65 protein-coding genes, 2 tRNA genes and 1 pseudogene (1 of these 68 cut by a window edge) are annotated in these 52,072 nt (G+C 65.7%); 38 read left to right on the plus strand and 30 right to left on the minus strand.

Going from position 1 to position 52,072, the window contains the following annotated elements:
• Together LPA44_RS07575 and LPA44_RS07580 are read right to left on the minus strand one after the other, a co-directional pair.
• A pseudogene (locus LPA44_RS07575) lies at positions 1-129 on the minus strand (IS5/IS1182 family transposase); the annotation flags it as partial.
• 85 nt (positions 130-214) lie between these two features.
• Entirely contained in the window at positions 215-1,204 is a 990-nt protein-coding gene (locus LPA44_RS07580) for a hypothetical protein (protein WP_230888985.1), read from the minus strand.
• Between the two features lie 770 nt (positions 1,205-1,974).
• On the opposite strand from LPA44_RS07580, the gene LPA44_RS07585 reads away from it, so the two are divergent.
• The 5 genes from LPA44_RS07585 (at position 1,975) to LPA44_RS07605 (ending at position 7,180) form a co-directional block, all read left to right on the plus strand.
• The gene (locus LPA44_RS07585) at positions 1,975-2,202 is read left to right on the plus strand and encodes a hypothetical protein (protein ID WP_230888986.1); all 228 of its coding nucleotides are present in this window, start codon (positions 1,975-1,977) and stop codon (positions 2,200-2,202) included.
• Positions 2,199-2,525, plus strand: a complete 327-nt coding sequence (locus LPA44_RS07590) for a hypothetical protein (RefSeq protein WP_230888987.1) — start codon at positions 2,199-2,201, stop codon at positions 2,523-2,525. Before LPA44_RS07585 ends, LPA44_RS07590 begins: the two co-directional genes overlap by 4 nt.
• Before the next feature lie 268 nt (positions 2,526-2,793).
• Positions 2,794-3,783, plus strand: coding sequence for a hypothetical protein (locus LPA44_RS07595; protein ID WP_230888988.1), 990 nt, complete (start codon positions 2,794-2,796; stop codon positions 3,781-3,783).
• Positions 3,783-5,462 carry a 3'-5' exonuclease gene (locus tag LPA44_RS07600; protein ID WP_230888989.1) on the plus strand — a complete coding sequence of 560 codons (1,680 nt, stop codon included), beginning with the start codon at positions 3,783-3,785 and terminating at the stop codon, positions 5,460-5,462. The genes LPA44_RS07595 and LPA44_RS07600 overlap by 1 nt, the downstream gene beginning before the upstream one ends.
• A 2-nt stretch (positions 5,463-5,464) precedes the next feature.
• On the plus strand, positions 5,465-7,180 hold the full coding sequence (locus tag LPA44_RS07605) for a hypothetical protein (RefSeq protein ID WP_230888990.1): 1,716 nt from the start codon (positions 5,465-5,467) through the stop codon (positions 7,178-7,180).
• Positions 7,181-7,209: 29 nt separating this feature from the next.
• On the opposite strand, the gene LPA44_RS07610 is transcribed toward LPA44_RS07605, so the two are convergent.
• Both LPA44_RS07610 and LPA44_RS07615 read right to left on the minus strand, forming a co-directional pair.
• Positions 7,210-7,704, minus strand: coding sequence for a DUF309 domain-containing protein (locus LPA44_RS07610; RefSeq protein WP_230888991.1), 495 nt, complete (start codon positions 7,702-7,704; stop codon positions 7,210-7,212).
• Entirely contained in the window at positions 7,701-7,940 is a 240-nt protein-coding gene (locus tag LPA44_RS07615) for a DUF309 domain-containing protein (protein WP_442903372.1), read from the minus strand. Before LPA44_RS07615 ends, LPA44_RS07610 begins: the two co-directional genes overlap by 4 nt.
• A gap of 101 nt (positions 7,941-8,041) precedes the next feature.
• Between LPA44_RS07615 and LPA44_RS07620 the strand changes: the two genes are divergently transcribed.
• The gene (locus LPA44_RS07620) at positions 8,042-8,878 is read left to right on the plus strand and encodes a succinylglutamate desuccinylase/aspartoacylase domain-containing protein (RefSeq protein WP_230888992.1); all 837 of its coding nucleotides are present in this window, start codon (positions 8,042-8,044) and stop codon (positions 8,876-8,878) included.
• Here LPA44_RS07620 and LPA44_RS07625 read toward each other — a convergent pair.
• The gene (locus tag LPA44_RS07625; protein ID WP_230888993.1) at positions 8,821-9,267 is read right to left on the minus strand and encodes a UPF0179 family protein; all 447 of its coding nucleotides are present in this window, start codon (positions 9,265-9,267) and stop codon (positions 8,821-8,823) included. The two genes, LPA44_RS07620 and LPA44_RS07625, sit on opposite strands and share 58 nt — an antisense overlap.
• Before the next feature lie 455 nt (positions 9,268-9,722).
• Between LPA44_RS07625 and LPA44_RS07630 the strand changes: the two genes are divergently transcribed.
• Positions 9,723-10,205: an AAA family ATPase gene (locus LPA44_RS07630; RefSeq protein ID WP_230888994.1), complete on the plus strand. Its 483-nt coding sequence runs from the start codon at positions 9,723-9,725 to the stop codon at positions 10,203-10,205.
• A 6-nt stretch (positions 10,206-10,211) separates the two neighbouring features.
• Here LPA44_RS07630 and LPA44_RS07635 read toward each other — a convergent pair whose 3' ends face one another.
• Positions 10,212-10,595 (minus strand): DUF5820 family protein, encoded by a 384-nt coding sequence (locus LPA44_RS07635; RefSeq protein ID WP_230888995.1) that lies wholly within the window; start codon positions 10,593-10,595, stop codon positions 10,212-10,214.
• 227 nt (positions 10,596-10,822) lie between these two features.
• Positions 10,823-11,185 carry a winged helix-turn-helix transcriptional regulator gene (locus LPA44_RS07640; RefSeq protein ID WP_230888996.1) on the minus strand — a complete coding sequence of 121 codons (363 nt, stop codon included), beginning with the start codon at positions 11,183-11,185 and terminating at the stop codon, positions 10,823-10,825.
• A gap of 141 nt (positions 11,186-11,326) precedes the next feature.
• Between LPA44_RS07640 and LPA44_RS07645 the strand changes: the two genes are divergently transcribed.
• Positions 11,327-11,962, plus strand: coding sequence for an alpha/beta hydrolase (locus LPA44_RS07645; RefSeq protein WP_230888997.1), 636 nt, complete (start codon positions 11,327-11,329; stop codon positions 11,960-11,962).
• 48 nt (positions 11,963-12,010) lie between these two features.
• Positions 12,011-12,448 (plus strand): peptide-methionine (R)-S-oxide reductase MsrB, encoded by a 438-nt coding sequence (gene msrB / locus LPA44_RS07650; RefSeq protein WP_230888998.1) that lies wholly within the window; start codon positions 12,011-12,013, stop codon positions 12,446-12,448.
• Here msrB and LPA44_RS07655 read toward each other — a convergent pair.
• Positions 12,445-12,855 carry a MoaD/ThiS family protein gene (locus LPA44_RS07655; RefSeq protein ID WP_230888999.1) on the minus strand — a complete coding sequence of 137 codons (411 nt, stop codon included), beginning with the start codon at positions 12,853-12,855 and terminating at the stop codon, positions 12,445-12,447. The genes msrB and LPA44_RS07655 overlap by 4 nt on opposite strands.
• A 99-nt stretch (positions 12,856-12,954) precedes the next feature.
• Between LPA44_RS07655 and LPA44_RS07660 the strand changes: the two genes are divergently transcribed.
• Complete coding sequence (locus LPA44_RS07660; protein ID WP_230889000.1) at positions 12,955-13,305, plus strand: hypothetical protein; 351 nt, start codon at positions 12,955-12,957, stop codon at positions 13,303-13,305.
• Here LPA44_RS07660 and LPA44_RS07665 read toward each other — a convergent pair.
• From LPA44_RS07665 to LPA44_RS07675, 3 genes are read right to left on the minus strand one after another with little or no spacing between them, the layout of a single operon-like run.
• Complete coding sequence (locus LPA44_RS07665) at positions 13,302-13,568, minus strand: hypothetical protein (RefSeq protein ID WP_230889001.1); 267 nt, start codon at positions 13,566-13,568, stop codon at positions 13,302-13,304. The genes LPA44_RS07660 and LPA44_RS07665 overlap by 4 nt on opposite strands.
• Positions 13,565-13,864, minus strand: coding sequence for a ubiquitin-like small modifier protein 1 (locus LPA44_RS07670; RefSeq protein WP_230889002.1), 300 nt, complete (start codon positions 13,862-13,864; stop codon positions 13,565-13,567). Before LPA44_RS07670 ends, LPA44_RS07665 begins: the two co-directional genes overlap by 4 nt.
• Positions 13,861-14,247: a hypothetical protein gene (locus LPA44_RS07675; RefSeq protein WP_230889003.1), complete on the minus strand. Its 387-nt coding sequence runs from the start codon at positions 14,245-14,247 to the stop codon at positions 13,861-13,863. The genes LPA44_RS07670 and LPA44_RS07675 overlap by 4 nt, the downstream gene beginning before the upstream one ends.
• A 192-nt stretch (positions 14,248-14,439) precedes the next feature.
• Here LPA44_RS07675 and LPA44_RS07680 point away from each other — a divergent pair, with 192 nt between their 5' ends.
• From LPA44_RS07680 to LPA44_RS07690, 3 genes are all read left to right on the plus strand, one after another.
• Complete coding sequence (locus tag LPA44_RS07680) at positions 14,440-16,377, plus strand: aldehyde ferredoxin oxidoreductase family protein (protein ID WP_230889004.1); 1,938 nt, start codon at positions 14,440-14,442, stop codon at positions 16,375-16,377.
• 270 nt (positions 16,378-16,647) lie between these two features.
• Positions 16,648-18,447, plus strand: a complete 1,800-nt coding sequence (locus tag LPA44_RS07685; RefSeq protein WP_230889005.1) for a DEAD/DEAH box helicase — start codon at positions 16,648-16,650, stop codon at positions 18,445-18,447.
• Between the two features lie 50 nt (positions 18,448-18,497).
• A complete protein-coding gene (locus tag LPA44_RS07690) occupies positions 18,498-18,890 on the plus strand; it encodes an acyl-CoA thioesterase (protein ID WP_230889006.1) in 393 nt (130 codons plus the stop codon).
• Here LPA44_RS07690 and LPA44_RS07695 read toward each other — a convergent pair whose 3' ends face one another.
• From LPA44_RS07695 to LPA44_RS07735, 9 genes are all read right to left on the minus strand, one after another.
• Positions 18,891-19,634, minus strand: coding sequence for a DICT sensory domain-containing protein (locus LPA44_RS07695; RefSeq protein ID WP_230889007.1), 744 nt, complete (start codon positions 19,632-19,634; stop codon positions 18,891-18,893). It lies immediately after the preceding gene.
• Between the two features lie 84 nt (positions 19,635-19,718).
• Positions 19,719-20,576: a DMT family transporter gene (locus LPA44_RS07700; protein WP_230889175.1), complete on the minus strand. Its 858-nt coding sequence runs from the start codon at positions 20,574-20,576 to the stop codon at positions 19,719-19,721.
• A gap of 140 nt (positions 20,577-20,716) precedes the next feature.
• A complete protein-coding gene (locus LPA44_RS07705) occupies positions 20,717-21,274 on the minus strand; it encodes an NAD(P)/FAD-dependent oxidoreductase (RefSeq protein ID WP_230889008.1) in 558 nt (185 codons plus the stop codon).
• Between the two features lie 31 nt (positions 21,275-21,305).
• Positions 21,306-21,782: an SRPBCC family protein gene (locus LPA44_RS07710; protein WP_230889009.1), complete on the minus strand. Its 477-nt coding sequence runs from the start codon at positions 21,780-21,782 to the stop codon at positions 21,306-21,308.
• A gap of 51 nt (positions 21,783-21,833) precedes the next feature.
• A complete protein-coding gene (lrpA1, locus tag LPA44_RS07715; protein ID WP_230889010.1) occupies positions 21,834-22,262 on the minus strand; it encodes an HTH-type transcriptional regulator LrpA1 in 429 nt (142 codons plus the stop codon).
• A 147-nt stretch (positions 22,263-22,409) separates the two neighbouring features.
• On the minus strand, positions 22,410-23,348 hold the full coding sequence (locus LPA44_RS07720; protein ID WP_230889011.1) for a thiamine pyrophosphate-dependent enzyme: 939 nt from the start codon (positions 23,346-23,348) through the stop codon (positions 22,410-22,412).
• A 3-nt stretch (positions 23,349-23,351) separates the two neighbouring features.
• Positions 23,352-25,238: a 2-oxoacid:acceptor oxidoreductase subunit alpha gene (locus LPA44_RS07725; protein WP_230889012.1), complete on the minus strand. Its 1,887-nt coding sequence runs from the start codon at positions 25,236-25,238 to the stop codon at positions 23,352-23,354.
• Positions 25,239-25,661: 423 nt separating this feature from the next.
• The gene (locus tag LPA44_RS07730; RefSeq protein WP_230889013.1) at positions 25,662-25,877 is read right to left on the minus strand and encodes a hypothetical protein; all 216 of its coding nucleotides are present in this window, start codon (positions 25,875-25,877) and stop codon (positions 25,662-25,664) included.
• Positions 25,878-25,889: 12 nt separating this feature from the next.
• Positions 25,890-26,933 (minus strand): Mrp/NBP35 family ATP-binding protein, encoded by a 1,044-nt coding sequence (locus LPA44_RS07735; RefSeq protein WP_230889014.1) that lies wholly within the window; start codon positions 26,931-26,933, stop codon positions 25,890-25,892.
• Between the two features lie 152 nt (positions 26,934-27,085).
• Here LPA44_RS07735 and moaA point away from each other — a divergent pair, with 152 nt between their 5' ends.
• From moaA to rpsB, 14 genes are all read left to right on the plus strand, one after another.
• Positions 27,086-28,075: a GTP 3',8-cyclase MoaA gene (gene moaA / locus LPA44_RS07740; protein ID WP_230889015.1), complete on the plus strand. Its 990-nt coding sequence runs from the start codon at positions 27,086-27,088 to the stop codon at positions 28,073-28,075.
• A 162-nt stretch (positions 28,076-28,237) separates the two neighbouring features.
• Positions 28,238-28,320, plus strand: a tRNA-Ser gene (locus LPA44_RS07745).
• 22 nt (positions 28,321-28,342) lie between these two features.
• Positions 28,343-28,852 (plus strand): 30S ribosomal protein S13, encoded by a 510-nt coding sequence (locus LPA44_RS07750; protein ID WP_230889016.1) that lies wholly within the window; start codon positions 28,343-28,345, stop codon positions 28,850-28,852.
• A complete protein-coding gene (locus LPA44_RS07755; RefSeq protein ID WP_230889017.1) occupies positions 28,852-29,364 on the plus strand; it encodes a 30S ribosomal protein S4 in 513 nt (170 codons plus the stop codon). The genes LPA44_RS07750 and LPA44_RS07755 overlap by 1 nt, the downstream gene beginning before the upstream one ends.
• Before the next feature lie 6 nt (positions 29,365-29,370).
• Positions 29,371-29,754 (plus strand): 30S ribosomal protein S11, encoded by a 384-nt coding sequence (locus tag LPA44_RS07760; protein ID WP_058983656.1) that lies wholly within the window; start codon positions 29,371-29,373, stop codon positions 29,752-29,754.
• Between the two features lie 3 nt (positions 29,755-29,757).
• On the plus strand, positions 29,758-30,501 hold the full coding sequence (locus tag LPA44_RS07765; RefSeq protein ID WP_230889018.1) for a DNA-directed RNA polymerase subunit D: 744 nt from the start codon (positions 29,758-29,760) through the stop codon (positions 30,499-30,501).
• Positions 30,502-30,626: 125 nt separating this feature from the next.
• Positions 30,627-30,711 (plus strand) — tRNA-Leu (locus tag LPA44_RS07770).
• Positions 30,712-30,744: 33 nt separating this feature from the next.
• Positions 30,745-31,098: a 50S ribosomal protein L18e gene (locus LPA44_RS07775; RefSeq protein ID WP_059057180.1), complete on the plus strand. Its 354-nt coding sequence runs from the start codon at positions 30,745-30,747 to the stop codon at positions 31,096-31,098.
• Positions 31,095-31,532, plus strand: coding sequence for a 50S ribosomal protein L13 (locus LPA44_RS07780; RefSeq protein ID WP_230889019.1), 438 nt, complete (start codon positions 31,095-31,097; stop codon positions 31,530-31,532). Before LPA44_RS07775 ends, LPA44_RS07780 begins: the two co-directional genes overlap by 4 nt.
• Complete coding sequence (locus tag LPA44_RS07785) at positions 31,526-31,924, plus strand: 30S ribosomal protein S9 (protein WP_230889020.1); 399 nt, start codon at positions 31,526-31,528, stop codon at positions 31,922-31,924. The genes LPA44_RS07780 and LPA44_RS07785 overlap by 7 nt, the downstream gene beginning before the upstream one ends.
• Positions 31,925-31,936: 12 nt before the next feature.
• Positions 31,937-32,137 (plus strand): DNA-directed RNA polymerase subunit N, encoded by a 201-nt coding sequence (locus tag LPA44_RS07790; RefSeq protein WP_058983661.1) that lies wholly within the window; start codon positions 31,937-31,939, stop codon positions 32,135-32,137.
• Positions 32,137-32,316 carry a DNA-directed RNA polymerase subunit K gene (locus LPA44_RS07795; RefSeq protein WP_058983662.1) on the plus strand — a complete coding sequence of 60 codons (180 nt, stop codon included), beginning with the start codon at positions 32,137-32,139 and terminating at the stop codon, positions 32,314-32,316. The genes LPA44_RS07790 and LPA44_RS07795 overlap by 1 nt, the downstream gene beginning before the upstream one ends.
• A gap of 1 nt (position 32,317) precedes the next feature.
• Entirely contained in the window at positions 32,318-33,514 is a 1,197-nt protein-coding gene (eno, locus tag LPA44_RS07800; protein ID WP_230889021.1) for a phosphopyruvate hydratase, read from the plus strand.
• On the plus strand, positions 33,511-34,254 hold the full coding sequence (gene rpsB, locus LPA44_RS07805; protein ID WP_230889022.1) for a 30S ribosomal protein S2: 744 nt from the start codon (positions 33,511-33,513) through the stop codon (positions 34,252-34,254). The genes eno and rpsB overlap by 4 nt, the downstream gene beginning before the upstream one ends.
• Positions 34,255-34,303: 49 nt before the next feature.
• Here the strand turns inward: rpsB and LPA44_RS07810 are convergent, their stop codons facing one another.
• Positions 34,304-35,116 carry a VOC family protein gene (locus LPA44_RS07810; protein WP_230889023.1) on the minus strand — a complete coding sequence of 271 codons (813 nt, stop codon included), beginning with the start codon at positions 35,114-35,116 and terminating at the stop codon, positions 34,304-34,306.
• Positions 35,117-35,200: 84 nt separating this feature from the next.
• Here LPA44_RS07810 and mvk point away from each other — a divergent pair, with 84 nt between their 5' ends.
• Both mvk and LPA44_RS07820 read left to right on the plus strand, forming a co-directional pair.
• Complete coding sequence (mvk, locus tag LPA44_RS07815) at positions 35,201-36,187, plus strand: mevalonate kinase (protein ID WP_230889024.1); 987 nt, start codon at positions 35,201-35,203, stop codon at positions 36,185-36,187.
• Positions 36,184-36,921, plus strand: coding sequence for an isopentenyl phosphate kinase (locus LPA44_RS07820; RefSeq protein ID WP_230889025.1), 738 nt, complete (start codon positions 36,184-36,186; stop codon positions 36,919-36,921). The genes mvk and LPA44_RS07820 overlap by 4 nt, the downstream gene beginning before the upstream one ends.
• A 6-nt stretch (positions 36,922-36,927) precedes the next feature.
• On the opposite strand, the gene LPA44_RS07825 is transcribed toward LPA44_RS07820, so the two are convergent.
• On the minus strand, positions 36,928-37,134 hold the full coding sequence (locus tag LPA44_RS07825) for an HVO_2922 family protein (RefSeq protein ID WP_442903373.1): 207 nt from the start codon (positions 37,132-37,134) through the stop codon (positions 36,928-36,930).
• 226 nt (positions 37,135-37,360) lie between these two features.
• On the opposite strand from LPA44_RS07825, the gene LPA44_RS07830 reads away from it, so the two are divergent.
• Together LPA44_RS07830 and idsA3 are read left to right on the plus strand one after the other, a co-directional pair.
• Complete coding sequence (locus LPA44_RS07830) at positions 37,361-38,707, plus strand: ribonuclease J (RefSeq protein ID WP_230889026.1); 1,347 nt, start codon at positions 37,361-37,363, stop codon at positions 38,705-38,707.
• On the plus strand, positions 38,708-39,754 hold the full coding sequence (gene idsA3, locus LPA44_RS07835) for a geranylfarnesyl diphosphate synthase (protein ID WP_230889027.1): 1,047 nt from the start codon (positions 38,708-38,710) through the stop codon (positions 39,752-39,754).
• A gap of 122 nt (positions 39,755-39,876) precedes the next feature.
• On the opposite strand, the gene LPA44_RS07840 is transcribed toward idsA3, so the two are convergent.
• On the minus strand, positions 39,877-40,767 hold the full coding sequence (locus LPA44_RS07840; RefSeq protein WP_230889028.1) for an NAD(P)/FAD-dependent oxidoreductase: 891 nt from the start codon (positions 40,765-40,767) through the stop codon (positions 39,877-39,879).
• A gap of 154 nt (positions 40,768-40,921) precedes the next feature.
• Here LPA44_RS07840 and LPA44_RS07845 point away from each other — a divergent pair, with 154 nt between their 5' ends.
• Positions 40,922-41,359 carry a hypothetical protein gene (locus tag LPA44_RS07845; protein ID WP_230889029.1) on the plus strand — a complete coding sequence of 146 codons (438 nt, stop codon included), beginning with the start codon at positions 40,922-40,924 and terminating at the stop codon, positions 41,357-41,359.
• 49 nt (positions 41,360-41,408) lie between these two features.
• On the plus strand, positions 41,409-43,166 hold the full coding sequence (locus LPA44_RS07850; protein ID WP_230889030.1) for a glutamate--tRNA ligase: 1,758 nt from the start codon (positions 41,409-41,411) through the stop codon (positions 43,164-43,166).
• On the opposite strand, the gene LPA44_RS07855 is transcribed toward LPA44_RS07850, so the two are convergent.
• Together LPA44_RS07855 and tmcA are read right to left on the minus strand one after the other, a co-directional pair.
• Positions 43,163-43,636: a DUF456 domain-containing protein gene (locus LPA44_RS07855; protein WP_230889031.1), complete on the minus strand. Its 474-nt coding sequence runs from the start codon at positions 43,634-43,636 to the stop codon at positions 43,163-43,165. The genes LPA44_RS07850 and LPA44_RS07855 overlap by 4 nt on opposite strands.
• A gap of 23 nt (positions 43,637-43,659) precedes the next feature.
• Entirely contained in the window at positions 43,660-45,894 is a 2,235-nt protein-coding gene (gene tmcA / locus LPA44_RS07860; protein ID WP_230889032.1) for a tRNA(Met) cytidine acetyltransferase TmcA, read from the minus strand.
• A gap of 221 nt (positions 45,895-46,115) precedes the next feature.
• Here tmcA and rpl7ae point away from each other — a divergent pair, with 221 nt between their 5' ends.
• From rpl7ae to ndk, 4 genes are read left to right on the plus strand one after another with little or no spacing between them, the layout of a single operon-like run.
• Complete coding sequence (rpl7ae, locus tag LPA44_RS07865) at positions 46,116-46,478, plus strand: 50S ribosomal protein L7Ae (RefSeq protein ID WP_230889033.1); 363 nt, start codon at positions 46,116-46,118, stop codon at positions 46,476-46,478.
• 6 nt (positions 46,479-46,484) lie between these two features.
• A complete protein-coding gene (locus LPA44_RS07870) occupies positions 46,485-46,712 on the plus strand; it encodes a 30S ribosomal protein S28e (RefSeq protein ID WP_230889034.1) in 228 nt (75 codons plus the stop codon).
• Positions 46,712-46,897 carry a 50S ribosomal protein L24e gene (locus tag LPA44_RS07875; RefSeq protein WP_059057195.1) on the plus strand — a complete coding sequence of 62 codons (186 nt, stop codon included), beginning with the start codon at positions 46,712-46,714 and terminating at the stop codon, positions 46,895-46,897. The genes LPA44_RS07870 and LPA44_RS07875 overlap by 1 nt, the downstream gene beginning before the upstream one ends.
• A complete protein-coding gene (gene ndk / locus LPA44_RS07880; protein ID WP_230889035.1) occupies positions 46,894-47,376 on the plus strand; it encodes a nucleoside-diphosphate kinase in 483 nt (160 codons plus the stop codon). The genes LPA44_RS07875 and ndk overlap by 4 nt, the downstream gene beginning before the upstream one ends.
• A gap of 59 nt (positions 47,377-47,435) precedes the next feature.
• Here ndk and LPA44_RS07885 read toward each other — a convergent pair whose 3' ends face one another.
• Both LPA44_RS07885 and LPA44_RS07890 read right to left on the minus strand, forming a co-directional pair.
• Positions 47,436-48,872 (minus strand): APC family permease, encoded by a 1,437-nt coding sequence (locus LPA44_RS07885; protein WP_230889036.1) that lies wholly within the window; start codon positions 48,870-48,872, stop codon positions 47,436-47,438.
• 60 nt (positions 48,873-48,932) lie between these two features.
• Complete coding sequence (locus LPA44_RS07890; RefSeq protein WP_230889037.1) at positions 48,933-49,586, minus strand: potassium channel family protein; 654 nt, start codon at positions 49,584-49,586, stop codon at positions 48,933-48,935.
• An 84-nt stretch (positions 49,587-49,670) separates the two neighbouring features.
• Between LPA44_RS07890 and LPA44_RS07895 the strand changes: the two genes are divergently transcribed.
• Entirely contained in the window at positions 49,671-49,943 is a 273-nt protein-coding gene (locus LPA44_RS07895; protein WP_230889038.1) for a hypothetical protein, read from the plus strand.
• Positions 49,944-49,955: 12 nt separating this feature from the next.
• Here LPA44_RS07895 and LPA44_RS07900 read toward each other — a convergent pair whose 3' ends face one another.
• The 3 genes in view from LPA44_RS07900 to LPA44_RS07910 are tightly spaced (at most 54 nt apart) and all read right to left on the minus strand, a layout consistent with a single transcriptional unit that may run on beyond the window.
• Positions 49,956-51,017, minus strand: a complete 1,062-nt coding sequence (locus tag LPA44_RS07900; RefSeq protein ID WP_230889039.1) for a methionine synthase — start codon at positions 51,015-51,017, stop codon at positions 49,956-49,958.
• Complete coding sequence (locus LPA44_RS07905; protein ID WP_230889040.1) at positions 51,014-52,003, minus strand: 5-methyltetrahydropteroyltriglutamate--homocysteine methyltransferase; 990 nt, start codon at positions 52,001-52,003, stop codon at positions 51,014-51,016. Before LPA44_RS07905 ends, LPA44_RS07900 begins: the two co-directional genes overlap by 4 nt.
• 54 nt (positions 52,004-52,057) lie before the next feature.
• Positions 52,058-52,072, minus strand: partial view of a HemK2/MTQ2 family protein methyltransferase gene (locus tag LPA44_RS07910; RefSeq protein ID WP_230889041.1) — the end only. Its footprint extends 567 nt past the window's final position; the window shows 15 of its 582 coding nt (coding positions 568-582); its start codon lies off the right edge, out of view; the stop codon is at positions 52,058-52,060.

Below are 52,072 nucleotides of genomic sequence, written 5' to 3' on the forward strand. Positions count from 1 at the left end.
GTGAAGCGAAACGATGGCGTAATCGGCGAAGCCGCCACCCCCTTCGGGGGCGGCGACTTCGCCTCGGCCACCGACAGCATTTTTAGCTAACTGAACCGCTTTCTTCGTGAAGCGGGAAATCTTCGACATAGGCATCGGCGGTTTCCCGCTTCATTCCACTAGTTCTGACGGTCGAAGCCGACGCTGTCCAGCGATTCACCAGAGCCGACATGGGTTAGTCCTCCAACCAGGTACGTTCAAACCGTAGCTCGCCGTCGACCGCCGTTTTCTCCCGAACTTCGCGCCTGAATTGGTCCGTCGGCTCGTAGTTCCCCTCCAATTCGTTACCCTCGAAATCAGCCGGGATAACCCGATAATCTGCCTCTTCCGATTCGTGGGCTTCGAGGTAGGCCCGCTCCGGTTCGCAGTCGTCAGATAGCATGATTATATCTGCCTTAATGTCCGGCTCCGGCGGGAAATTGGGTGAATCCTCTCCCTCTTTCTCTTGGAGTTTATCTAGTGCTTCTTGAACTTCCGGCGGACGCTTCGAGGAATCATCATCAAAATGTTCTGCGACGTCCCCCAAGGAGGTCGTCTCCAACTCCTGGCCTTCTCCAATTGGACAAAGCCATTCCACTTCGACGTTTTCCAAGAATAGGGCGTCGTCACATGGCCGTATAAGGTGGTTTTTCACCCCGGTTGCAATCAGGGCGGACCCCCTTTCTGTTTCCTCAATATGAGGGCCGATATTCAATTCTAGTTTGTATTCAGGGGGATAGTTGATGTGTTCGATTGGAACGGTGGGCCTTTCATACAATTCGCCACTCACTAAGGCTTGTACCTCCTCTTCGTCGGTTTCATTGTAGTGCAATTCCTTCCGTCGGTTTTCGTATAGATGGGTTCCATGTACTGGCGATCGTCGCCACTCGGAGCCGGGGCGGCCCTCGACTACGAATTGAATTTTATCGCCGGCTTCTGCCACGCCGTCGAAGGTTGAAACTTGTGAGGGGGCGGAATTGTCCCCAACAAACTCATCCTCGAATGAACGGCGTATATCCCATTTGATGGGTTCTTCACCGTCGCCAATCGGCTGTGTCTCGATACCGACGAGATAGTAAGCCGTCGTAGCGTTCCCCACCTGAATTGATTCTAGTTTTCCCGCGCTTGCGAGGCTCTTTAGCCGTTTATGCGCGGTCTTTCGAGTTACGCCCGCGTAGTCTGCCATATCACGGGCGGACCAAACGGGGCGCGGGGAATTTTCCATGATCTCAACCACCTGGTTTTCCGTCAATCCCTGATTTCGTCCCATGGTCGTGTTTTCGGAGGCCATTGGTATATTTCTACCGCACCTGTGTATGGTACTGTGTTGGGGTAGTTCCTTATAATTAGCGTCCAAAGTAGTAGGTACGAACGACGCTACGCGAAAATGCCGGGCTATCCGCTCGGCAGAAATGGGGAGCGCCCGGGAGAAACCCCAGGCCCAGGCCGATGACACCTGGTTCTACGGGGTATCACCCCATAAAATGCGCGTCCAAAGCGCGTATGAATGGTTGGGCGGTTCCGGCGTCGTTCAAACGAGGTAGGCCAATACCATGTCGAGCGATACCGGAAACCGCCCACCTACTAGGGGCGGCACGAACGCCGAAAAGACTACCGAAAATAGGGGTGGTGCCACCCGAGGACCGGCTGGCGCTATCCGACAGACCCGAAACACGGCCCCGAACGCGGCTGGTCCCGATCTCATTCAAGCGGTCGCGCTTCGAGCGTACCGCAACGACACCGACCCCGCCGAGATTTGGGCGACCATTCAATCCGTCGTCGAAGGGTTAGCGGTTCAATTCGAGCTGACCCATTCGACCGTATCCGTCCAAGCTAGCCCCGTGGGGCTAATCGCCCGGGTCGAGCATGAGAATGAGCCGGTCGACTACGCCCTACTTGCCGACGACACGGCCCGGGCGCTGGCCCGAGTTGCCGATAACGGGGGTGAAACCTGATATGGCGGGGAGCGCCAGCGAGAAAATCCGTGACAACCGGGACACCCTGGCCGCGCTCGCTACGTCGGACCTAAATAGCGCGAAGTGGGCCAGGGAGCTACTCGAAGCCGTCGACGTGAATTACAAGTGCGGGTGTGGCGGCTACCTCCAACCCACCGACCGCGAGAACGTATATCGGTGTGCGGATTGTGAGCGGGAAACCACCGAAATCGGGGGCGGACGTGAATGAGCCGGAACGCCGACGTGACCGACTACTGTTCGGTCACGCTCGAAACCACCGACCGCGACCCGACCGACAAAACCCCGCTCGAACAGTACCGCCCGCGTGGGTACGTCGCGGGCGTGAACGACGCGCTACGTGCCGAACATGGCGACGACGGCGACCCCCGAGCCGTGGCGTTCGACGCCGCCGTAGCCCTTACCGCTTCGAGCTGGGGACCGCCGTTCGCGACGCCCCACGACAAGGCGACCGGCGAATGGTGGTGGGAAGCCTACGGCTGTGCGTGTCATGTCGTCGAGCGGGCGATCGTCGACGGGGTGGTGAGCGAATGAACCGGTCCCTTTCTATCGCACACACGCGGGGACCGCGAACGGGGCGGAAATCGACCCCTTTCAGTCCAACCCTCAATCTAAGGGTTGGGTTAGAAAACCGCAGGAAGGAACAGGGCGGTTCAACCCATTCAACCCTACCAAGGGGGTTGGCGGAAAGGGGTCGAAAATCGACCCCCCTTTGCTCGCTTCTCGCGCGACGCGCATTATACGCGCGCGACCCTCGAAGGGTTGAACTGGAACGGTTTACCTCTTCGCGGGGGTGGTCGGCGTGAGCGACCCCGCCGAGAACGTGGAAGCATTTACCGAAGAGCTGGCCGACGGCTACGTGACGCTCGAATACGAGCCGATCGGCGGCGGTCAAATGCGAATAGCCGCCTACGCGAACGGGGACGTTCTCGAAAGCGGGGAGTATTCAACGAAAATCTTCGGGAGCGCGACCCTTCGCGGTCAATTTCTGAATAGCGTCGAATCGTCGATAGAGGGACGGAGCGGCGTCGACGCCGGGGAAATTCGGAACGAATTAAAGGAATGGTTCGCGGCCATGAACGAAGTCGACCGCGAAGAACAGGCCGATAAGTTCCTCCCCGGCGAAATACAGCGAATTATTGACGGGACGCAATACCCGGTTGAAATCCACGGCGGGGAAACGACGACCTGGAAGGTCGAACTAACGTATGCTGGCCGGACGGGGGAATTGGAGTTTGAAGCGTCGGAAATGGTCGGAAACGGCGCGGGGACGCTTCAAGAGAAGATCGCGAACCAATTCTTCGAGCTAATCGAAATCGAGAAAGAGGATTGGGAAGCGATAAGGGAACGCTGGCATGAGAATAGCGAAGTCGTGAACGTCGTCGAAGAGACGGCCAGCGACGCGATAGCCGACCGTGTTCTCTCGAAACTCGGTAACACCCTGAAACCCGTCGGGGACCGCGAAGATATGGGGAACGACGTCGCGGCGGCGTGGTACGACCCGGAGAATACGACCGTCTACGACGACGCCCCGGAGGACGCGCCGATCGTGTGGGTTCAAGATGATTTCCTCGTCGACCAGCTCGAAGCCGCCGGGAAGAAACTCGAATACAAGGGCCAACTAATTAAGAACCTGATAGACCGTGGCGACATACACGGGTCCCGGGTCCGGCGAAAGTGGGCGTGGGATAGTTACACGAAGGTCTACCCGTTCGAGCCGGACGCGCTCGGGGTTACGCCCGACGACGTAGGCGGGCGCGACGACCCGAACCATAGCGAGGTGAGCGCCTAATGACCGACGTAATCCAGGTCGACGGCGCGCCGGGGACCGGAAAGACCCACACGCTCAAACAGAAACTACGCGAAGAGAAGCGGGACGGGCTTACGCCGGACGGGTTCTGGTGGCTCACGTTCACCCGCGCGGGACGCGACGACGTGAAACCCGAGCTGGCCGACGTATTCCGCGACGCCGACGCCGACAACGTGGAAGATAAGGCTCGAACCCTGCATAGCCTGGCGCTTTCACTACTCATTCGCGGGGACCTGTTAGACCCGGACCCCGACGAAGAGGGGCCAGGGCCGATAATCGTTCCGGGGAGCTTCGACGACGACGAATTAGACCCCTACGCGGCATTTTGCGACACTCGGGGGGTGCGGTACGACCCGGACGCCGCCGACCCGCGTAAGCTCCTGGCGGGCGAAGAGTCGACCGAATACGTCGGGAACAAACTCTTCGCGATAAACGATTTCCTCCGGCAAACGTGCAAACCCCCGGAGAAGTGGCGAAGCGCGCCGATAGACATAGAGATCGCGGGCGACCGCGTGACCGCGCTACTCGACGAATGGGACGAATACAAGCGCGACGCCTTCGAGTATCGGCTTTTCGAGCATGGGGATTACGTCGACTTCGCGTATCACGCGGGCGTGACGCCCGCCGTCGACGTTCTCCTAATCGACGAATTCCAGGATTTCGCCCCGCTCGAATATCGGCTATTCAAGGCGTGGCGCGACAAAGGAACGATCGAGCGGATATACCTGGCCGGCGACCCGAACCAGTCGATCTATTCGTTCCGTGGCGGGACGCCGCATTACTTCGAGAACACGGACGTCGACGACGTAATAGACCTGAAAGAGTCGTATCGGTGTCCCCGGGAGATCGCGGCGGTCGGGAACGCCGTTCTCTCGGCTCACACGGACACGGACCCGAGGGGGTTCGAGGGACGCGAACCCGGGGGTAACGTCGGCTGGCGGTCGATTACGGACAAATACGACCTTCGCGACGCCGTGATAGCGTCGGCAAAACAGCATACGTCCCACAACACGCCGGTAATGCTTCTCACCCGAACGAACGGCCAGCTCCGGCGGCTTACGAACGACCTTCGGGACGTCGGCGTTCCGTTCGAGGTGTTGGGGACCTACGGCGGCGTGTGGCGCGGGGACCTACGGCAAATGCTGGCGTTCCTGAATAACATGGCGTCGGCCGGGAGCGCCTACGCCTTCCCGAACCTTCGACACGTCTTAGGGGCGCTCCCCGACGGCGAAGAGCGGAAATCCCGGCTTGGGTACGATCTCGGCGGTATCATGGACGCCGACGCCGTGGCCCCAGCGTTCGAGGACTTCGACGGCGCGTTAGACATAGCCGACCACCTACAGATAGCCGCCTGGAAGCGTGACGTTCTCAAGAACGCGATCGACGCCCCGGCGTCGCTCAAGGCGGAAGAGGTGAAAGTCGGAACGGTTCACACGTCGAAGGGACTCGAAGCCCCGAGCGTCTACCTGTTTACTACGTCGTCAAAGCGGACGGTTCGACAGTATTCGCGGGACGCCGACCGCGCCGCCGAAGAGCATAGAGTCTACTACGTCGGGACGACGCGGGCCAGCTCGGAACTACACTTAGTGAGCGAATACTTCGACGGGCCGACCGCGCCGCCGATTCAGAAAATCCGCCGACATGGGAAGGTGGTAGCATGACCGTGAGCGACGAAGAGCGGGCCGACCGCTACCTACGCCGGAACCCGGACGCCAGCGTAGCCGAGTTAGCCGGCGCGCTCGGGATTGCGCCGGACAAAGCCCGGGGTTTCCTCGAAGGCAACCCGACCGCCGACGCCGAAGGGCCGGACGAAGCCCGTGAACCCCGGGGTAAGACCGCCGAAGAACCGGACGAAGCCCCGGACGAAACCCCGGAACCGTCGAATGAGGCGAACGAAGAGCCGCCTACGCCGTCGGACCACTACGACCGGCTCGGGGAGCTGTACGCGACGCTCGGGGAGATCGACGGCTGGCATTGCCCCGGGAACCGGGATTACTTCGGCTGGTATCGGACCCGCCAGGGGCCGGGCGCGTGGGACGGCGAAGGTCGAGCGTGGGCGCTCGGGAAGGAATTCGCGGGTATCCGCCAGGAACTTGAGCGGGTGGCCTACGCGACCGTGAACTACGCCCCCGCGAAGTGGTATATCGACGGCTGGCGGGCGTTTGACTACGGTGAGAACGGAAAAGAATGGGACGGGGACGAAACCCCGCTACCGAACTACGGGGACCTACGCGCTTACGCCCCGTTCGCGGATATAGACCTAACCGACGACGTGAAACAGAAGCGCCCGGAGGGGGACATCCCCCAGGAAACGATAGAGCGGGCGCTATCCCTCTATCTCGAAGCGTTCGGGGAACTGGCCGGCGGCATGGAACACGTCTATGCCCTGGATAGTGTCGGCGGGGCCTACGCCTTCGTCGCGCCGACCGCGACCGCGCCGATCGCGGAAGCGTTCGACCGCCGCGACCGCGCGATTATCTTCGAGGACATGACCGACCGGGTGAACGGTTGGCTCGAAGGCGTGAAAGACGACGTGAACGCCGCCGTCCCCGACGCCGCTGGGACGTTCGAGCCGGACCTACTGAATAACAAAAACCGGCTCTACAAAGCGCCTATGTCGCTTCATAAGTCGCTCGACGGCGTGGTTACGCCGGTCGACCCGGAGAACCCGAGCTACGACTACACGCCGATCGAAGCCGTCGACGCCGACGCGATAGCCGACGCGGAAGCGTGGGCCGACGAGTTCACGTCCGACCACACGGACGCCGTGAGCGCCGTCGTCGCGAACTTGTGGCCCGACTACTACGCCGACGCCGACGGCTGGCGCGACGCCGTGAGCGCCCGCATAGACGACCTGACGGAAGAGCGGGAAGCGAACCGGGAGCGAAACCAGCAAACGCTATCCGTCGACGACCTTCCCGACGACATAGAGGAAACCGACGACATAGAGGTAGTAAACGCCGCGATCGAGGCGATCGACTGCCGGGACGTGGCCCGGGACGTGGCCGACGAATGGGACACGGCCCCAGGCCGTGACCCGCCGCGATTTGACCCGCCGTGGCGAGATAGTAATAGCGGAACGTCGTGCTTTGCCGATTCCGAGAAATACGTCGATCTTAGCGAAGGGCAGAAGGGCGGCGGCCCGCTCACGTTAGTAGCCCGGGCGACGGGAATAATCACAAACTCCTCCGACCGGCTTCGAGGAAACGACTACTGGAAGGCGGTAAACGAACTTCGGAAGCTCGGGTATGAGATACCGTATTTCACGGGTTCGAGCGGGACCCACCCCGACGCGCTCCAACTCTTCGACGACGCCGAAGATACCGACGAAAAACGCCGGAAAGCAGTTCGAGCGCTACGCGCCAGCAAACGCGGGTAGTCTTTAGACGGCTTGTCCGTCTAAGTGATTCATTCTAGACTTTCGGCGTGTTCGTAATCCTCCTGTCGAGCTTCCGGTCGCTTCCCGTCTAGTACGATTTGCCACCCGTCTAATACGGTTGGGTCGTTAAGCGCGTTCGTGAGCGTGGTTCTGACGCCGAGAACGTCGACCCCGTAGTAATCATTCGGAACACCGTTGAGATACTGTAACGACGTCTCGAAGAGGCTACGCATACCGTCGTCATTTTCAAAGTCAAAGTGCTTGTACGCGCCCGCCGCGACTTGCACCATTCCGTGAGCAAATGCGCTTTCGGTGGTCCCGCTCCCGTAGTTATACCACTCTGATTCAAAACAGTCATGTGATTCATGGAACGCGCCGGAGTTGTATAGCCGGACGCCGTGAATCACCGCCCGCCGAAGGGTCCCATGTTCCCACCCATTCGACACGCCCCGATCTTGCCGCCAGCCGGTCGGGTTCCCTGAAATCGGTGGGCCTACGTTTGGGTCTTGCGTGTGGTTGTTCATAGGGTAGTTGCTAGCCGCTCGAACCCGGTTCCCTGACGGTACGATTTGTTTACACTCAGCCAAACATTCTCGAAGCAGTCGTGGGACTCGTGGAACTCCCCGCTGTTGTAGAGGCGGACGCCGTGCTCCGTCGCGCGTCGTAGCGTCGCGTGCTCCCACACCCGGCGGTCGGCGAGCCAGCCGGTCGGGTTCCCCAGCGGCGGCGCGACGCTCGGGTCGCGGGTGTGGTCGTCCATCACGACCGGCTTGGACCTGGCGGGCCGTAATCCCGTCGGTGGGCCCTCCACGATGGCCGCAACGGCAACCCCTATGCGTCCGCGTCCGCTACGACGTGACGATGCGAGTCGAACAGATAGGCGACGGCGAACCCGAAGTGGCGGTCGTCGGGAGCGTCCACGGCGACGAGCCCTGCGGCGCTCACGCAGTCCAGCGACTGCTCGACGCCGACCTCGACGTACTCGAACCCGTGAAACTCGTCGTCGCGAACGAGCGCGCGCTCGAGGAGAACGTCCGCTACCTCGACGCCGACCTCAACCGCTCGTTCGGCGAGGACGTCCCCGACGACGCCCACGAGGTCGAACTCGCCCACCGCCTCGCCGACGAAATCCGGGGCTGTACCGTGCTGTCGCTGCACTCCACGCAGTCCCACGCCGACCCGTTCGCCATCACCGCGGGCTTCGACGGCCAGATTCCGGACGTCGTCCCGCGACTCCCCATAGTCGCGACCGTCGACACCCAGGGCTTCGGCGAAGGCCGACTATTCGCGTCCGACGCGGACATCATCGAGGCCGAGGCCGGCCTCCAGGGCACGGAGACGGCCGCGGAGAACGCGTTCCGCCTCGCACGCGAGTTCCTCACCGCGGTCGGCGCGCTCCCCGGGAGCGCAGTCGAACGCGAGATTCCGGTCTTCGAGATGGGCGAGTCAATTCCCAAACCCCCGGCCGACGAGTACGAGGTGTTCGTCGAGAACTTCGAGCGCGTCGAGCGCGGCGAGACATTCGCCGCCGCGGACGGCCACGAACTCGTCGCCGACGACCCCTTCTATCCGGTGCTGTTGTCGCCGTACGGGTACGCCGGCCAGTTCGGCTACCGCGGCCAACACCGCGGCACCGTCGGTCAGTCCTCAGACGGCGCGAACTCCACGAGCGTCAACTCCCTGTCCAGCGCGCAGTAGTCGTGGGGCGGGTCCCCGAGAATCTCCTGAATCTGATACTCCTCGCCGAACTCCGCGCCCACCGGCTCACAGTACTCGTGGCTCGGACACTCCGTGTGGGGGCACGGCCCCGCTAACTTCCCCTTGCTCCCAGCGTACGCGCCCTTCGACGGCACGTTCGCCTTCACGGACGTCGGCTCCACGTCCACCGCGACCACGCCCTCGTCGTGGACCGCGCAATCCAGCACCTGGCCGCCCTCTCGGACTTCGGTGACCTCGTAGCGCACGCCCTCCTCCAGCGTCAGACACTGCTTGCGGTACGGACACCCCTCGCAGGCTGAGGACTCCCCGCGATAGACGAACTCCGTACCCGGCTCGGCGAGCCGCGACCCGAGCAGCGTGATAGACATACGCGGCGATTCGGCTCGCGCGTGGTTAAGCCTCCCGCCAGCAGGACGGTCTGGAATCGTCTGGGTCGAAGGTGCTCGGAGTGATACGGCAACTCTGGAAGACACCACCTCGAAAGCCCCGAGGCTGTAGACTCGTGCGCCTCGCTGCGCGCCTCGTTCGCTTCGCTCTCTCGGTGCTTACTTCGGCGTACTTCGCCGAGCGACCCGCCCCTTTCAATCCGCCCGTAGCCGGTTGGTCAGCCGGTAACGGGCGGACTGAAAGGGGGGACTGGCTTCGGTCGCGCGGCTCGTTGCGCCCTTCGCTCACTCCGTTCGCTTCAGTGCTTACGTCGCCGTGCTTCCCGAAGCCAGTCGGGGCTTTCGAGGTGGTGTTGTCGACCACTCGTGCGAGAACGCTCGTACGAACACCAGACCTAGCCCGAACATCTACCCGAGCGAGCACCGACAGCATAGGTGTGATACTGGTCGTGTGTGGGCCGCCGGGTGCGGGGAAAACCACGGTCGCGCTGGGCCTGAATCGGCGGCTCGAAGCCGACAGCTACGATTTTCAGGTGGTGCACACGGACGACCTCGCGACGCCGGTGTACGACCACTTGTTCGAGCGCGTCGCCGACGCCCCCGAAGCGAACTGGCTGCTCGACGGGACGTTCTACAAGGCGAAGTGGCAGGCGCGAATCCGGGGGTTCCCGGACGTCTACGTGGTGCTCGTGACCGCGGGCCGAGACACCTGTGTCCGGCGGAACTACGAGCGAGACGGAATCCCGGACCGTGCAGTGAAGACGATTTACGACGAGTTCGACTGGCCCGACGCGGACTTCACGGTCGACACCGACATCCTGCGCGTGGAGACCGCCGTCGACCTCGCGTACGAGCGCGTGCAGGAATGGCTCCGGGAGGCGGAGACAGTCGAGATAGGGGGCGAACGAGATGGGGCATAGCGGCGGTCAGTCCGTGAGTTTGTCGAGTTCGTCGAGATAGTCGTCGCGGGGAAGCTGGTAGGCGTCCCGGTAGTCGACGTCACCCGTGTCGAAGCGGGCGGCGAGATCGACCGCACCAGCGTCGGCGGCGTCGCGAGAGTCGAAGCGCGCGTCGGCGTCCTTGACGCGGACTTCGGGTTCGAGGCGGAGGGAGACGAACCAACTGTCGGGCGCGGAGTGCGAGCGGCGCTTGCGCTCGGTTGGCGGGCGGCGCGCGACGCGAATCGTCGGGAGGCAGGGCGCGGGGAAGCGCTGGGTGTCGAAGACGTCGGGCCGGTAGACGAGAATCGCGCCGTCCTCGTCGTCGTTCCAGACCTGCCAGCCCTCGGAGAGGTCGTCGAACGCGGTCATGGGCGTCCTATCCCGCGAACGCCGTAAGGTCTGCCGGTTCGCGGCGAGCCGGAAGCCGACTATCGGCACGGCGTTCGGTACTGGCTGTCGGTGAAAGTGAAGTCAGTCGTGGCTGTACCGCGATTGCGTGTTCACAGGTGGAATCGGTCCGCAGCTCGATAGTAGCCACACAGAATAGTTCGCTTCACTTTCACTCCGCACCCCGGTTGGGCGTCGCAGTTCCTCGTTCAGGTGTCGGCCAGCGTGGCGGCTGCGTCGACGCTGTCCGCGTCGTCGCCGAGCCACTCCTCGGCCCACTCCTCGATGGCGTCGAACACCGGGAACAGCGACTCACCCTTCGCGGTCAGCGAGTAGTACGTCGCGACGGGCGACTCCTCCTCGAGGCGGCGGTTGACGAACCCCATCTCTTGGAGGTCGTCGAGCACGCGCGAGAGCGTCCGCGAACTGGCGTCCGTCGAGCGTTTGAGCTCGTTGAACCGCTTCTCGCCTTCCTGAAGGTCGTGGAGCACGATGAGCCGCCACTGGGAGCCAATCTGTTCCAGCGAGTCGATGACGCTGCAAGCCTCCTCGCTGTATCGCTCGTCTGCCATGTCCGACCGTACGCAGCGGGCACCCATAGTGGTTCCGACTGGAATCAGGTGTCAGAGTGACACTGCTGGGGTGACGCCGCCGTCACCGGATGGCCCCGAGGTTAGCGGAACGGTTTACGTGTGGGTGGCTTACTGGAAGGCATGACAGACGCCGACCCCCACGCCGGACAGCCGGTTGAGCACCGCGGACCCGCACTCGAAGACGCCGACAGTGCCGTCATTCTGCTGCACGGTCGCGGCGCTCGCGCCAGCGGAATGCTCGGATTCGCCGAGGACCTCCCCAGCGAGGGCGCCGCGTTCGTCGCACCGCAGGCCGCCCGCGCGACGTGGTACCCGAACAGCTTCCTCGAACCCACCGAAGAGAACGAGCCGTGGTTCAGTTCCGCGCTCGGCCTGGTCAACGACGTCTTCGAGGACGTCACCGAGCACGTCCCCGCAGAGAACGTCGCGCTCCTCGGATTCTCGCAGGGTGCGTGTCTCGGCAGCGAGTTCGTCGCTCGGAACCCCCACGAGTACGGCGGATTCGTCGCGTTCTCCGGCGGCCTCCACGGCCCTGAAGGCACCACGCACGAACACGAGGGTGACCTCGAAGGCACGCCAATCTTCCTCGGCTGCAGCGACCGCGACCCCCACATCCCCGAGGAGCGCGTCCACGAGACCCGCGACGTCTTCGAGGCGATGAACGCCGACGTCACCGAGCGCATCTACGAGGGCATGGGTCACACCGTCAACCAAGACGAACTCGAACACGCCGCCGACATCGTCGGCGACCTCTGACCCGCCGCGACCTGTAGGTTTACCCGCGGCCGCTCCCTACCAGTGAGTATGAGTGACGCCAGTGACAGCGCCGACGCCGGCAGCGCGGACGCCAGCGACGTGCCCGAGACCGAGGCGGAGTGGCGCGAGCGTCTCAGCGACGACGAGTACGAGATTCTGCGCGAGGCGGGGACCGAACGCCCGTATTCCGGCGAGCACGTGGACCGCGACGAGGACGGCACGTACCGGTGTGCGGGCTGCGGCGAGGTGCTGTTCCACGCGGACACGAAGTTCGACGCGCACTGCGGGTGGCCGAGCTTCTGGGACGCCGCCGAGAGCGACGCCGTCGAACGCCGCCCCGACCACAGCAACGGCATGGAGCGCACGGAAGTCGTCTGCGCGACCTGCGGCGGCCACCTCGGCCACGTCTTTCAGGACGGGCCGGAACCCACTGGAGAACGCTTCTGCATCAACTCCGCCGCGCTCGACTTCGACGCCCAGAATTAGAAGCAGAACGAAAATGGGTAGGTGAGCGCGACGCGGTCGCCGTCCTCCAATTCGGTGGCGAACCCGTCGAGGAGTTCGTTGAACCGGCCGTTCACGAGCACGCGAGCGTACGCCCGGGTGCGCTCGCCTTCGGGGTTGCGCTCCCAGCGGCCGGGCGGGTCGCCGGGGTAGTTCGCCCACGTCGCAGCAGTCTCCTCTTCCTCGCTTTCCGCGAGCAGCATGTCTTCGAGGCCGTACTCGCCGAAGAACGCGTCGAGGAACTCCCCGAGCGTCGTCCCGTCGAAGGAGAACTCCATGCTGTGCGTGCCGAGCTCGCGGCGAACGTGGCCGGTCGCACGCAGTTCCACGGTGGTCTCACTCCGCTGACCGTCGACCTCACCGCCCTCCTCGCGGTTCTGAACGCTCATACGGGTCGTTCGCGCTTCGCCCGCCTAAACACAACCCCGAACGTATTCGGTTCGGGCGACGGGAAACGCCTATCCCGTTCGCTGTCGAGGTTGCCAGTGATGGATGAGGACCGCGAGTTCGCGCTCGAATCCCGGCTCACGAACCATGGCTGCTACCTCCGCGAAGTTGCCGAATCCGGGGACACCTGCCACCTCACCTACCAGTCCGCGGCGGCCGACCAGCACGGCGAAATCCCCCAACAGCAGGTCGGGGACATAGTCAACGTCTTCCGGAAGCTGTTCGCCGACGCCGGCTGGTCGGTTCGTAGCGTGGAAGCGACCGTAACCGACCTCGACGACGAGCCACTGGGGTCGTGGCGCGCGGAGCAGGAGTGGTTCGACGCACTCGCGGACGGCACCATGACCGAGGTCGAGTTCTCGCGTCGCGTCGTCGACAGCCTCGAACCTTAGCCGCCCGCGCGCATCGCCTTCCGCGAGAAGTCCTCGACGAGTTCCTCGAGTGTTTCCTCGCCGAACGCCTCGTCGGCCGCGAATTCGACGGTAACTTCGGTGAGTTCCAGCGACGGCCCGATGGCGACTTTCTCCGCGGACAACTCGGCGCGCCAGCCGTCGCCCTCGACCGTGTCGTCGTCAACGATGGTGCCGCCGAGGTTCTCGAGGTAGTTCCGAGCGAGCCGCACGGAGATGCCGCGAAACTCCTTCTCCCGCTTCACACCACGTCCTCCGTCGCTGTTCCACCGGCGACCGGTGGGAAGATGCTCAACTGGTCGCCGTCTTCGAGTTCCGTCTCCATGCCGTCGAGGTGTAGCACCTCGCGGCCGCTCTTCAGGACGTTGATGTGCGGGCGGAGGCCGCCGTTCTCGACGAGCTGGCCCGCCAAGCCATCGTACTCGGTTTCGAGTTCGCGGAGCACCTCGCCGACGGTCGTCCCCTCGTCGTACTCGCGCTCAACGACCTTCGTGCCGACTGCCTCACGGAAGGTCGCGAAGAAGCGGAGTTCGACGTTCATGCGCCCCCGAACCGGATACCATCCTCGACGAGCCGCTGGTTGCGCTCGCGGTCCAGCGCTTCGCCGAGTTCGTCGTGGTCGTAAATCTGGGCGACGAGTTCCACGTGGAGGTTCCGCCACGAGATGGCGTAAATCGGCGACTGCCCCCACGCGCGCAGTTCCGGCACGAATTCGTCGTAGCGTTCGAGGCGCTCCTCCAGCCGCTCGACGGCGTCGACGACGTAGGATACGGCCTCCTCGTCGGAGTCCGCGGCGTCGATGGCGTCGTTGATGCGGCGCTCCCAGCCGGCGACGGCTTGCTGCATGTCCTTGCGCGTATCGTCGCTGTCGGCAGGGAGTGCGTCGAGAATCGGTTCCGGAACGCCGAGTGACACCGGCTCCATGCCCGAACGTGGCACAGCGACGAGCATAAAGGTCCCGCCGCCGCCGAAATCTCCGGGACGGCGAAGCGTCGCGTGGCCGAAACGGGCGTCCCGAGTGGTCCGCTCGCCTTCGTAAATGTAACCAGTATCAGCTACGCGACCGTGGGAATCACTATCGGGATACGGCCCGTATGTAACGAAAGAGCACCAACTATGACTGACCTAGGTGGCTTCCAGGACCACGTCGCTCGCGTCAACCTCGGCGCTGGCGACGTCGACTACGAGAGCATCGACGACGAGGACGCGCGCAAGTACATCGGCGCGCGCGGCCTCGGCGTGAAGTACGTCTTCGAGAACGGCCCCGACGTCGAGCCGCTCTCCGAGGAGAACCTCCTCGCGTTCATGAACGGCCCGCTAACGGGGACGCAGACGCCGATGAGCGGCCGCATCGCCGTCGTGACGAAATCCCCGCTGACGGACACCGTTACGGACTCCCACCACGGCGGGTGGAGCGGCGCGCGCCTCAAGTGGGCGGGCTTCGACGGCCTGCTGTTCGAGGGGAAAGCCGAGGACCCCGTCTACGCCGTCGTCGAGGACGGCGAAGTCGAGCTGCGTGACGCCAGCCACCTTTGGGGCTACGGCGTCCACGACACCATCGACGAATTGGAGAGCGAAGTCGACGGCGCGTACGGGAAGAACCTCTCCGCGATGGCCATCGGCCCGGGCGGCGAGAACACGGTCCGGTACGCCTGCATCATCAACGAAGACGACCGCGCCTCCGGCCGGGGTGGTACGGGCGCCGTCATGGGGTCGAAAAACCTCAAAGCGGTCGTCGTAAAGGCGTCCACGCAGATGCCCAAGCCCGCCGACCGCGAGACGTTCATGGACGGCCACAAGGCCGCCATGCAGGCGATTCAGGAGTCCGACGTCACCGCGCCCAACGAGGGCGGGCTCTCCGTCTACGGGACGAACGTCCTGATGAACCTCACCGAGGAAATGGACGGCCTCCCGACCCGAAACGGCCGATACACGTCCACGAGTACGGAAACCGAGGCCGAACCCGACGAGCCGAACATCGACTCCGAGAAGGTCTCCGGGGAGAACGTCGAGGAGAACATCCTCGTCGACGACCCGACGTGTCACTCCTGCCCGGTCGCCTGCAAGAAGGAAGTCGAGGTCGACGTCCACCACAAGGGCGAGGACCTCAACGTCCGCATGGAGTCCTACGAGTACGAGTCCGCGTGGGCGCTCGGCCCGAACTCCATGAACGACGACCGCGACAAGGTCGCGCTGATGATGGACCGCTGTAACGACTTCGGCATCGACACCATCGACAGCGGGAACATGCTCGCGTTCGCGATGGAGGCCGCCGAGAAGGGCTACCTCGACGACTTCGACGAGACCCTCGACTGGGGCGACGTCGACGCCATGGTCGAGATGCTGGAGAAAATCGCTACCCGCGACACCGACCTCGCGGACGTGCTTGCCGAGGGGCAGAAGCGTGCGGCGGAGACGCTGGACGCCCACGACTGCCGCCTCGACGTGAAGGGGCAGTCCATCGCGGCGTACGACCCGCGCGGTCTGAAGGGCATGGGCATCGGGTACGCGACCTCGAACCGCGGCGGCTGTCACCTCCGCGGGTACACGCCCGCCGCCGAGATTCTCGGCATCCCGGAGAAGGTCGACCCCACGGACTGGGAAGGGAAAGGCGAACTCACGGCGACCTTCCAGGACCTCCACGCCATCTCGGACTCGTTCGACATCTGCAAATTCAACGCGTTCGCGGAGGGCGTCGAGGAGTACATCGACCAGTACAACGGCATGACCGGCCGCGACGTCGGCGAGGAGGAACTGCTGGAAACGGGCGAGCGCATCTACAACCTCGAACGCTACTACAACAACCTCGCCGGCTTCGACGGCGACGACGACACCCTCCCGGACCGCTTCGTGGAGGGCGCGGAGGACGCGGTGCCCGCGGGCGGCGGCATCGAGGGTGAACTCTGCGAACTCGACGCGATGAAAGACGAGTACTACGAGCACCGCGGCTGGGTCGACGGCGTCGTTCCCGACGAGAAACTCGACGACCTCAGCATCGACCTCGGTCCCGGCACGGGCGTCTCCGCGAGCGGCGCAGCGTCCGCGGACGACTAGCGTTCCAATTCGACGTTCCACATTCTTTTGCTGCCCGACTTGCCAGCGTAGCGACAGCCGCTCAACAGCTGGTCCCTGGCGGATTGAAAGGGCGAGGCCGACCGGAGGGAGGCCTCGACGTTCTCGAACGGTGAGCGTAGCGAGCCGTGAGAGCCGCCCGAGTCGTGGACACCGAGGGCTTTCAGGTGTGCGAGAGAGCGACAAATTCAGGAGCGATTCCGACACCTAGACCCGAAACCCGTTTTTCCACGCGCGCCCTACGACGCTGCAGTGACTGACATCTCCAAGGAGGCGTTCCACGACGCCCTCGAAGCCGTGGGTCGGCCGGTCGCGACCGCCGCGCAGGTCGCCCGGGAACTCGACTGGACGCAGGCGGCGGCTGCCGACGCCCTCGCCGAACTCGCTGAATCGGGCGACGTGGAGCGCGCGGACGTGGAGAACGACCCGGTGGTGTGGTATCCGCGGGACTGGCTGGAACTGACGGACCGCGAGCGGGTCGTGCCGTTTCCGGACCGCCGGGAGATCGTCGTCGACCAGCCCGCGCAGTTCACGCGCGCCCAGCTGTCGCGGTTCGCGCACCTCGCGGACACGACGCGTACGGGCAGCTACCGGTACGTCGTCCGTGAGGAGGACGTGTGGGCGGCGCCGTTCGAGAGCCTTGGCGACCTGCTGGCGGCGATGGACCGCGTGCTCCCGCGGGACTGCCCCGGGCTGAAGGACTGGGTTGAAGAGCAGTGGACGCGCGCGACGCGGTTCAGGCTCGTGACGCACGAGGACGGCTACGTCGTCCTCGAAGCGAAGACCGAGAGCCTGCTCGGGAACGTCGCCGACCAGCACCTCGCCGACGACGTAATTCGCGCGCCCATCTCGGACACGGAGGCGTGGGTCGCCGAGAACAAGGTCGCGGAACTGAAGCGCACGCTCTACGAGGCCGGCTACCCCGTCCAGGACGAGCGCGACCTCGAAACTGGGGAGCCCCTAGACGTCGACCTCGATCTCGAACTCCGGGACTACCAGCAGGATTGGGTGGAACGGTTCGTCGATGCGAGTTCAGGCGTGCTCGTCGGGCCGCCGGGGTCGGGGAAGACTGTCGCCGCGATGGGTGTGCTCGAAACCGTCGGCGGCGAGACGCTGATTCTGGTGCCGAGCCGTGAACTCGCGGCGCAGTGGCGCGAGGAGTTGCTCGCGCACACGAACCTCGAACGCGACCAAATCGGTGAGTATCACGGCGGCACGAAGAACGTGCGCCCCGTCACCATCGCCACGTACCAGACCGCGGGGATGGACCGCCACCGCCACGTCTTCGACGATCGGGAGTGGGGACTGGTCGTCTACGACGAAGTCCACCACATCCCCGCGGAGGTCGCGCGCCGGTCGGCGGACCTCCAGAGCAAGCACCGCCTCGGGCTCACCGCAACGCCGGTCCGCGAGGACGACAAGGAAGAAGACATCTACACGCTGGTCGGGCCGCCGATTGGCACGGATTGGGACGCGCTGTTCGACGCGGGCTACGTCGCTGAACCCACCGTCGAGATTCGGTACGTGCCGTGGCGCGACGACGATGCCCGCTACGAGTACGCCGCGGAGAGCGGGCATACGCGCCGTCGGCTCGCCGCGGAGAATCCCGCGAAAGACGAGGAGGTCCAACACCTGCTGCGCCAGCACGCTGACAAGCAGGCGCTCGTGTTCGTGGACTACCTCGAACAGGGTGAGCGACTCGCGGAAGCCATCGACGCGCCGTTCGTCAGCGGGGAGACCCGCCACGCCGAACGGGAGGCGCTGTTCGACCGATTCCGCACGGGCGCGCTGAACACGCTCGTCGTCTCTCGCATCGGCGACGAGGGAATCGACCTGCCGGACGCCGAACTCGCAATCGTCGCCTCGGGCTTGGGCGGGAGCCGCCGGCAGGGTGCCCAGCGTGCCGGGCGGACGATGCGACCGGGTGGCCAGTCGCTTTTGTTCGTGCTCGCGACGCGCGGGACCGAGGAGGAGGACGACGCCCGCAGCCGGATGCGCCACCTCGCCGCGAAGGGCGTCCGTGTCACGGAGTCCGGCAGCGAACAGGCCTGACACGGCGCCGAACCCCGGGCATTAAGCCGCCGGCCGGCACACTGCCGACGATGACCGAGTTTCCGTTCACGACCACGGTCGACGTGCGGTATCAGGACCACGACACGCTCGGGCACGTCAACAACGCCGTCTACGTCACTTACCTGGAGGAAGCGCGCGTCGCATACCTCACGGAGCACGCGGGACTGTCGATGGAGAACCTCTCGATGGTCGTCGCGCACCTTGACGTGGACTTCGTCGAACCTGTCCGGCACGCCGAATCGGTCGAGGTCGCGATCGACGTCACCGACGTCGGCGGGTCGAGTTTCACGATGGCCTACGAAATTCGCCACGAGAACAGCGTCGCCGTCGAAGCCGAGTCCGTACAGGTCACAATCAACTCGGATACTGGAAAGAGCCATCCGGTCCCGAAGGCGTGGCGGGCGGCGTTCCAGGAAGACTAGCTACGCGGGCCCTGTCGCCGGGAACGCGTTGAGTCGAGCGAGAATCGTGTCGACGATGGCCGCGTTGAATGTCCAGAAGCCGTAGAACTGGTTGTCGTCACGCTCTTCGGCGAGCAGTGCGCGCTTGTCGTCGTCGCTTTTGGCGTCCAACACCACGAACCACGTGTCCGTAATTTCGTCGTCCTCGTAGGCGTGAATCGTGTGGGCGTCGGTCGGCACCGTCCAGTTCGGCCGCCCGTAGATGTGGGTGTCGACGCCCGCGGCCGCGAGCCGTTCGTAGAACCGGTACTGCGGCCGCAGGTTCGACAGCCGCTGGAAGCCCGCGTGCAGCGTTCCCCCGAGCTGGTGGGCACTCGACTCGATTTCGCGGGAGGCGACGACCATTCGGTCGCGGCCGTAGTCGGTAAACACCGACTGGTCGATGTGGCGGAACAGTTCTGGGTACTCGATCTCCTCCGGGGCGGAGACGTCGATGAGCGGGGAGTCCGGCCGGACCACCCGGTACAGCGACTTCAGCGACGACGCCGCGAGGTACTCGCTGTCGTCGTGGAGCACGACAAAATTGCGTGGGATGCCGTCGTCGGTGGCGGCGCGCCGCAAGTCCACCGACTGCACCGCAAAGTACGACTGGATGTCCTGCAGCACGGACCGCGGTACGTCGACGTTGTACAGCGTCAGCGTGAGCGCGCGCTCGTCGACGCGATCAACGATGTCCGGCAGTGGGGGAGCAGCGTCGTCAGCCATCGCTACGTATCTGGTCCGTGTGGTGCCCGACTCATAAATCCGCGTGGCCAAGTGACATCCGCCGAGTCGGCTGCATACCTGCGGTCACGTCGCGCGCCCCGTCGTCGTGACTGCGATGCCGACGAGGACCACGGCGCCGCCCGCGACGGTGAACACGCCGGGTACCTGCCCGAAGACAGCGAGTGCAAGCAGCGTGCTCCCGACCGGCTCGCCGAGCAGCGAGACGCTCACGACGCTGGACTCGACGTACTTCAGCGCCCAGTTGACGAGCGTGTGGCCGAACAGCCCGGGGCCGACGGCCATCGCGACGAACAGCGCCCACTCGCGGGCCGGATAGTCGACGAGCGGCAGCCCAAGCGCGACTGCCACCGCGAACAACACGACCGTGCAGACGCCGTAGACGGCGAACACGTACGGCGCTAAGGAGAGACGCTGGCGGACCGACCGCCCTGCGAGCACGTACCCCGCGCCAGCCACGGCTCCGACGACCGCGAGCGCGTTCCCAAGGTTCGGCGCCGACCCGACTGCACTTCCCGTGAGGAAGTCGCCCGCCGACAACAGCACCGAACCCGCAATAGCGACGAGGATGCCGCCGACGATGCGCGCGCCGACGCGCTCGTCCAACAGCAGCCACGCACCCACCGCGACGAACGCCGGCTGCGTCTGCACGAGTGTCGTCGACGCCGCGATGCTCGTGAATTCGATGGACGCGAACCACGACGCGAAGTGAACCGCCAACAGCACGCCCGCGACGCTCACGACCAGCCAGTCCGCACCCGAAACGTCGGCGAATTCGCGGCGCTCGCGGAACGCGAACGGCGCGACGAACGCGGTCGTGAACAACACCCGGTAGCCCGCCTTCAACACGCGCGGCGCGTCGCTGAGCTCCACGAGGATGGCGCTCGTGCTCACCGCGACGACGGCGACAGCGACGGCGGCCATCGGCGGCACGACGGGGTCGTCGGCACTCACGGCTGGACGTTACCGGCCGCAGCAAAAGAGATTGCGCTCGCGGGAGTCGGGAGAGAGTTATTCCGCGTCCGTGCGAACGATAGTGAGCGCGGGCACGAGTGGCCGACCGGTCACTCGGCGTCCGCGGGCGTGTCGAAGTCGTGGTAGTGTTCGCCTTTCTCCTTTGAGAGGATGTTGAGCGCGGCCGCAGCGCCGTCGCCGGCTGAGATGACTGCCTGCCACTCCTCGACGCGTACCATGGCGCCAGTCGCGTAGGCGTCCTCGACGCTCGTCTCCATGTCGACGTCCACGTCGACGACGCCCTCGTCGGTGAACGCGGCACCGAGGTCTTCGGCGAGGTCGCGGCTCGCACCCGTCGCGAGCACGACGTAGTCCGCTTCGTACTCGCCGTCTTCGGTCGTCACCGCGAACCCGTCACCGGACTGCTCGACGCCCGTAACTTCCTCGCCCTGGTGGCGGTCGACGCCGAATTTGTCGACCTGCTCGCGGGCGCTCTCCATAAACGCCGTGCCGTCCTCGGAGTCGATGCCGAGGTAGTTGAAGAGGTGGGCTTTGTGCATCCACGTCTCGTCGGTGTCGAAGACGGTCGTCTCGAGGTCGTTTTTCGCCGTGAACAGCGCCGCGCTCAGGCCGGCGGGACCGCCGCCGACGACGATGACGTGTGTCATAGTTGTATGTTCTCCCGCTCACCGGTTAAACCTACGGCCCGTCCAGAATGTCCCGCGTCCGGCGGTGGCGGTACCAGAACATCGGCGCGAGCCCGAGGCGCGCGAACTCGTCGCCGATACCGCCGATTGGCGCACGGTACTCGACGTGGTCTCGAATCAGCGTCTCGTCGCCGTCGGCGTAGAACAGGTGCGTGTGCTCCCACTCGGGGAACGGCCCCTCCTCCATCACGTCCACGAAGTACGCGGTGTCTTCGCCCTCCTCTCGGGTGGTGATGTGCGAGACCCACGTCTGCCGCGGCCCGACGCCGAACGGCTGCACGGACGCGTGAATCCGCGTGCCCGCCGTGAGGACGTGCGCCTCGGGTTCGTCGTCCGGGCGCTCGATTTCCTCGACGCGCAGGTCGAGCCAGTCCGGCGTCAACGACCGCAGGCCGTCGATAGTGGAGTGGAACGCCCACACGTCGGCAAGCGGCGCGCGAACCCGCAACTCCCGCTCGAAAGTCGCCATACACGTCGTTCGCGGGGCGCGTGCAAAACTCCGGCGGCAGGGGTCGTTCGGCTACTTGAGTCGCTCCTGCAGGAACGAGGGGTGGGCGGCAGTGACGCCGTCGATGCCGTGAATCTCGTCGCTAATGACTTCGCCGAGCGCGTCCCCATCGGCGGCCCGGACTTCGGCCATCAGCATGTGGTCGCCGCTGGACGTGTACAGCGCGTGGACGGCGTTCAAGTCCTTCAGGTCGCGCGTCGCCTCCACGTACCGCTCGGAGGCCACGTCGATGCCCACGAGCGCGATGGACTGCCCGGAGAGTTTCTTCGGGTCGACGTCCGCCGAGTAGCCGACGATGACGCCTTCGTCTTCGAGTTTGTCGATGTACTTCCGGACCGTCGGCTTCGAGACGTCCGCGCGGGCGGCGATGTCGGCGTACGAGGCCTGCGCGTCCTCCTCGAGTGCGGCGAGGATTCGGTCTTCCGTCGATTCGGTGCTCACACCCCTCGTTTTGGTGCCTGTGAAAAAATATCTTCCGAATGAGAAAGTCACCTCGCGTGGGCGAGAAGCGTCGTGGTCGCGCGCCGAAGCCGTCGGCTACTCGAGCGATTCGCGCGAAAGAAATTGGAGCCGGGCCGGAGTGGAACGCTACTTGTGGCGCTCGATGAAGTCGTACGAGCGCTCCCAGTCGTAGTCCTCGTCGAAGTACCGCTCCGCGAGCGGTTCCTCGGGCATGTCGCCGCGCTGCTGCTTCTCTGCCTGGTAGGAGTTGCGGTTCTCGTCCTTGTAGTAGCGCCCGGTGAGGACGGTGCCCTCGTAGAGGGCGTCCTCGGTCTCGTGCATCAGGTCGGCCGCCTCGCGGCGGTCGGTGATGTCGAAGTCGTAGTCGTCGCTGTCCTGCACGTCGACGTAGGGGACGTACTGCTTGGCGTCCTTGTTCCACGTCGGGCACTGGGTCAGGAAGTCGACGTGGGAGAAGCCGTCGTGCTCGATGGCTTCCACGATGATTTCCTGGGCCTGGTTCGGGTTGACGGCCGCCGTACGGGCGACGTACGAGGCGCCAGCCGACAGGCTCATCGAGAGCGGGCGGATCGGGTCCTTCGCGCTCCCGTGAGGCTGGGTCTTCGACTTGTGGCCCTTCGGCGACGTCGGCGACGTCTGGCCCTTCGTGAGGCCGAAGACCTCGTTGTTGAACACGATGTAGGTCATGTCGTGGTTCTCCCGGGCGGTGTGCATGAAGTGGTTCCCGCCGATGCCGTAGCCGTCACCGTCGCCGCCCGCCGCGACGACTTCGACGCCGTCGTTGGCGAGCTTCGCGGCGCGGGCCACGGGGAGCGACCGACCGTGAATCGTGTGGAAGCCGTAACTCTCGAAGTAGCTGTTGAGCTTCCCCGAGCAGCCGATACCGGTGCACAGCAGCACTTCCTCGGGGTCCTTGCCGAGTTCCGCCATCGCACCCTTCAGCGCCTTCAGGACGCCGAAGTCACCGCAGCCAGGACACCACGTCGGCTGCGGCTCGATGCCGGGCGTGAACTCGTCCCGTTCGACCTCCCGATCCTCTCCGATTGCGCTGAACGCTTTGCTCATGGATTAGTCACCTGCCGCAGGTTCGAGGGTAGTTTGGGCGGTCGGTTCCCCGCCGCCGTCCTGTTCGAGCTCGACCGCTTCGACGATTTCGGCGGGCTCGAACGGGTTGCCGTTGTACTTCAGGAGGCTGGAGAGCTTGCCGTCGACGTTCCCGAGCTCCTTCTGGATGAGCCCGCGGAACTGCTTCGTCGAGGACATCTCCACGACGATGGCTTCGTCGACGCTCTCGATGAACTCCCGCACCTCGTCGACCGGGAACGGCGAGAGGTCGCTGACGCCCAGCGCCTTCACGCTGTTCCCGTCGTCGTTCATGCGTGCGACGGCTTCCTCGACGGTGCCCTGCTGGCTGCCCCAGACGATGAGCCCGAAGTCCGCGTCCTCGTCGCCGTAGACGACCTGCTGGTCGCGCTCGTCGAGGTCGTCGCCGATGGCGTCGAGCTTCTGGAGCCGGCGTTCGACCTGCGCGACGCGGTTGTCGGGGTCTTCGGCGATGTGGCCGGTCGGCCAGTGCTCGTTGCCGGACGCGAGGTAGCGGCCGCCAGACTGTCCCGGGATGGAGCGCGGGCTGACGCCGTCCTCGACGCCGTCCGTCCGGAACCGCTCGAACTTCCCGGTGTCGTCGTGGGGTGCCTCCGCGATTTCGTCCTCGGTGAGCGTGCTCCCGAGGTCCGGCTTCGGGTCGCGGTCGAAGAACGACGCGTCCACGTTCCGGTACTCGCCGGAGAGCTTCTGGTCGTAGACCACGATGGCCGGAATCTGGTACTCGTAGGCGATTTCGAACGCCGTCCGCGTCTGCTCGTAGCACTCCTTGGGGTCGCTGGGCCCGAAGGCGACGCGGTGGCTGTCACCCTGACTCGTGTACAGGATGTGTTCGAGGTCGGCCTGCTCGGGCTTCGTCGGCATCCCCGTGGAAGGACCCGCGCGCATCGCTTCGAGCAGGACCAGCGGCGTCTCGGTCATCTCCGCGAGACCGAGCGGCTCGCTCATCAGCGCGAAACCACCACCGGACGACCCGGACATCGACTTCACGCCGGAGTGGCTCGCGCCGACCGCCATCGCCGCTGCCGCGATTTCGTCCTCGACCTGCTCGGAGATGCCGCCCATGTCCGGCAGGAGGTTCGTCATGATGGTGAACACGTCCGTCCACGGCGTCATCGGGTACCCGGCGATGAACCGACAGCCGGCGTCGATGGCCGCGTACGCGATGCCGTGGCTACCGGAGACGAGGACCTGCTCCTCGTCGTGTTCGCCGGTGGGCACTGTCAGGTCGTGGGACTGCTCCATCTCGTTGACCTGCTCGTAGGCGTCGTGGAGGACTTCGAGATTCTGTTCGAGAATCTCGCCGCCCATCGCGTCCGACATCAGGTCCTCGATGTGGTCGAGGTCCATGTCGACGAGTGCGGCCGTCGCACCCACGCCAGCAGTGTTGCGCATGACTTCGCGGCCGTGCTCTTTGGCGAGCGACCGGAGGTCGAGCGGATAGACGTGCCAGTTGTTCTCCTCGGCGCGCTCCTCGAAATTCGGGACGTCCTCTACGTCGAGGAGGCCCTCGTCGTAGACGATGACCCCGCCTTCGCGGAGGTCGTCGAGGTTCTCGGAGAGCGGCTTCACTTCCTCGTCGCCGTAAACGGCGTGCTCGCTGGGGTTGCGTGCGAACGAGTCCCCGAGCGCGAGCAGGAAGTTGTAACCGTCGCCGCGCGACGTTACGTTCTCGTCCCGCGCACGAATCTCCACGTACGTGTGGCCGCCGCGGATGCGGGACGGGTAGTGTCGGTGCGTGAAGACGTCGAGGCCTGAACGCATCAACGCCTTCGCAAAGTTCTGACTCGTGGAGTCGATTCCGTCGCCGGAACCCCCTGCCACTCGCCAGATGAGTTCGTCATCAGTCATAGTGTAACCCTCTGGCCCGTGCTCGGACCGTTAGTAGGGTGTTGGTCGGACCCACACTAAATCGTTTGCTATCCATTAACAATAGAAGATGATTAAGGAATACTGTACAGGACCCGAAACCCCCGGCGAACCTGCCGGAACGTCGGCGAGCCCCGTAATTATACTACTTGAAATTCAACCGTAGGATCATACATAATAGTTAGTAGATTTAATTTTGTATATCGTGAAAGAAGCGGGAACGCGTGGAATGGCTAATTCGTGCCAGCCTCTGGTGCGATCGTAGAGAGCGACTACAACAACGAGACGGCACACCAGTACGGAGAAGGGTACGTCGCCGACAAGGCGCTCCCGCCGCCGGAACGACGCGCGGGCGCAGTACTCATCGTCTTAACTAATCGGGGGAGTCCGCTGGCTACGGTCGAGTTAGCGCTCGATTCCGCCCTGTTCCGAGATCTGCAGAATGTTCCGCATGTTGAGGTAGACGTGTTGGGCGTCGACGTCCTCGTCTTCGTCGTAGATGTCGCTGACGCGATGGACGATAGCGGCGATGCGTTCGGCCTCTTCGGAGCCTTCCTCGCGGAGGTCGTCCGCGACGTCGCGGAGTACGTCGCGTTTCTCGGCGTCGTCGTAGTCAGACATCGTCCTGAGTTGTCAGTGCTGGGCGGGTCGGCTGGCGTTGCGGCGGTGGACGAGCCCAACCATGTCGGCGGTTTCGGCGACGAAGCCGCGGAACGCTTCGCCGGTCTGGTTGTCTTCGTCGAGGACGACCGGCTCCCCCGTGTCGCCGCCCTGGCGGACGCTGGGGTCGAGAGGGATGGAGCCGAGGAACGGGAGTTCGTTCTCGTCGGCGAAGTCGTGGCCGCCACCGCTGCCGAAGATGTCGTGGGTACCGCCACAGTCCGGACAGACGAACCCGCTCATGTTCTCGGCGATGCCGAGGACGGTGGTGTCGTGGCGACCGAACATGCGCAGTCCCTTGCGGGCGTCGTCAACGGCGACATCCTGCGGTGTGGTGACGACGACGGCACCGGTGAGGGGGACCGTTTGGAGCATCGTGAGTTGGGTGTCGCCGGTGCCCGGCGGGAGGTCGACGACGAGGTAGTCGAGGTTGCCCCATTCGACGTCCTCGACGAGTTGCGTGAGGACCTTGTGAACCATGGGACCGCGCCAGATGACGGGGTCGTCGTCGCCGACCATGAACGCCATGCTCATGAGTTTCATGCCGTGGCGCTCGGGCGGGACGATGGTGTCGCTCTCCGTGGCGCGCGGGTGGTCGTCGGCGTCGACCATTCGGGGGACGTTGGGGCCATAGATGTCGGCGTCGAAGAGGCCGACGCGGGCGCCGCGGTCGGAGAGACCGGCAGCGAGGTTGACGGCGACCGTGGACTTGCCGACACCGCCTTTCCCGGAGGCGACCGCGATGACGTTCTTGACGCCGGGGAGGACGTCGCCGCTGTTGCGGTCGGGGATGGCGGCGGTGAGGTCGGGTTCGAGGCCGGCGTCGGAGAGCACTTCGCGGACGCGGCCGGCGATGTCCGTCTCGGTCGGCGAGTAGGGCGCACCGAGCGCGAGCGAGAGGGTGACTTTGTCGCCGTCGACGTCAAGGTCGTTGACGAGACCGAGGGAGACGATGTCGTCGTCGAGAGAGGGGTCCTCGACGTCACGGAGGAGGTCCAGCACGTCGTCTTCGTTCATGCCCGCGAGTAGGAGACGGTGCGCCGATAAGGGTTGTGTCGAACGAACGTGCGGCCGCGACCGCACACCACGCCCCGAGCGTAACCACTCGAGGTTACGAAATCGCCGCTTGCACCCACGAGTTTAAGCGTCTGTACGTGCCACGTTCTGGCATGCTCTCGGACTCGTTCGGGCGCGAGGTCTCCGGCGTCCGGGTCTCCCTCACGGACCGCTGTAACTTCGACTGTGTCTACTGTCACAACGAGGGACTGGGGGACACGCGCGGCCCGATGGACGCACGGGACCACGAAATGAGCGCCGACGACGTCGTCCGCTTCCTCGAAGTCGTCGAGGAGTTCGGCGTCGAGAAGGTGAAGCTCACGGGCGGTGAGCCGATGCTGCGCGACGACTTGGAGGAAATCATCGAGCGTACGCCGGACTCGATAGAGGTGTCGATGACGACCAACGGCACGTTCCTGCCCGGGCGCGCGGAGGACCTCGTGGACGCTGGCCTCGAACGCGTGAACGTCTCGCAGGATGCCCTCGATGCCGAGGACTTCCAGGCGCTCACGAAGAGCGGGGCCTACGAGAAAGTACTGGAGGGCGTGCGGGCTGCCGTGGACGCGGGCCTCGACCCTGTGAAACTGAATATGGTCGTGTTCCGGAAGACGGCAGGCTATGTGCCGGAGATGGTCGACCACGTCGCGGAGAACGACGCGCTCCAGCTCCAGCTCATCGAGTACATGCCCGAAATCGCGGGCCACCCGGAGTGGGCCGTCGATATCGACGACGTCCACGGCTGGCTCGAAGAGCGCGCAGACCGCGTCGAACACCGCGAGATGCACGACCGACGGCGGTACTACGTAAACGGTGGGATGGTTGAAATCGTCGACCCCGTCGGCAACGAGGAGTTCTGCGCGAACTGTCACCGCGTGCGCGTGACACACGAAGGCTACCTAAAGGGGTGCCTGAACCGTAACGACGACCTGCGGTCGATGGGCGAGATGTCGAAGGCCGAGATTCGGGAGGCGTTCCGTGAGACCGTCGAGAACCGGGTGCCGTACTACGGCGAGTACATGGTCGAGAACGGCGACGGCGGCTGGGAGGTCAACGACGACTACGTCGAGGTGTACGCCGACGGCGGCACCGAGTCGGCGGACTGACCGCAAACTGCTGATTTCCGGCGCGCGGGGTGGGACTTCGTGTCGTCCGCGACCCACGCCCTTTCGTGATGTTTAAGTACGGGCCGCGATTTCTCAAGAACGCAGTCACTGTAGGGGCGTCGGGTCCCGAGTCCGAGAGGGCGAAGATACACCCGAAAGCGTGTCGTGGTAGCCTAGCCTGGTCAAGGCGCAGGGTTGCTAACTCTGTGGCGCAAGCCTCCGGGGTTCAAATCCCCGCCACGACGCCTTTCCACAACACATCAAAACATGAGTTCGGAAGAACAAGACGCGGACGAGGACATTCAGTACTTCGTCCGCATCGGGCAGACAGACCTCGACGGTACCAAGTCCGTCGAGCGTGCGCTCGCGGAACTCGACGGAGTCGGCCGACGAGTCTCGCGAGTCGTCGCGGAGAATGCGGACGTCGACCGCACCGCGACGATTGGTCGCCTCGAAGACGATGTCATCGACGACATCAAGGCGGCCGTCAACGAGTTCGCAGACCACGCTCCGGAGTGGCTCGCGAACCGTCGGAACGACTTTTACTCCGGCGAGACCCAGCACGTCACCGGCAACGACGTCAACCTGACGCGCGACCAGGACATCAATCGGATGCAGATGATTCGGTCCTACAAGGGCATCCGACACGAGCGCGGACAGAAGGTCCGCGGTCAGCGCACCAAGTCCACCGGTCGTACGGAAGGTACCATCGGCGTCAACGTCGAGGCTATCAAGGAAGAACAGGCAGCAGAAGAAGCAGCGGGTGAGGAAGAATAATGGCGCTCCCAGGTGAGAACACCAAGTTCTACGAGACGCCGAATCACCCGTATCAGGGCGAACGCATCTCCGAGGAGAGCGACCTCGTCTCCCGGTACGGCCTGAAGAACAAAGAGGAACTCTGGCGTGCGCAGTCCGAACTGCGCAACTTCCGCCGCGAGGCGCGCCGCCTGCTCGGCCGTACGGAGGCCACCAGCGGCGAGGAGTTCGTCTCGCGCCTGCAGCGCATCGGCGTGCTCTCCAACCAGGAGGGTCTCGACGACGTCCTGTCGCTCGACGTGACGGACGTCCTCGAACGCCGCCTGCAGACGGTCGTCTACCGCGAGGGCCTCGCGAACACTGTCGGTCAGGCCCGACAGTTCATCTCCCACGGCCACATCACGGTCGACGGGAGTCGCGTCACGGAGCCCTCCTACAAGGTCGACGTCTCCGAGGAGGACGCCATCGCGTTCGACGAACGAAGCGATCTCACAGACGAACTGCACCCGGCTCGCGCCGGTGCACAGGAGTAACACAATATGGCTGACGACACCAAATGGGGCATCGCGCACATTCACGCCTCGTTCAACAACACCATCATGACGGTCACCGACGAGACGGGCGCCGAGACGCTCGCAAAGTCGAGTGGCGGTACCGTGGTGAAGCAGAACCGTGACGAGGCGTCGCCGTACGCCGCGATGCAGATGGCCGAACAGCTCGCCGAAGACGTCTTAGACCAGGGCATCGACAAGGTGCACGTTCGCGTGCGCGGCCCCGGTGGCAACCTCCAGCGCAGCCCGGGTCCGGGCGCGCAGGCTGCCATCCGAGCGCTCGCTCGCGCCGGTCTCGAAATCGGCCGCATCGAGGACGTGACGCCCGTCCCCCACGACGGGACGCGTCCGCCGAAGAACAGCGGGTACTAAGCAATGAGCACGGACTTCGACGTCGAATTCATCGACCGCGACGACCGGGAAGCCCGGTTCGTCGTTCGCAACATCACGCCGGCGTTCGCGAACGGCATTCGGCGAGCGATTATCGCCGACGTTCCGACGCTGTCCATCGACACCGTCCGGTTCGTCGAGAACTCCAGCGTGATGTTCGACGAACAGCTCGCGCTGCGTCTCGGCCTCGTCCCGTTGACGACGCCCGAGGACTTCGCCGAGGGTGACACCGTCACGCTCGCGCTCGACGTCGAGGGCCCGGGGACGGCGTACTCCGGGGACCTGGTCTGTCAGGACCCCGAAGTGGAGGCCGCCGACGAGAACATCCCCATCATCGAGCTCAAAGACGACCAGCGCCTCGAACTCGAAGCCGACGCGGAACTCGGCTACGGCCGCGACCACGCCAAACACCAAGGCGGCGTCGCAGTCGGTTACCGACACCTCCAGCGCGTGAACGTCGTCGGCGACGCCGACGAATACGCTGACGAGGAACCCCGGATGCTCCGGGGCGTCATCGAGGAGGACGGCGAGCTCGTGCCGACGGACGACTTCGACAACGACCTCACGAACCGGTACCCCGGTAAGGAGCTCGAAGTCGAGGACGTCCCCGGCGCGTTCGTCTTCCACGTCGAATCCGACGGCTCGATGCCCGTGACAGAGCTAGTTCTCCGAGCAGTCGACTCCCTGGTCGACCGCGCGGACGAACTCGAACAGGCAGTCCAACTATAACATGATTGCTCCGACCCACACTACCGCGCCGACGTCCACTCCTGCCCCGGGAGCCTCGGGCCCGGCAATCGAAATCGGTAAGAAGGGTCGGGAGCTACGGAGAAGCGAAGCGCCACCGCGGCCGTGCAGGGATAGCCAAGTTAGGTCAAAGGCGCAGCGTTCAGGGCGCTGTCCTGTAGGGGTTCGCAGGTTCAAATCCTGCTCCCTGCACTCGACTTCTCACAACTTTCCAGGAGTACGAGCATGAGTAAGACAAGTCCGAGACTCAGCAGTCTCATCGCCGAACTGAAGTCCGTCGCCCGAGATTCGGGCACGGACGTCTGGCACGACGTCGCTGGCCGGCTGGAGAAGCCGCGCCGCACGCACGCCGAGGTGAACCTGAGTCGTATCGAACGTTACGCGAACGAGGACGAGACCGTCGTCGTCCCCGGCAAGGTGCTGGGGTCCGGCGCGCTTCGAAAGTCCGTCACCGTCGCTGCCGTGGATTTCTCCGGCAGCGCGAAGACGAAAATCGAGCACGCCGACGGCGAGGCCGTCCATCTGGAACAGGCAGTCGAACAGAACCCCGAAGGATCCGACGTGCGGGTGATTCGATGAGTCTCGCAGAATTCGACGCCGACGTGGTCGTCGACGCGCGAGACTGCATCATGGGTCGCGTGGCGAGCAACGTCGCCGAACGCGCCCTCGACGGCGAGACGATCGCCGTCGTCAACGCCGAGCAGGCAGTCATCACCGGCACCAAGGAGGACATCTTCGAGACGTACAACAAACGCGCGGAGCTGGGCTCCGACAGCGGTCCGTACTACCCGAAACGCCCGGACGGCGTCTTCAAGCGCGCCATCCGTGGCATGCTGCCGTACAAGCAGCAGGACGGCCGTGAGGCGTTCGAGAACGTCCGCGTGTACGTCGGTAACCCGTTCGACGAGGACAGCGAAGTCATCGAGGGAACGTCGCTAGACCGACTCTCGACGATTCGCTTCGTCACCGTCGGCGAGGTCTCCAAGGAACTAGGTGCTAACGTCACATGGTAACCAACACGTCCGGTAAGAAGAAGACGGCCGTCGCTCGCGCGACCGTGAGCGACGGCGAGGGTCGTGTCCGAATCAACTCCACGCCCGTCGAACTCGTCGACCCGGAGATGTCGCGCCTGAAGATGCTGGAGCCGTTCCGCATCGCAGGCAAAGACCTCCGAGACGACGTCGACGTCGACATCGACGTCTCGGGTGGCGGCTTCGCGGGCCAGGCTGACGCCGTCCGCACCGCCATCGCACGCGGGCTGGTCGAGCATTACAGCGACGCAGAGCTCCGGGACGCGTACCGTGAGTTCGACCGCAGTCTGCTGGTCAACGACGTCCGGCAGTCCGAGTCCAAGAAGTGGGGCGGCCCGGGCGCTCGTGCCCGCTACCAGAAGTCCTACCGCTGAGGTGACCAAATCATGATGGTACCAGTCCGGTGTTTCACGTGCGGTAACGTCGTCGGTGAGTACTGGGAAGAGTTCAAGGCACGCGCCGAGACCCACGACGGCGACGAGGACCCAGCGGACGTGCTGGACGACCTCGGCGTGGACCGGCACTGCTGTCGACGCATGATGGTCTCCCACCAGGACCTCGTGGACGTCGTCTCGCCCTACCAGTAATGAGCGACACACAACACTTCAATCGGTACGAGAAGGCCCGCATCATCGGTGCGCGAGCGCTGCAGGTGTCGTACGGGGCGCCCGTGCTGGTCGATACCGACCAGACCGAGCCCATCCTCATCGCGGCCGAGGAGTACGACGCGGACGCGCTCCCGTTCACTGTCCGGAGGGACAACTGAGATGACGCGCATCGAGTCCGTCCGATTCCGGCCGATTCTGGACTCCCGCGGCAACAAGACCGTGGAAGCCGAGGTCGTGACCGCGGACGGCGGGTTCGGCCGTGCGGCAGCGCCATCCGGCGCGAGCACGGGCGAGCACGAAGCCGTCGAACTCCCCGTCGAGGAGGCGATTGCGGCAGCGCGCGAACACGTCGCACCGCGCCTCGAAGGCCGAGAGTTCGCCGGCGACCAGCGCGGCGTCGACGCCGCACTGCACGCCGGCGACGGCACGGAGGACTTCTCCGACGTCGGGGCGAACAGCGCGGTCGCCGTCAGTATGGCGGCCGCGAAGGCCGCCGCGGACGTGCTCGGTGTGCAGCTGTACCAGCATCTCGGCGGCGCCTTCCGCGGTCGGAACTTCCCCGTGCCGCTCGGGAACGTCGTCGGTGGCGGCGAACACGCCGCCGACGCGACTGCGATTCAGGAGTTCCTCGCGGCCCCCGTCGGCGCACCGAGCGTCCGGCAGGCCGTGTTCGCGAACGCCGCCGTCCACGAGCGCGTGGGCGAACTCCTCGAAGAGCGCGGCGAGGCCGCCGCGAAAGGCGACGAGGGTGCGTGGGCGCCGTCCATCGACGACGCCACCGCCTTCGAGGTCGTCGACGAGGCCACCAGCGACGTCGCCGAAGAGTTCGGCTTCGACGTCCAGTTCGGTCTCGACATGGCAGCCGCCGAGCGCTACGAGGACGACGAGTACGTCTACGGCGACGAGGTTCGCTCCACGGAGGAGCAAATCGAGTACGTCGTCGGCCTCGTCGAGGAGTACGACCTCGCGTACGTCGAGGATCCCCTTGACGAGAACGACTTCGCGGCATTCTCGGCGCTGACCGAGCGCGTCGGCGACGACACGCTCGTTTGCGGGGACGACCTGTTCGTGACGAACGTCGAGCGACTCCGCGACGGCATCGAGATCGGCGCGGCCAACAGCATCCTCGTGAAGCCCAATCAGATCGGGACGCTCTCCGATGCGTTCGACGCCATCGAGCTGGCGTCCCGGAATGGCTACGAGGCCGTGGTCTCCCACCGCAGCGGCGAGACCGAGGACACGACCATCGCACACCTCGCCGTGGCGACCGACGCCCCGTTCATCAAGACGGGGACGGTCGGCGGCGAGCGAACTGCCAAGCTGAACGAACTCATCCGCATCGCGGACGAAGCATGAGCGAGAACGAATCCGACACAGAGGCCGACCTCGAGGACGCCGCGGAGCAGGCAGCCGAGCCTGCTGCTGAGGCCGCCGAGAGCGACGCCCAGACAGACGAACAGCCCACCGAAGAGGAGCCGGGAGCGGCGGCCACCGAGGACGTCATGTCCGACGAAGAGGCCGACCTGCTCATCCCCGTCGAGGACTACCTCGGCGCCGGTGTCCACATCGGTACCCAGCAGAAGACCAACGACATGGACCGGTTCATCCACCGCGTCCGCACGGACGGCCTGTACGTGCTCGACGTCTCGAAGACGGACGAGCGCATCCGGACGGCTGCCGACTTCCTGGCGAACTACGACCCAGAGCAGATTCTGGTCACGTCGTCGCGCCAGTACGGCCGCTTCCCCGCGGAGAAGTTCGCGGAAGCGGTCGGCGCACGCGCCCGGACAGGACGGTTCATCCCGGGTACGCTGACGAACCCGCAGTACGACGGCTACATCGAGCCGGACGTCCTCGTCGTCACTGACCCCATCGGTGACGCACAGGCCGTCAAGGAAGCCATCACGGTCGGCATCCCCGTGATTGCGATGTGCGACTCTAACAACCAGACGAGCAACGTCGACCTCGTCGTCCCGACGAACAACAAGGGGCGGCGCGCGCTGTCGGTCGTCTACTGGCTGCTCGCCAACGAGACGCTCGACCGCCGCGGTGCCGAGCCGACGTACTCCCTCGAAGACTTCGAGGACGGCCTGTAACACGGCTTCCGCCTTCGTACTTTTCAGTTAATAGACCGACCAGCGACGGCTATATCGAGACGACGCCGAGGTAGCCGTCGAGACCGTCAACGAAGCGCACGCGCCTCCCGAACCACTCGCGACCACCGTCGAGAGGGTGGCGGTGGCGCGCGTCGTCGATATTCGCACTCAAGAGCACGGAGACAGGACCGGGACCGAGCCGGTCGAGTCGCTCGCGGACCCGCCCGCTGGCGGGCTCGCAGAGCACGATATCTTGTCCGGGGAAGCGTGCGAGGTCGCCGTAGGTGTCGTCGTAGTCGTGGTCCGGTTCGGGGAGCCGGTAGAGTCGCTGGAAGCGCTCGATAGCGCTGGCGATGTCGTCGGTCGCGAGGACGACCCACGAAATCCCCGAAACCGGCGACCCGTAGAGGTCGCTGTCGGGGACGCGGTACTCGCGGGGCGTGCGGTCGCTGACGACGAATGGGAGGAGGCTGTCGTCACCACCGAGGAATGCCTGGTCCCACTCCACGAGCGTGCCGTCCGGGCGTTCGCGGCGGCCGTGAATTGGACCGTGGACTGTGACGTCGTGGTCGATGACGCGCTGGCACTCGGCGTGGACGCTGCCAGTCTCCACGCACCAGTCGCAGGGGCCCGCGACGGGATCGGCCGCGTCGAAGTACGCGGGCCAGCGGTCGGGGTGCTCGCGCGTAGGCGCGACGAGTTCGAGGTAGGAACCGTCCGGTAGTACGAGCGCCGCCATCTCCGTGCCTGCGTCGGGGTGCGCGCCGCCGTACGTGGGGTCGAAGCCGGCGGCTTCGAATCGCTCGACGAGGGCGTCGAGGTCGCTGGCAGCGAACGGCACGTGGTCGATGACGGGGCGCATAGCCGCTCGTTCGGGGCCCGTACGCAAAAGCCTGCGGCGGGGCGTTCCGGAAGTTCTGTAACGACGTGGTCCCGACCGGGAGGTATGACCACGACTTCGAGCGCGCCGGGGAAGGTCTACCTCTTCGGCGAGCACGCCGTCGTCTACGGGGAACCCGCGGTGCCCTGCGCCATCGAGCGACGGGCGCGAGTGACCGTGACGGCCCGCGACGACGACCGCGTGCGGGTGTCCGCCGACGACCTCTCGCTGGACGGCTTCACCGTCGAGTACGGCTCCGGGAGCGACGAACAGCCCGACGTGGACGTGCCGACGCCGCTCATCGAGGCGGCGATGGGGTACGTCGAAGAGTCACTCGAACAGGCCCGCGACGCCGCTGGCCAACCAGTCGCGGGCTTCGACGTGGAAATCGAGAGCGAGATTCCGCTCGGCGCGGGACTGGGGTCGAGCGCGGCGGTTGTCGTCGCGGGCATCGACGCCGCGACGCGCGAGCTCGGCGTCGAACTCGCGCCGGAGTCGGTCGCCGAGCGCGCGTACCGCGTCGAGCACGAGGTGCAGGACGGGCAGGCTTCGCGCGCGGACACGTTCTGTTCGGCGATGGGCGGCGCGGTCCGCGTGGAGGGCGACGACTGCCGGGCCATCGACGCGCCCGACCTGCCGTTCGTTGTCGGCTACGACGGCGCGAGCCACGACACCGGCGAACTCGTGGCGGGCGTGCGCGACCTCCGCGACGAGTACGATTTCGCGGCCGACACCGTCGGAGCCATCGGCGATCTCGTGCGGGAGGGCGAGCAGGCGCTCGCGGACGGCGACCTCGACACGCTCGGTCGGCTGATGGACTTCAACCACGGCCTGCTCTCGGCGCTGGGCGTCTCCGCGCGTTCGCTCGACAACCTCGTGTGGGCGGCCCGGGACGGTGGTGCGCTCGGTGCGAAGCTCACGGGTGCGGGTGGTGGCGGCTGCATCGTCGCACTCGACCGGGAAGACGGCGTGGAGACCGCACTATCGTTGGCTCCCGAGTGCGAGCAGTCGTTCCAGGCCGAACTCGCGACGGAGGGCGTGCGCGTCGAATGACGGTCGTCGTGAAACTCGGTGGCAGCGTCGTCACCGAGAAAGACCAGCCCGAGACCGTCGCCGACGACCGCCTCGCGGACCTCGCAGGTGCGCTCGGCGACGCAGCTGTCGACGACCTCGTCGTGGTACACGGCGGTGGGAGCTTCGGCCACCCGCACGCGGCCGAACACGGCATCTCCAGCAGCGAGGGCTCAAAGGACGCAGCCGCGGCACGCGACGTCGCGAGCGCGATGGAGGAATTGAACACGGCGGTCGTGAGCGCGCTCGCGGACGCGGGCGTTCCCGCGGTCCCGGTCCATCCGTTCTCGGTCGGCTACCGGACCGCCGAGGGCGACCTCCAATTCTCGACCGACCAGGTCGCGGCGATGCTCGACGAGAATTTTGTGCCGGTGCTGCACGGCGACGTGCTCACGCAGGTTGGGGAAGGCGCGACAATCGTCAGTGGCGACGAACTCGTCACGCACGTCGCCAGCGAACTGGACGCCGACCGCGTCGGCCTCTGCTCGACGGTCCCTGGGGTCCTCGACGAAGCCGGTGACGTCGTGCCCGAGATTACGGACTACGAGGACGTCGCGGCGGCGCTGGGTGGTAGCGACGCAACCGACGTTACTGGCGGGATGGCCGCAAAAGTCCGCGCGCTGCTGGCACTCGGTGCGCCCGCGTTCGTGTTCGGTCCCGACGCACTCTCGGCATTCCTCGCCGGGGAGGACGCCGGGACGCGAATCGAGGGCTGAGAAACGTTAGTCGCGCAGGTCCTCGTCGAGTTCGCCGACCTTCACGTCCGCGTCCGGGGCGTTCTCCTTGACGCTTTGCAACCCCTGTTTGGCCTTCTGCTTCGAGGAGTAGCCTTCACCGCTGTCCGCGATGATATTCCCGTTGCGGTGCACGAGCCGCCACCGATACTGGCCGGCCTCGTCCTCGTAGACGTGGAACGTCGCACTCGCCATGAACGCGGCCACGACGGCCGCCCTCAAGGCGATTGTGGCCGACGGCTCGACGCCGCGGCAATCCCCGCTGTTTTTAACACCGCGGGACGTATGGCTGCCAAGAGCAGCGTCGCGTGCGTTGACGCGGCGGCGGCCGATGGCTGTAAGACGCCGCGGCCGCCGCCGCCAGCGCGCGGCTGTTTCAGACACGACTCCCCCCCACCGGGGGTTTCAGTGCTTCAAAACCATGGAAATCGAAATCGCAACAATCGGCGGATACGAAGAAGTCGGTCGGCAGATGACTGCCGTCCGAGCCGGTGACGACATTGTCATTTTCGACATGGGCCTCAACCTCTCGCAGGTCCTGATTCACGACAACGTCGAGACCGAGAAGATGCACAGCCTCGACCTCATCGACATGGGCGCAATCCCGGACGACCGCGTCATGTCCGACCTCGAGGGTGACGTGCAAGCAATCGTGCCGACGCACGGTCACCTCGACCACATCGGCGCAATCAGCAAGCTCGCCCACCGCTACGACGCACCCATCGTCGCGTCGCCGTTCACGCTCGAACTCGTGAAAGGCCAGATCGAGGGCGAACAGAAATTCGGCGTCGACAACGAGCTCGTGGAGATGGAGTCCGGCGAGACGATGCAGATCGGCGAGGAGTGCGAACTCGAATTCGTCCACGTCACACACTCCATCATCGACGCCATCAACCCCGTCCTCCACACGCCGGAGGGCTCGGTCGTCTACGGCCTCGACAAGCGCATCGACCACGACCCGGTGCTGGAAGACCCCATCGACATGGACCGCTTCCGCGAAATCGGGCGTGAGGGCGAGGGCGTCCTCTGTTACATCGAGGACTGTACGAACGCGGGCCGAAAGGGCCGCACACCCTCCGAGAGCGTGGCGCGACGCCACCTCAAGGACGCGATTCAGAGCATGGAGGACTACGACGGCGGCATCGTTGCCACGACGTTCTCCAGCCACGTCTCCCGGGTGTCTTCGCTCGTCGAGTTCGCGAAGGACATCGGCCGCGAGCCGATTCTGCTCGGCCGCTCGATGGAGCAGTACTCCGGCACCGCCGAGCGGATGGGCCGCGTGAACTTCCCGGACGACCTCGGGATGTTCGGCCACCGCAAGAGCGTCGACCGCGCGTTCAAGCGCGTGATGAACGAGGGCAAGGAGAACTTCCTGCCCATCGTCACGGGCCACCAGGGCGAACCCCGCGCGATGCTCACCCGCATGGGCCGCGGCGAGACGCCGTACGACATCGAAAACGGTGACAAGGTCATCTTCTCGGCGCGCGTCATCCCGGAGCCGACCAACGAGGGGCAGCGCTACCAGTCCGAACAGCTCCTCCGCATGCAGGGCGCACGCATCTACGACGACATCCACGTCTCCGGCCACCTCCGCGAGGAAGGCCACTACGAGATGATGCAGGCGCTCCAGCCCCAGCACATCATCCCCGCCCACCAGAACATGAAGGGCTTCGCACCGTACGTCAGCCTCGCAGAGAGTCAGGGGTACAAGGTCGGTCGCGACCTCCACGTAACCTCGAACGGCAACACCATCCAACTCGTCGAGTAGATGTCCAAGAACGCCCGCGAACAAGCGGTGCTCAGCGCGGTCCGCGAGCGCCGCGAGAAGGTCAACGCCGCCATCGACGAGGACCTCCCGGCGCAGCGCCCCGAACGCCTCTACGAAGCGGCGCGCTACCTCCTGGAAGCCGGCGGGAAGCGCCTGCGCCCCGCAGTCCTGCTGTTGACCGCGGAGGCGCTGGCGGACGTCGAACCCGGCAGCACGGACTACCGGGAGTTCCCCGACCTGACGGGCAGCGAGGTGGACGTGATGTCGGCGGCGGTGTCCATCGAGGTCATCCAGTCGTTCACGCTCATCCACGACGACATTATGGACGACGATGACCTCCGGCGCGGCGTGCCGGCGGTCCACCGCGAGTACGACACCGAGACCGCGATTCTCGCGGGCGACACGCTCTACTCGAAGGCGTTCGAGATCATGCTGCAGACGGGCGCGCCGCCCGAGCGCGGCATGGGCGCGATGCAGACGCTCGCGGAGACCTGCACGCACATCTGTGAGGGGCAGGCCCTCGACGTCGACTTCGAGACGCGAACCGACGTCGTTCCCAACGAGTACATGGAGATGGTGGAACTCAAGACTGCGGTGCTGTACGCCGCGGCGGCGTCGATTCCCGCGGTCCTGCTGGGCGCCGACGACGACACCGTCGAGGCGCTGTACGACTACGGCGTCAAAGCCGGGCAGGCGTTCCAGATTCACGACGACGTCCTGGACCTCACGGTCCCGTCCGAGCAGCTCGGCAAACAGCGCGGTTCGGACCTCGTCGAAGGCAAGAAGACCGTCGTGACGCTGCACGCGGCCGACCACGGCGTCGACGTCGACGACCTCCTGGACGCCGACGACCCCGAGAACGTCACGGATGCCGACATCGAGGACGCCGTCGAACAGCTCCGCGAGGTCGGCAGCATCGAGTACGCCCGCGAGTGCGCGAACGACCTCGTCGCCGAAGCCAAAGCCCACCTCGACGTCCTCCCGGACAACGAGGCACACCACCGCCTCGAACAGGTCGCGGACTACCTCGTCGAACGGGGCTACTAAGGTACCTTTTTACTCCTCGGGTGTGCTCGCTGCGCTCGCACTCCACTCGTCGCAAAAATCTACGCTAAAAACTCCCTGCGCTCACTTCGTTCGCGGATGCTCTCCGCTCCGCACAGCGGCCGCTACAGAGTATCGTCGTCCGCCCGGTCGAGGTAGGCGCGGATACGGTCGTCATCGAGGTGTTCGAGGATTCGGTCGTGGGCTTCCTGCCGGCGGCGTTCGATTTCTTCGTCGTCGACGTACCTCCCGAGGCGGTCGTCAACCTCCGCCTCGCGGAGTTCGATTAGTTCGTCGTCCGCGAGGTCGTGGTCCTCCGGGACGTGTTCGTCGAAGTACTCGCGCCAGTGGTCCGGGTCGGCCCACTCCTCGTCGCGAGCGCGCTCCTGTCGGAGCCAGTCGACGCGCTCGGCCAGCCCCTCGGGGTACCCCTGTTCGCGGCGCGCGTCCCCGACAACGTGGCGGCCGACGAGCGCGCCGAAGCCCGCTGCCGCGATGACCTGCGTCGACCACTCCTCGACTGGCGAGGCGACGTAGAGGCCGTCTATCGGTGTGCGGCCGTCGTCGTCGGCGTACGTGCGGTCGAAGTATTCCTGTTCCTCGCCGCCATGCTTGTGGGTTTCGTACATCTCGTCGTCCGCATCCAACGGCCGGAGGTAGTCGGCGTCGTAGCGAGTGGCAGCGACGACGCGAGTCGCCCGCGCGGGTTCGCCGGACTGCGGCTCGACGATGAAGCCGCCGTCGTTGGCGTGCTCGACCGATTCGACCAAGTCCTCGACGACTTCGCAGCCTACTTCTTCGGCGTGGTCGTGGGCGAGCGCGTAGAACGTCTCGACGTCGATACCCGCAGGGAAGCCGAGATAGTTCTCCAGATGCGCGCACTGCTGGAGCGATGAACGCCCACGGTCGAAGACGACCGTGTCGAGGCCCTCGCGAGCGGTGAAGACACCAGTCGAGCAGCCCGCCGGCCCACCGCCGACGACGGCGACGTCCCACTCCGCGTCGACGTCGGTCACGCGTCGACCCCGCTGGCTCGTCGTTCGACAGCCTCGCGTGTCGGCCGCTCGGTTCGGTCGCGCTGGAACACGTGTTTTAGGCTGACCTAATCGAACATAAACGCATCGGGAGCGCGCAACAACTGTTATGCGGTGGGCGACACCACTCCCAGACATGAGCACCGACGATTCGGCCGATACGGACGACGAAACCTCGGACGATCCGGGCGAAGCAGTAAACGGAGCCCCGACTGAGACGGCGGGCGACACGAAGGGCGAGACGCCAGGCATCGACGAAGCCTACTGCCGGAACTGCGGGGAAATCATCGACGCGAAGGCCGAAATCTGCCCGGAGTGTGGCGTGCGCCAGCGTTCGTCGGACAGCGGCGTCGGAAACGACTCGGGTATCGCGGCGGTCGCATCGCTCATCATCCCGGGCGCGGGCCAGATTTATCTGGGTCACCTCGGTCGCGGCCTCGGTTTCATCGTCGCGTCGTTCGTCGCGGGGCTGTTCTCGGTGTTCCTCGTCGGCATCCCGTTCCTGCTGGCCATCTGGGTGTACGCCATCTACGACGCCTACCACCTCGCCGAAGACCCCGAACGCGGCGCGTAGTCGGCGCGAATCCCAACGGATTTGCCGGCCTCGGGCGAACGTCCACGTAATGGACGACGAGCTCACCGAGCGCGTGCGCCGCGAAGCCGAGACGGCGGCGCTGTACAACGCGCTCAAACACGACAGCGATGCCCAGGTCGGCGCCATCATGGGGCCGCTGATGGGCGAGAACCCCGAGTTCCGGGAGCACGGCGACGAGATTCCGGGCATCATCGCGCCCGTCATCGACGAAGTGAACGCGATGGACGCCGAGCAGCAGCGCGAGCGCCTCGCGGAACTTGCGCCCGAGCGCGTCGAGGAACTCGAATCCGAGGACGAAGGCGAAGAAGACGTTCTGCCGGACCTCCCGAACGCCGACGACTACGACGAGGTTCGGATGCGGTGCGCGCCGAACCCGAACGGCCCGTGGCACATCGGCCACGCCCGCATGCCCGCGGTCATCGGGACGTACGCCGAGGAGTACGACGGCGAGTTCATCGTGCGCTTCGACGACACCGACCCCGAGACCAAGCGCCCGCTGCTGTGGGCGTACGACGAGATTCTCGAGGAGATCGAGTATCTGGGCTTCGAGCCTGCGGAGGTGTACCGGGCCAGCGACCGCCTGGAGACGTACTACGAGCACGCCCGCGATCTCATCGATTTGGGCGGCGCGTACACGTGTAGTTGTCCCGCCGGCGAATTCTCCGAACTGAAGAACAACGGAGAGGCGTGCCCACACCGCGAGAAGGACGCCGACACCGTCCACGAGGAGTTCGAGGCGATGGTCGACGGAGAGTACGACTCCGGCGAGATGGTGCTCCGCGTGAAGACCGACATCGAGCACAAGAACCCCGCGCTCCGGGACTGGGTGGCGTTCCGCATCATCGACACCCCGCATCCGCGCGAGGAGGCCGAACAGTACCGCTGCTGGCCGATGCTCGACTTCCAGTCCGGCGTCGACGACCACCTCACCGGGGTCACGCACATCATCCGCGGCATCGACCTACAGGACTCCGCGAAGCGCCAACAGTTCGTCTACGACTACTTCGACTGGGACTACCCCGAGGTCATCCACTGGGGCCACGTGCAGGTCGACGCCTACGACGTGAAGATGTCCACGTCGACCATCCGCGAACTCATCGACGCGGGCGAACTCGACGGCTGGGACGACCCACGGGCGCCCACGCTCCCGAGCGTCCAGCGCCGCGGCATCCGCGGGGAAGCCATCGTGGACGCGATGGTCGAGTTAGGGACCTCGACGAGCAACGTCGACCTCTCGATGTCCGCCATCTACTCGAACAACCGCGACCTCGTCGACGACGAGGCCCCCCGCCAGTTCCTCGTCCGCGACGACTTCGAGGCGCGCGCCGAAGACGCCGACGAGGAGTACACCGCCATCCAGGTGCCCGTCGACGGCGGCCCGGACAGCGCGAACCCGCCCGTCCATCCCGAGCACGAGGACCGCGGCGAGCGCGACATCCCCGTCGAAGACGGCGTGCTCGTCGAGGAGGACGACCTGCCGGCGGTCGGCGGGCGCGTCTGGCTGAAGGGGTACGGCCCCGTGCGCTACGACGGCGAGCGCTTCGAGTTCCTCGACGCGGACATCGACGTCGTCCGCGAGGAGGGCGTCGACGTCGTCCACTGGGTACCCGCCGACGACAACGTCCGCGTCCGCCTGCGGACGATGGACGGCGACGTCACGGGCTACGCCGAACCCGGATTCGCGGACGTCGACCCGGACGAAGTCGTGCAGTTCGTGCGCGTCGGGTTCGCACGCTGTGACCGTCACGACGCCGACGAGTCGGTCGCGTACTACGCGCACCCCTAGGCGAACTGGAGCCACGCGACGACCGCGAACACGGTCGTCGTCAGCACGACCTGCATTCCTGCGGACGCGAGCACCCCGACAGTCGCGTAGCCAGCGCGCCGCGCGCTGCCGGGGAGGTCGTTACTCGCGCGAAATTCGACAGCGAAGACGGTCGCGGCGACGCCGAGCAGAAGTCCGAGCGGGCCGCCTGGGAGCATGAGGACGAACCCGACGACCCCCGCCATCGCCGCAGTGCGTGTGTCGGTGCCTCCGGCGCGGGCACCGACGAAGCCCGCGAGCCAGTCGACGAGCGTGGCGACGACCGCGAGGCCGACGAGCACGGCGAGCAAGAACAAGCCGGGCCCGCCCGTCGTCCACCAGTAGACGAGGACGCCGGCCAGCGAGAGCAGGCCGCTCGGCAGTAGCGGGAGGACGCTCCCCACGACGCCAGCGGTGAGGAGCACGAACGCGACCACGACCAGCAGGTCCATAGTGGCGGTACGCTCGCGGGTCGTTAGTCCTCGTCGGTGAAGCGCGCGAGCTCCTCGCGCGCAGCGGTCGTCCCGTACGCGTCGACGAGTGGGCGGAGCGCGTCGCCGAGCGCGCGCATCGCCTGACTCGTGGAGTGGAAGTCGAGGCTGTCGGCGACGGCGTCCCACGGGCGCGCTTGCAGGAGTTTTGCGACGACCAGGCGCTCCTCTTGGGCCGCGAGCAGGTCGGCATCGCCGGCGACGAGGTGGTGGCGGGCGAGCCGGCGGAACGGCGCGGGGTCGACGCTGTACATGCCGGGGCCGTGGGCGGCACCGGCGACGACGCGCCACGACGAGTCCGCGAGGTCCAGCGACTGGTCGGCGTCGCAGGCGCGGAGCGCGGCGCGTGCGACGTCCGGGTCGAGGTCACGTAGCGAGTCCGCGAGCACGTCCGGGATGCGGTCTGCGAACCAGCCGGCGTGGCGGTCGTGGAGGCGCTCACCGGGGTGTGAGAGCGGGTCGAGCATCACCGCGGAGTACTCGCCGCTCGTGTCGTTGCGCGTGGTCGAGAGGTGGACCGTCGAGTAGCCGTTCGCGCGCCAGAACGACAGCAGTTCGGGCGTGGCGCCATAGCCGACGCCGAGCCAGTCGGCGTCGGCCTCGTACTCCGCGCGCAGTTCGCCGAGCAGCTGCGAGCCGAGCCCGCGGGAGCGGGCGGCGTGGTGGGTGGCGATGCGCATCACGCGGTAGCCCACGGGAATCGCGGCGTCCTCGTCGCGGAGTTGGCTGGTGAGCACGTCGGGAATCATGTTCCCCTTCACGCGCTCGCCCTCGTACATGGCCGCGCGGAGATCCGCGTCGAGGCCGCCCTCGCGTGCGAGCAGCGCGACGGAGACGACGTGGCCGTCGTGGACGAGCGCGCGCACTGCGAGGTTCGGGGCGTCGAGCAGGCGCGCGAGGTCGTTCGGTTCGGTGCGATAGTGGGCGTACACGAGCAGGCCGAACACCTCCCGGAGCAGGTTCTCGTCCGCGAGGAGGTCGTCTGGAGTGAGCGCCTCGTACGTAACGCTCTCCGTAGTCGCGTCCTCGACGAGTGGGTCGACGGCGGGCCGAGCGTCGAGGAGGAGCGCGCGGAACGCCCAGACCTCGACCGGGTCGCCGGCCGCGTACCGAATCGGCTCCGCGAGCGTCACGTCGGTGACCTCGTGGTCGGTGTTGGCAAGCCTATCGCGGAAGCGCACGTCGAAGCCGCGGCCCGCGCCCTCGTAGCCATGCACCGTCGTGGTGAACGCGAGGCACTCGCACTCCAGCAGCGACTTGAGCAAGCGCACCGGAATCGCGGCGGCTTCGTCGGCGAAGACGGCGTTCGGGTCGTCCGGGAGGTCAGCGGCGTCCGGTGGTTTCGCGAACCGGATGCGACCGCCCGAATCAGTCTCGATTGCCTCGTCGTCGGCGGCGAGCGCGTCGAGGTCGCCGAGCAGTTCACGTGCTCGCGCGAACAGTTCGCTGGCGCTACGGCGGCCCGGCGCGGTGACGAGCACGTCGAGGCCGTCCTTGGCGAGACACGCGGCCGCGAGGCCGGCTGCGCTGGACTTCCCGCGGCCGCGGTCGGCTTCCGCGACGACGGCGGCCGGCGGGTCGCGCAGTCCCTCGAACGCCGCGAGCGCGTCCATCTGATCGTCCGTGAGACACGCCGCGTACGCCTCGTGGGGGAACGCGCGGTCGGCGGGCGGCTCGGGTTCGGATTCAGCGATGCGTGGTGCGGGGTTTGTCAGGCCGTCACGTTCGAGTGTGTCGGCGTCGACGTCGTAGATAGCGATGCCGGGGTGGGTTCGGAGCGTCTCGACGAGCCGGCGGCGAAAGCGACCGGCGACATCCTCGACGTCGAACGGCGGCACCGCCAACCCCTCGTCGAATGCGTCGTGGCGCGACGGCCACTCGTCCAGCGCGGGCGCGAGCACGAGCAGGAGTCCGCCGCCGTCGACGGCACCGACGACGCGCCCGAGCGCGTTCGGCCGGCACTCACCGTATGCGTCGAAGACGACGGCGTCCCGGGTCGTGCCGAGGAGTTCGTCCGCGTTCCGCGGGCCGACTTGCTCGCAGGCGAGCGCGTCGCGCGTGGAGACGAGCGTCGTCCCCGTCAGCGGAATCGGGAGTGTGTCGAGGATGCGGTCGGCTGCCGACAGGCACGCCTCGCGGTCGCCCGTGAGGACGAGCACTCGCCGTTCGTTCACGGACTGGGCCTCTTCGTGGAGCGTCCGTGCGGCCTCGACGACCATCGGTCGTGTTTCGGCGAGCCGCGGGAAGGGCGTTTCGTCCCACGTGACCCGGCGACGGCCCTGCGGCGGCTTCGCACGGCGATACACTTTGAAAGCGCTTTTAACTGAGGGGCCCCCAGATGTAGGATACAGTCCACGGGGGTCGATGATGCTCCTAGCCGTCAGGGATTCCGCACCGGCAGGGGAGCGCAAGCCCGTCCGTGGAACTAGGTGAACAATACATGCCAGTGTACGTAGACTACGACGTTCCAGCAGACCTCCAGGAACGAGCCCTCGAAGCGCTCGAAGTGGCTCGTGACACGGGTACAGTCAAGAAGGGTACCAACGAGACGACCAAAGCCGTCGAACGCGGCAACGCAGACCTCGTGTTCGTCGCCGAGGACGTCTCCCCCGAAGAAATCGTGATGCACCTCCCCGAGCTCGCCGAAGAGAAGGGCATTCAGGTCGTGTTCGTCGAGACGCAGGACGAACTCGGCAACGCAGCCGGGCTCGAAGTCGGAAGCGCCGCCGCGGCCGTCGTGGACGCCGGCGACGCCGAAGACGACGTCGAGGACATCGCGACGAAAGTCGAGGACCTCCAGTAACCACCCATGAGTGCAGAGGAAACTGAAGAAGAGGGCTCCACGCCCGCCGAAGTCATCGAGGTCGTCGGGAAGACCGGGATGCACGGCGAGGCGATGCAGGTGAAGTGCCGCATTCAAGAGGGCTCCAACCAGGGACGCATCATCACGCGAAACGTCCTCGGTCCCGTCCGCGTGGGCGACGTCCTCCAGCTCAAGGAGACGGCCCGCGAGGCGGACTCCATCGGTGGTCGGTAATGGTCCAGACACGCACCTGTGACTACTGTGGCGACGACATCGAACCCGGTACGGGGACGATGTTCGTCCACAACGACGGCAGCACAACTCACTTCTGCTCCGCGAAGTGCGAGAAGAACGCGGACCTCGGTCGCGAACCGCGCGACGTCGAGTGGACCGAGGAAGAGGCAGAGGTCGAAGAATGAGCCACCACGACGAGCGAACCTTCGTGATGGTCAAGCCCGACGGCGTCCAGCGCGGTCTCATCGGCGACGTCGTCTCGCGGCTCGAGGACAAGGGCCTGAAGATGGTGGGCGGGAAGTTCATGCAGATTAGCGAGGAACTCGCCCACGAACACTACGGCGAGCACGAAGGCAAGCCGTTCTTCGAGGGCCTCGTGGAGTTCATCACCTCTGGCCCCGTGTTCGCGATGGTCTGGGAGGGCGCGGACGCGACCCGCCAGGTCCGTCGCATGATGGGTGCCACGGACCCGCAGGAAGCAGCCCCGGGCACCATCCGCGGCGACTACGGTAACGACCTCGGGCAGAACATCATCCACGGCAGCGACCACGAAGACCCCGGCGCGAACGAGCGCGAAATCGCGCTGTTCTTCGACGAGGACGAACTCGTCGACTACGAACTCGACGCGGCGACGTGGGTCTACGAGGACGCCGGCGACCACTAACTCCGGCTGTCTCTACTGTCGTCTTTTCCGCGACGCATCGCTCGTAGCCGCGGTGCTCGCTACTCTGTTTCCCCTTTCGTCACGCCGAGTTGCTGGAGGACGATCCCGATGACGACCGCGAGCACGCCGAGCGCGAGGCTCTCGACGCGGACGTTCACGAGGAGCGCGAGCGTACTGAGTGCGCCGATAGCGGGGAGCCACGGCACGAGCGGTACTCGGAAGCGGCGCTCGACGTCCGGGCGTTTGCGCCGCGAATAGACGACGGCGACGTTGACGCCAACCAGCCCGGCGAGCAGCATGAAGTCCGCGAAGTGCGCGAGCGCTTCGACGCCGAGCGCACCGACTAACGGTGCGTTTGCGGGCAGCGGGGACGACTGGGCGAACAGGACGCCGAACGCGAGGAAGAAGGCGGCGCCGAACGCGCCCGTGAGCAGGACCGCGCGGTACGGCGTGCCGAAGCGGTGGTGGCGGTCGGCGAGGTCACTCGGTAGTTGGTCGCGGCGCGCCATCGCCTGTTCGACCCGGGAGCCCGCCATGACGGTGGCGTTCGTCGCGGAAACCATCGAGAACAGCGCGCCCGCGACGACGACGTAGAAGCCGATTCGGCCGAGGAAGTACCACGCGGCCTGCCCCATCACGAGGTCGCCGTTGGCGGCGAGGAACGCGCGCACGTTCGCGGCGGCCTCAAGGTTCGTGTTCGCGACGAGGAACTCCACGAAGGCGGCGTCGTTGACTGCGAGCACGACCGACAGCACGACGAGCACGTATAGCGCGACGACTATGCCGATGCTGAGGAAGATGGCGCGCGGGACGGTTCGCTCGGGGTCCCGGATTTCGCCGGCGTTGGTGGCGATTGCCTCGAACCCGAAGAACGTGATGAACACGAGCGCAGCCGTCGACAGCGTCTCTCCGAACGCGGTGGCGTGGTCGGCGAACGACGCCACCACCACGTCGGTCTGCCACGCCTGCAGGCCGCCGTAGAGAAACACCACGATGAGTGCGACTTTGAGAACCGTGACGATGATTTGGAAGACGCCGGTCTCCTTCGTGCCGAGGACGTTCAGCGCGACGATACCGACGAACACCGCGAGTCCGAGCGTCCAGCCGGGCAGCCACGCGGGGACGCCGAAGATGCCGTAGAGGAATCGCTCGGTCCACCGGGAGAAACTCACCATGTAGAACGCAGCGCTGGCGGGGTAGCCGAGGCTCATCGCCCAGCCGACGAGGTACGTCCACTCGCCTTCGAGGGCGTGGTAGACGTACGTGTACGCGCCGCCGTTCTCGGGGTAGACGGTGGCGAACTCGGCGTACGCCAGCGCGGTGATGGAGCCGACGAGCGCCGCGAGCACGAATGCGACGACCGCGACCGCGCCGACGTTCGCGACGGCCAGCCCGGAGAGCACGAACACGCCGGCAGCGATCATCGTGCCGACGCCGATGGCGGTCGCGGCGAGCAGTCCGAGTTCGCCGGTCTGGTCGGCGTGGTCCGGGCTCATTCGATGCGCTGCGCGACGAGGGGCGGTCGACGCGACGACGCGTGCGTGTCCGTCATCGAATCACTCCCGGAAGAGCGCGCGCAGTTCGTCGACGGTGCCGGTGTCGGCGGCGACGAGGTAGCGGTCGCCGGGCTGGAATTCGAGGTCGGGGCTTGCGAGGCGGCCGTGGGTGGAGGAGCCGACTACTCGGCAGCCCTCTGGGAGCCCGACCTCGTCGAGCGTGTGGCCGGCGACGGTAGCGTCCTCGGCGACCCCGAGTTCGAGGACAGAGAAGCCGCCGTCAGCCCCCGAGAAGGTCCGTATGCCGCCGCCGACGAGCAGGTCGACGACGCGGTTAGCGGTCGGCTGCTGGGGGAGCACCGCGGCGTCGACGTACTCCGTGTACTCCGTCTGGGCTTCGTCGTCGATGCGTGCGAGGGTGAAGAGGTCCGCGGCGAGGCGCTGGGCGACCAGACAGACCGCGAGGTTCGTCCCAGGGTCGCTGGTCACCGCGGCGACCGCGTGCGCCTCCTCGAGGTCGGCCTGTTCGAGCACAGATGGCTGCGTCGCGTCGCCGTTGACGACAGTCGCGACGTTCTCGTCGGTGACCGCCGCGGCGCGGGCTTCGTCTCCTTCGACGAGGATGACAGTGTGCCCGCGCTCGTGGAGGTCTGCAGCGGTCTGCACGCCGACGCGACCGCCACCGACGACGACGATGCGGCGGCTACTCGACATTCACTTGCTGGTTCGGCGCAGGCGGGCATCAAAGTTGTCGCCGACACCCGGTGGGTTCTCCCGTCGGGAGCCCCACGGGAGTGCATGGACTGTGTCGTCTGTAACAGAACTGGCACGGCGTACCGGCTCGTAGACGAGCGTGCGGCGGCGCTGGGCGTCTGCGAGCAGTGCGTCGCCGAACACCTCGCGAGCGCGGCCGACGACGCGTGCGTCTACTGCGCGACAGCGGGCGGCTACGACCTCGTGGAGGACACGAGCGCGGTCGTGGCGTCCGAGTCACAGGCCGAGCGAGTCGTCGTCACTTCTGGCGTCGTCTGTCACGACCACGTCGGAAACCTCCGACGCGAGAACGCGTGAGGTGCGGTGGCGTCAGTCGTCGGCGGGCGCGGCCGGGACGTCGATAGCGCCGTCGTCGAGGTCGGCTTCGACGTTGCGCGCGGCCTCGACGAGGTTTGCCATCTTCTCGTAGGCGACCTCCCGAGGGAGCAGTTTCACGCCGCAGTCCGGGCTGACCGTGAGCCGCTCCGGCGGGACGACCTCTAGGCCCTTCCGGATGTTCGCCTCGATTTCTTCGACCGATTCGACTTCGGCGACGTGGGCGTCGACGACGCCGAGCGCGAGGTCCTTCGAGAAGTCGGGATCCGTGAACACGTCCAGTTGTTCGTAGTCGCCGTTCGCGAGTTCGAGGTCGAACTCGTCGACGGGGAACTCCAGTATCTCGGGATAGATGCGAGAGTAGTCGCCGTAGCAGACGTGCAGCCCGATGCGGACGTCGTCGGGGATGCCCGCGGCGATGCGCTCGAGGCATTCGCCGACGATGGCGTGGTCGTCGGGCGTCGTCGCGAGCGCGGGCTCGTCGATTTGGATGTAGCGCGCGCCGGCGTCGACGAGCTTCTCGATTTCCTCGTTGACGAGGTCCGCAAGGTCGTAGGCGAGTTCGTCGTCGCCGTCGTAGGCCTCGTTGAAGCTCCAGGACGCGAGCGTGTACGGCCCCGTAATCGGGACCTTCACCGGGCTGTCCGCGACGCTAGCGGTGAATTCGTATTCGTCGACGAGCCACGACTCGTCGTAGGCAACGTCGCTGACGACGCTGGGCTTGTCGAAGTAGTTGTGCCCCCACACTTTGACCGGGCCGTTGAACTCATAGCCCTCGATGCGGTCGGCGAAGAACTCCACCATCTCGTTGCGCCGCATCTCGCCGTCCACCACGACGTCGAGGCCGGCGCGCTCGTGTTCTTCGGTGATGAGCCGGGCGGCGTCATCTTCAGCTTCGTCGAGTTCCTCGTCGCCGAAGTCGGCCTCGGGGTCCTCGTAGAGGTCGTTCGCGCGGTCGAGCCACTTCGGTTTCGGGTACGAGCCGACGACGGTCGTCAGCAGGAAGTGGTCGTTGTCGTGGCCGTCGGGGCGGAACTGCTCGCGGTTCGAGCTCATGCTTTCACCTCGCGGGTGGCGTCGGCAAGCGCCTGCAGTTTCTGTTCGAAGCGGTTCACGGGCAGGTAGAACAGCCCCGTGTTCGCCGTCACGTACGCATCGTCGAACTCGATGGCGTCCGGCACGGAGTCACGGAACCAGTCCACACGGTCTCGAATCGTCTCGGGGGACTCCACCAGCGTGTTCTGTCCGTCGACGACGCCGAGCGCGACAGAGTCCTTGGTGCCGTACTCGGTAACGTTGTAGAGGTTGTCCTCGTGGTTCGTGACGAAGTCGTAGCCGATGGCGTCGACGTCTGCGTCAAGGAGGTGGGCGTGGACTTTCTCTTCGAGGGCACCCCAGTAGGTGTGTGCGACGACGTCGGCGTCCGCGGCGTCCGCGACGGTGCCGATGGCCCCGCTGGCGCGCTCGTCCTCGCCCTCCTCGGGCGGGTTCGTCACCAGCGACGGTTCGAGGACGAAGACGGTCTCGATGTCAGGGAACGCCTCGACTTCTCCCGCAAGGAAGTCAGCGACGGCGGCGAGGAACTGCTCGTCGTCGCCGTAGTACTCGTCGGTCGCGAGCTCCGACAGGGAGTACGGGCCGGGGACGACGGCCTGCAGGTCGCCAGTGAGCTCGCTCGCGGCTTCGAGGTCCGCGGCGAGGTCGCCGGAGAACGTGAGTTCGCCCTCCACGATGGGGTCGCGGTAGAAGTTGTTGTTGTCGTAGTAGCGGACGATGCCGCCCGTCTCGACGTTCTCGTGGACGGTCAGGGGGTGGGCGAGCATGTCGTCCCAGCGGCCCTGCCCCTCGACCACGCGATCGAGGCCAGCGTCGCGCTGGAGGCCGACGAGTTCTTCGCGCACCTCGTCGTAGGCGGCTTCGATTTCGGGGCCCTCGTCGCCGCTGACGAGGTCGTGCTTCTGGTGGCCCTTCAGGTCCGACAACGTTTCTTTGGCGTCGTCGGGGAGGGGGAACAGGCCAGGTGTCGTCGCGATTCGATTCATGCCCGACGCTACGGAATGCCCTGGTTTAATATTTGCTGTCGAAAGATATGCACATCAGTTATTCCAGAG

This window comes from Halobacterium sp. KA-4 (genome assembly GCF_021028995.1).
Lineage (GTDB): Archaea > Halobacteriota > Halobacteria > Halobacteriales > Halobacteriaceae > Halobacterium.

Bases quoted from the DNA above. Each gene is read 5' to 3' on its own strand.
- LPA44_RS07675 (WP_230889003.1), bottom strand. From the start codon at position 14,247: ATGGAGCCGGTGTCACTCGGCGTTCCGGAACCGATTCTCGACGCACTC.
- LPA44_RS07850 (WP_230889030.1), top strand. From the start codon at position 41,409: ATGGACGACGAGCTCACCGAGCGCGTGCGCCGCGAAGCCGAGACGGCG.
- LPA44_RS07710 (WP_230889009.1), bottom strand. From the start codon at position 21,782: ATGGCGACTTTCGAGCGGGAGTTGCGGGTTCGCGCGCCGCTTGCCGAC.
- LPA44_RS07900 (WP_230889039.1), bottom strand. From the start codon at position 51,017: ATGAGCTCGAACCGCGAGCAGTTCCGCCCCGACGGCCACGACAACGAC.
- rpl7ae (WP_230889033.1), top strand. From the start codon at position 46,116: ATGCCAGTGTACGTAGACTACGACGTTCCAGCAGACCTCCAGGAACGA.
- LPA44_RS07580 (WP_230888985.1), bottom strand. From the start codon at position 1,204: ATGGCAGACTACGCGGGCGTAACTCGAAAGACCGCGCATAAACGGCTA.
- LPA44_RS07590 (WP_230888987.1), top strand. From the start codon at position 2,199: ATGAGCCGGAACGCCGACGTGACCGACTACTGTTCGGTCACGCTCGAA.
- LPA44_RS07890 (WP_230889037.1), bottom strand. From the start codon at position 49,586: ATGTCGAGTAGCCGCCGCATCGTCGTCGTCGGTGGCGGTCGCGTCGGC.
- LPA44_RS07905 (WP_230889040.1), bottom strand. From the start codon at position 52,003: ATGAATCGAATCGCGACGACACCTGGCCTGTTCCCCCTCCCCGACGAC.
- LPA44_RS07640 (WP_230888996.1), bottom strand. From the start codon at position 11,185: ATGGCAGACGAGCGATACAGCGAGGAGGCTTGCAGCGTCATCGACTCG.
- LPA44_RS07585 (WP_230888986.1), top strand. From the start codon at position 1,975: ATGGCGGGGAGCGCCAGCGAGAAAATCCGTGACAACCGGGACACCCTG.
- LPA44_RS07825 (WP_442903373.1), bottom strand. From the start codon at position 37,134: ATGGCGAGTGCGACGTTCCACGTCTACGAGGACGAGGCCGGCCAGTAT.
- LPA44_RS07760 (WP_058983656.1), top strand. From the start codon at position 29,371: ATGGCTGACGACACCAAATGGGGCATCGCGCACATTCACGCCTCGTTC.
- LPA44_RS07855 (WP_230889031.1), bottom strand. From the start codon at position 43,636: ATGGACCTGCTGGTCGTGGTCGCGTTCGTGCTCCTCACCGCTGGCGTC.
- LPA44_RS07875 (WP_059057195.1), top strand. From the start codon at position 46,712: ATGGTCCAGACACGCACCTGTGACTACTGTGGCGACGACATCGAACCC.
- LPA44_RS07755 (WP_230889017.1), top strand. From the start codon at position 28,852: ATGGCGCTCCCAGGTGAGAACACCAAGTTCTACGAGACGCCGAATCAC.
- LPA44_RS07700 (WP_230889175.1), bottom strand. From the start codon at position 20,576: ATGGCCGCCGTCGCTGTCGCCGTCGTCGCGGTGAGCACGAGCGCCATC.
- LPA44_RS07845 (WP_230889029.1), top strand. From the start codon at position 40,922: ATGAGCACCGACGATTCGGCCGATACGGACGACGAAACCTCGGACGAT.
- LPA44_RS07600 (WP_230888989.1), top strand. From the start codon at position 3,783: ATGACCGACGTAATCCAGGTCGACGGCGCGCCGGGGACCGGAAAGACC.
- mvk (WP_230889024.1), top strand. From the start codon at position 35,201: ATGACCACGACTTCGAGCGCGCCGGGGAAGGTCTACCTCTTCGGCGAG.
- LPA44_RS07735 (WP_230889014.1), bottom strand. From the start codon at position 26,933: ATGAACGAAGACGACGTGCTGGACCTCCTCCGTGACGTCGAGGACCCC.
- LPA44_RS07620 (WP_230888992.1), top strand. From the start codon at position 8,042: ATGCGAGTCGAACAGATAGGCGACGGCGAACCCGAAGTGGCGGTCGTC.
- LPA44_RS07660 (WP_230889000.1), top strand. From the start codon at position 12,955: ATGGATGAGGACCGCGAGTTCGCGCTCGAATCCCGGCTCACGAACCAT.
- LPA44_RS07615 (WP_442903372.1), bottom strand. From the start codon at position 7,940: ATGGACGACCACACCCGCGACCCGAGCGTCGCGCCGCCGCTGGGGAAC.
- eno (WP_230889021.1), top strand. From the start codon at position 32,318: ATGACGCGCATCGAGTCCGTCCGATTCCGGCCGATTCTGGACTCCCGC.
- msrB (WP_230888998.1), top strand. From the start codon at position 12,011: ATGAGTGACGCCAGTGACAGCGCCGACGCCGGCAGCGCGGACGCCAGC.
- idsA3 (WP_230889027.1), top strand. From the start codon at position 38,708: ATGTCCAAGAACGCCCGCGAACAAGCGGTGCTCAGCGCGGTCCGCGAG.
- rpsB (WP_230889022.1), top strand. From the start codon at position 33,511: ATGAGCGAGAACGAATCCGACACAGAGGCCGACCTCGAGGACGCCGCG.
- LPA44_RS07795 (WP_058983662.1), top strand. From the start codon at position 32,137: ATGAGCGACACACAACACTTCAATCGGTACGAGAAGGCCCGCATCATC.
- LPA44_RS07895 (WP_230889038.1), top strand. From the start codon at position 49,671: ATGGACTGTGTCGTCTGTAACAGAACTGGCACGGCGTACCGGCTCGTA.
- LPA44_RS07810 (WP_230889023.1), bottom strand. From the start codon at position 35,116: ATGCGCCCCGTCATCGACCACGTGCCGTTCGCTGCCAGCGACCTCGAC.
- LPA44_RS07830 (WP_230889026.1), top strand. From the start codon at position 37,361: ATGGAAATCGAAATCGCAACAATCGGCGGATACGAAGAAGTCGGTCGG.
- LPA44_RS07725 (WP_230889012.1), bottom strand. From the start codon at position 25,238: ATGACTGATGACGAACTCATCTGGCGAGTGGCAGGGGGTTCCGGCGAC.
- LPA44_RS07705 (WP_230889008.1), bottom strand. From the start codon at position 21,274: ATGACACACGTCATCGTCGTCGGCGGCGGTCCCGCCGGCCTGAGCGCG.
- LPA44_RS07870 (WP_230889034.1), top strand. From the start codon at position 46,485: ATGAGTGCAGAGGAAACTGAAGAAGAGGGCTCCACGCCCGCCGAAGTC.
- LPA44_RS07670 (WP_230889002.1), bottom strand. From the start codon at position 13,864: ATGAACGTCGAACTCCGCTTCTTCGCGACCTTCCGTGAGGCAGTCGGC.
- LPA44_RS07820 (WP_230889025.1), top strand. From the start codon at position 36,184: ATGACGGTCGTCGTGAAACTCGGTGGCAGCGTCGTCACCGAGAAAGAC.
- LPA44_RS07785 (WP_230889020.1), top strand. From the start codon at position 31,526: ATGGTAACCAACACGTCCGGTAAGAAGAAGACGGCCGTCGCTCGCGCG.
- LPA44_RS07765 (WP_230889018.1), top strand. From the start codon at position 29,758: ATGAGCACGGACTTCGACGTCGAATTCATCGACCGCGACGACCGGGAA.
- LPA44_RS07635 (WP_230888995.1), bottom strand. From the start codon at position 10,595: ATGACCGCGTTCGACGACCTCTCCGAGGGCTGGCAGGTCTGGAACGAC.
- LPA44_RS07720 (WP_230889011.1), bottom strand. From the start codon at position 23,348: ATGAGCAAAGCGTTCAGCGCAATCGGAGAGGATCGGGAGGTCGAACGG.
- LPA44_RS07610 (WP_230888991.1), bottom strand. From the start codon at position 7,704: ATGAACAACCACACGCAAGACCCAAACGTAGGCCCACCGATTTCAGGG.
- LPA44_RS07625 (WP_230888993.1), bottom strand. From the start codon at position 9,267: ATGTCTATCACGCTGCTCGGGTCGCGGCTCGCCGAGCCGGGTACGGAG.
- LPA44_RS07750 (WP_230889016.1), top strand. From the start codon at position 28,343: ATGAGTTCGGAAGAACAAGACGCGGACGAGGACATTCAGTACTTCGTC.
- LPA44_RS07885 (WP_230889036.1), bottom strand. From the start codon at position 48,872: ATGAGCCCGGACCACGCCGACCAGACCGGCGAACTCGGACTGCTCGCC.
- LPA44_RS07775 (WP_059057180.1), top strand. From the start codon at position 30,745: ATGAGTAAGACAAGTCCGAGACTCAGCAGTCTCATCGCCGAACTGAAG.
- tmcA (WP_230889032.1), bottom strand. From the start codon at position 45,894: ATGGTCGTCGAGGCCGCACGGACGCTCCACGAAGAGGCCCAGTCCGTG.
- LPA44_RS07780 (WP_230889019.1), top strand. From the start codon at position 31,095: ATGAGTCTCGCAGAATTCGACGCCGACGTGGTCGTCGACGCGCGAGAC.
- LPA44_RS07680 (WP_230889004.1), top strand. From the start codon at position 14,440: ATGACTGACCTAGGTGGCTTCCAGGACCACGTCGCTCGCGTCAACCTC.
- ndk (WP_230889035.1), top strand. From the start codon at position 46,894: ATGAGCCACCACGACGAGCGAACCTTCGTGATGGTCAAGCCCGACGGC.
- LPA44_RS07730 (WP_230889013.1), bottom strand. From the start codon at position 25,877: ATGTCTGACTACGACGACGCCGAGAAACGCGACGTACTCCGCGACGTC.
- LPA44_RS07790 (WP_058983661.1), top strand. From the start codon at position 31,937: ATGATGGTACCAGTCCGGTGTTTCACGTGCGGTAACGTCGTCGGTGAG.
- LPA44_RS07645 (WP_230888997.1), top strand. From the start codon at position 11,327: ATGACAGACGCCGACCCCCACGCCGGACAGCCGGTTGAGCACCGCGGA.
- moaA (WP_230889015.1), top strand. From the start codon at position 27,086: ATGCTCTCGGACTCGTTCGGGCGCGAGGTCTCCGGCGTCCGGGTCTCC.
- LPA44_RS07690 (WP_230889006.1), top strand. From the start codon at position 18,498: ATGACCGAGTTTCCGTTCACGACCACGGTCGACGTGCGGTATCAGGAC.
- LPA44_RS07655 (WP_230888999.1), bottom strand. From the start codon at position 12,855: ATGAGCGTTCAGAACCGCGAGGAGGGCGGTGAGGTCGACGGTCAGCGG.
- LPA44_RS07695 (WP_230889007.1), bottom strand. From the start codon at position 19,634: ATGGCTGACGACGCTGCTCCCCCACTGCCGGACATCGTTGATCGCGTC.